The organism is Kitasatospora sp. NPDC088742 (assembly GCF_055584905.1).
The window spans coordinates 84,068-140,166 of the sequence record NZ_JBVJLD010000007.1; the positions used below are offsets into that span (position 1 = coordinate 84,068).

General features: G+C 73.4%; 41 protein-coding genes and 5 pseudogenes (1 of these 46 cut by a window edge). 24 read left to right on the plus strand and 22 right to left on the minus strand.

What is annotated here, in order from left to right; translation table 11 throughout:
• Positions 1-133: 133 nt before the first annotated feature.
• From ACZ6ZR_RS08930 to ACZ6ZR_RS08940, 3 genes and pseudogenes are all read right to left on the minus strand, one after another.
• Positions 134-2,794: pseudogene (locus tag ACZ6ZR_RS08930) on the minus strand (amino acid adenylation domain-containing protein); the annotation flags it as partial.
• A gap of 163 nt (positions 2,795-2,957) precedes the next feature.
• On the minus strand, positions 2,958-4,718 hold the full coding sequence (locus tag ACZ6ZR_RS08935) for an ABC transporter ATP-binding protein (RefSeq protein ID WP_465640884.1): 1,761 nt from the start codon (positions 4,716-4,718) through the stop codon (positions 2,958-2,960).
• Positions 4,715-6,520 carry an ABC transporter ATP-binding protein gene (locus ACZ6ZR_RS08940; protein WP_465640886.1) on the minus strand — a complete coding sequence of 602 codons (1,806 nt, stop codon included), beginning with the start codon at positions 6,518-6,520 and terminating at the stop codon, positions 4,715-4,717. Before ACZ6ZR_RS08940 ends, ACZ6ZR_RS08935 begins: the two co-directional genes overlap by 4 nt.
• Before the next feature lie 322 nt (positions 6,521-6,842).
• Here ACZ6ZR_RS08940 and ACZ6ZR_RS08945 point away from each other — a divergent pair, with 322 nt between their 5' ends.
• Complete coding sequence (locus ACZ6ZR_RS08945) at positions 6,843-7,487, plus strand: excalibur calcium-binding domain-containing protein (protein WP_465640888.1); 645 nt, start codon at positions 6,843-6,845, stop codon at positions 7,485-7,487.
• Positions 7,488-7,590: 103 nt separating this feature from the next.
• Here ACZ6ZR_RS08945 and ACZ6ZR_RS08950 read toward each other — a convergent pair whose 3' ends face one another.
• Positions 7,591-8,148 (minus strand): hypothetical protein, encoded by a 558-nt coding sequence (locus ACZ6ZR_RS08950; RefSeq protein WP_465640890.1) that lies wholly within the window; start codon positions 8,146-8,148, stop codon positions 7,591-7,593.
• A 124-nt stretch (positions 8,149-8,272) separates the two neighbouring features.
• Here ACZ6ZR_RS08950 and ACZ6ZR_RS08955 point away from each other — a divergent pair, with 124 nt between their 5' ends.
• Positions 8,273-8,746, plus strand: coding sequence for a DUF397 domain-containing protein (locus ACZ6ZR_RS08955; protein ID WP_465640892.1), 474 nt, complete (start codon positions 8,273-8,275; stop codon positions 8,744-8,746).
• Between the two features lie 70 nt (positions 8,747-8,816).
• Here ACZ6ZR_RS08955 and ACZ6ZR_RS08960 read toward each other — a convergent pair whose 3' ends face one another.
• Positions 8,817-9,593, minus strand: coding sequence for a class I SAM-dependent methyltransferase (locus ACZ6ZR_RS08960; protein WP_465640894.1), 777 nt, complete (start codon positions 9,591-9,593; stop codon positions 8,817-8,819).
• Positions 9,594-10,133: 540 nt separating this feature from the next.
• Positions 10,134-11,351, minus strand: coding sequence for an MFS transporter (locus ACZ6ZR_RS08965; RefSeq protein ID WP_465640895.1), 1,218 nt, complete (start codon positions 11,349-11,351; stop codon positions 10,134-10,136).
• Between the two features lie 71 nt (positions 11,352-11,422).
• On the opposite strand from ACZ6ZR_RS08965, the gene ACZ6ZR_RS08970 reads away from it, so the two are divergent.
• Complete coding sequence (locus ACZ6ZR_RS08970) at positions 11,423-12,445, plus strand: GlxA family transcriptional regulator (RefSeq protein WP_465640896.1); 1,023 nt, start codon at positions 11,423-11,425, stop codon at positions 12,443-12,445.
• Positions 12,446-12,452: 7 nt separating this feature from the next.
• Here ACZ6ZR_RS08970 and ACZ6ZR_RS08975 read toward each other — a convergent pair whose 3' ends face one another.
• Complete coding sequence (locus ACZ6ZR_RS08975) at positions 12,453-13,652, minus strand: serine hydrolase domain-containing protein (protein WP_465640898.1); 1,200 nt, start codon at positions 13,650-13,652, stop codon at positions 12,453-12,455.
• Positions 13,653-13,852: 200 nt separating this feature from the next.
• Between ACZ6ZR_RS08975 and ACZ6ZR_RS08980 the strand changes: the two are divergent.
• Positions 13,853-14,239: pseudogene (locus ACZ6ZR_RS08980) on the plus strand (DUF302 domain-containing protein); the annotation flags it as partial.
• 83 nt (positions 14,240-14,322) lie between these two features.
• On the plus strand, positions 14,323-15,549 hold the full coding sequence (locus ACZ6ZR_RS08985) for an FAD-dependent oxidoreductase (protein ID WP_465640900.1): 1,227 nt from the start codon (positions 14,323-14,325) through the stop codon (positions 15,547-15,549).
• Between the two features lie 7 nt (positions 15,550-15,556).
• On the opposite strand, the gene ACZ6ZR_RS08990 is transcribed toward ACZ6ZR_RS08985, so the two are convergent.
• Positions 15,557-15,766: a hypothetical protein gene (locus ACZ6ZR_RS08990; protein ID WP_465640902.1), complete on the minus strand. Its 210-nt coding sequence runs from the start codon at positions 15,764-15,766 to the stop codon at positions 15,557-15,559.
• Between the two features lie 83 nt (positions 15,767-15,849).
• Positions 15,850-16,008: a hypothetical protein gene (locus ACZ6ZR_RS08995; protein WP_465640904.1), complete on the minus strand. Its 159-nt coding sequence runs from the start codon at positions 16,006-16,008 to the stop codon at positions 15,850-15,852.
• Between the two features lie 129 nt (positions 16,009-16,137).
• Between ACZ6ZR_RS08995 and ACZ6ZR_RS09000 the strand changes: the two genes are divergently transcribed.
• The 4 genes from ACZ6ZR_RS09000 to ACZ6ZR_RS09015 all read left to right on the plus strand — a co-directional run bounded on the left by ACZ6ZR_RS09000 (position 16,138) and on the right by ACZ6ZR_RS09015 (position 21,748).
• Positions 16,138-16,653 (plus strand): GNAT family N-acetyltransferase, encoded by a 516-nt coding sequence (locus tag ACZ6ZR_RS09000; RefSeq protein ID WP_465640906.1) that lies wholly within the window; start codon positions 16,138-16,140, stop codon positions 16,651-16,653.
• A gap of 103 nt (positions 16,654-16,756) precedes the next feature.
• Positions 16,757-18,337 carry an AMP-binding protein gene (locus ACZ6ZR_RS09005; protein ID WP_465640908.1) on the plus strand — a complete coding sequence of 527 codons (1,581 nt, stop codon included), beginning with the start codon at positions 16,757-16,759 and terminating at the stop codon, positions 18,335-18,337.
• An 85-nt stretch (positions 18,338-18,422) separates the two neighbouring features.
• The gene (locus ACZ6ZR_RS09010; protein WP_465640909.1) at positions 18,423-19,046 is read left to right on the plus strand and encodes a TetR/AcrR family transcriptional regulator; all 624 of its coding nucleotides are present in this window, start codon (positions 18,423-18,425) and stop codon (positions 19,044-19,046) included.
• Positions 19,047-19,282: 236 nt separating this feature from the next.
• Positions 19,283-21,748 carry a SpoIIE family protein phosphatase gene (locus ACZ6ZR_RS09015; protein ID WP_465640911.1) on the plus strand — a complete coding sequence of 822 codons (2,466 nt, stop codon included), beginning with the start codon at positions 19,283-19,285 and terminating at the stop codon, positions 21,746-21,748.
• A 38-nt stretch (positions 21,749-21,786) separates the two neighbouring features.
• On the opposite strand, the gene ACZ6ZR_RS09020 is transcribed toward ACZ6ZR_RS09015, so the two are convergent.
• Entirely contained in the window at positions 21,787-23,325 is a 1,539-nt protein-coding gene (locus ACZ6ZR_RS09020; protein WP_465640913.1) for an MFS transporter, read from the minus strand.
• Positions 23,322-23,876 (minus strand): TetR/AcrR family transcriptional regulator, encoded by a 555-nt coding sequence (locus ACZ6ZR_RS09025; RefSeq protein ID WP_465640915.1) that lies wholly within the window; start codon positions 23,874-23,876, stop codon positions 23,322-23,324. Before ACZ6ZR_RS09025 ends, ACZ6ZR_RS09020 begins: the two co-directional genes overlap by 4 nt.
• Before the next feature lie 108 nt (positions 23,877-23,984).
• Between ACZ6ZR_RS09025 and ACZ6ZR_RS09030 the strand changes: the two genes are divergently transcribed.
• Positions 23,985-24,569, plus strand: a complete 585-nt coding sequence (locus ACZ6ZR_RS09030) for a hypothetical protein (protein WP_465640916.1) — start codon at positions 23,985-23,987, stop codon at positions 24,567-24,569.
• 266 nt (positions 24,570-24,835) lie between these two features.
• Here the strand turns inward: ACZ6ZR_RS09030 and ACZ6ZR_RS09035 are convergent, their stop codons facing one another.
• The 3 genes from ACZ6ZR_RS09035 to ACZ6ZR_RS09045 form a co-directional block, all read right to left on the minus strand.
• On the minus strand, positions 24,836-25,918 hold the full coding sequence (locus ACZ6ZR_RS09035) for a TolB family protein (protein ID WP_465640918.1): 1,083 nt from the start codon (positions 25,916-25,918) through the stop codon (positions 24,836-24,838).
• A 253-nt stretch (positions 25,919-26,171) separates the two neighbouring features.
• Positions 26,172-26,564 (minus strand): cell division protein SepF, encoded by a 393-nt coding sequence (locus tag ACZ6ZR_RS09040; RefSeq protein WP_465640920.1) that lies wholly within the window; start codon positions 26,562-26,564, stop codon positions 26,172-26,174.
• Positions 26,565-26,947: 383 nt separating this feature from the next.
• Positions 26,948-27,295, minus strand: coding sequence for a hypothetical protein (locus tag ACZ6ZR_RS09045; RefSeq protein ID WP_465640922.1), 348 nt, complete (start codon positions 27,293-27,295; stop codon positions 26,948-26,950).
• Between the two features lie 23 nt (positions 27,296-27,318).
• Between ACZ6ZR_RS09045 and ACZ6ZR_RS09050 the strand changes: the two genes are divergently transcribed.
• Positions 27,319-27,441, plus strand: coding sequence for a hypothetical protein (locus tag ACZ6ZR_RS09050; protein ID WP_465640924.1), 123 nt, complete (start codon positions 27,319-27,321; stop codon positions 27,439-27,441).
• Between the two features lie 528 nt (positions 27,442-27,969).
• Positions 27,970-30,405, plus strand: a complete 2,436-nt coding sequence (locus ACZ6ZR_RS09055) for a PQQ-dependent sugar dehydrogenase (RefSeq protein WP_465640925.1) — start codon at positions 27,970-27,972, stop codon at positions 30,403-30,405.
• Positions 30,406-30,412: 7 nt separating this feature from the next.
• Here ACZ6ZR_RS09055 and ACZ6ZR_RS09060 read toward each other — a convergent pair whose 3' ends face one another.
• Positions 30,413-31,339 (minus strand): RNA polymerase sigma-70 factor, encoded by a 927-nt coding sequence (locus ACZ6ZR_RS09060; RefSeq protein ID WP_465640927.1) that lies wholly within the window; start codon positions 31,337-31,339, stop codon positions 30,413-30,415.
• A 189-nt stretch (positions 31,340-31,528) separates the two neighbouring features.
• On the opposite strand from ACZ6ZR_RS09060, the gene ACZ6ZR_RS09065 reads away from it, so the two are divergent.
• On the plus strand, positions 31,529-32,953 hold the full coding sequence (locus tag ACZ6ZR_RS09065) for an endonuclease/exonuclease/phosphatase family protein (RefSeq protein WP_465640929.1): 1,425 nt from the start codon (positions 31,529-31,531) through the stop codon (positions 32,951-32,953).
• Between the two features lie 11 nt (positions 32,954-32,964).
• Complete coding sequence (locus ACZ6ZR_RS09070; RefSeq protein WP_465640931.1) at positions 32,965-34,947, plus strand: phosphocholine-specific phospholipase C; 1,983 nt, start codon at positions 32,965-32,967, stop codon at positions 34,945-34,947.
• A 9-nt stretch (positions 34,948-34,956) separates the two neighbouring features.
• Here ACZ6ZR_RS09070 and bla read toward each other — a convergent pair whose 3' ends face one another.
• Genes bla through ACZ6ZR_RS09085 form a run of 3 tightly spaced genes read right to left on the minus strand, consistent with a single transcriptional unit; the run spans position 34,957 to position 39,846 of the window.
• Complete coding sequence (bla, locus tag ACZ6ZR_RS09075; protein ID WP_465640933.1) at positions 34,957-35,856, minus strand: class A beta-lactamase; 900 nt, start codon at positions 35,854-35,856, stop codon at positions 34,957-34,959.
• A gap of 46 nt (positions 35,857-35,902) precedes the next feature.
• On the minus strand, positions 35,903-39,418 hold the full coding sequence (locus tag ACZ6ZR_RS09080; protein WP_465640935.1) for a tetratricopeptide repeat protein: 3,516 nt from the start codon (positions 39,416-39,418) through the stop codon (positions 35,903-35,905).
• Positions 39,415-39,846 carry a hypothetical protein gene (locus ACZ6ZR_RS09085; RefSeq protein WP_465640937.1) on the minus strand — a complete coding sequence of 144 codons (432 nt, stop codon included), beginning with the start codon at positions 39,844-39,846 and terminating at the stop codon, positions 39,415-39,417. Before ACZ6ZR_RS09085 ends, ACZ6ZR_RS09080 begins: the two co-directional genes overlap by 4 nt.
• A 233-nt stretch (positions 39,847-40,079) precedes the next feature.
• On the opposite strand from ACZ6ZR_RS09085, the gene ACZ6ZR_RS09090 reads away from it, so the two are divergent.
• Positions 40,080-40,799 (plus strand): GNAT family N-acetyltransferase, encoded by a 720-nt coding sequence (locus ACZ6ZR_RS09090; RefSeq protein WP_465640939.1) that lies wholly within the window; start codon positions 40,080-40,082, stop codon positions 40,797-40,799.
• 67 nt (positions 40,800-40,866) lie between these two features.
• Positions 40,867-41,790, plus strand: coding sequence for a phytanoyl-CoA dioxygenase family protein (locus tag ACZ6ZR_RS09095; RefSeq protein ID WP_465640941.1), 924 nt, complete (start codon positions 40,867-40,869; stop codon positions 41,788-41,790).
• Between the two features lie 31 nt (positions 41,791-41,821).
• Here the strand turns inward: ACZ6ZR_RS09095 and ACZ6ZR_RS09100 are convergent, their stop codons facing one another.
• Positions 41,822-44,035, minus strand: coding sequence for an MMPL family transporter (locus ACZ6ZR_RS09100; RefSeq protein ID WP_465640943.1), 2,214 nt, complete (start codon positions 44,033-44,035; stop codon positions 41,822-41,824).
• A 296-nt stretch (positions 44,036-44,331) separates the two neighbouring features.
• Here ACZ6ZR_RS09100 and ACZ6ZR_RS09105 point away from each other — a divergent pair, with 296 nt between their 5' ends.
• The 5 genes and pseudogenes from ACZ6ZR_RS09105 to ACZ6ZR_RS09125 all read left to right on the plus strand — a co-directional run.
• The gene (locus tag ACZ6ZR_RS09105; RefSeq protein WP_465640945.1) at positions 44,332-45,537 is read left to right on the plus strand and encodes a sensor histidine kinase; all 1,206 of its coding nucleotides are present in this window, start codon (positions 44,332-44,334) and stop codon (positions 45,535-45,537) included.
• The gene (locus tag ACZ6ZR_RS09110) at positions 45,534-46,244 is read left to right on the plus strand and encodes a response regulator (protein ID WP_465640947.1); all 711 of its coding nucleotides are present in this window, start codon (positions 45,534-45,536) and stop codon (positions 46,242-46,244) included. Before ACZ6ZR_RS09105 ends, ACZ6ZR_RS09110 begins: the two co-directional genes overlap by 4 nt.
• A gap of 81 nt (positions 46,245-46,325) precedes the next feature.
• Positions 46,326-47,327: a DUF4190 domain-containing protein gene (locus ACZ6ZR_RS09115; RefSeq protein ID WP_465640948.1), complete on the plus strand. Its 1,002-nt coding sequence runs from the start codon at positions 46,326-46,328 to the stop codon at positions 47,325-47,327.
• A gap of 331 nt (positions 47,328-47,658) precedes the next feature.
• Positions 47,659-48,198, plus strand: a pseudogene (locus tag ACZ6ZR_RS09120) (carbohydrate binding domain-containing protein); the annotation flags it as partial.
• A 216-nt stretch (positions 48,199-48,414) separates the two neighbouring features.
• A pseudogene (locus ACZ6ZR_RS09125) lies at positions 48,415-49,377 on the plus strand (chitinase); the annotation flags it as partial.
• Here ACZ6ZR_RS09125 and ACZ6ZR_RS09130 read toward each other — a convergent pair.
• Positions 49,355-50,220 (minus strand): annotated as a pseudogene (locus ACZ6ZR_RS09130) (IS5 family transposase). The pseudogenes ACZ6ZR_RS09125 and ACZ6ZR_RS09130 overlap by 23 nt on opposite strands.
• 360 nt (positions 50,221-50,580) lie before the next feature.
• On the opposite strand from ACZ6ZR_RS09130, the gene ACZ6ZR_RS09135 reads away from it, so the two are divergent.
• Positions 50,581-52,557: a DUF6528 family protein gene (locus ACZ6ZR_RS09135; protein WP_465640949.1), complete on the plus strand. Its 1,977-nt coding sequence runs from the start codon at positions 50,581-50,583 to the stop codon at positions 52,555-52,557.
• A gap of 222 nt (positions 52,558-52,779) precedes the next feature.
• Here ACZ6ZR_RS09135 and ACZ6ZR_RS09140 read toward each other — a convergent pair whose 3' ends face one another.
• On the minus strand, positions 52,780-54,042 hold the full coding sequence (locus ACZ6ZR_RS09140; protein WP_465640950.1) for an MFS transporter: 1,263 nt from the start codon (positions 54,040-54,042) through the stop codon (positions 52,780-52,782).
• Between the two features lie 205 nt (positions 54,043-54,247).
• Here ACZ6ZR_RS09140 and ACZ6ZR_RS09145 point away from each other — a divergent pair, with 205 nt between their 5' ends.
• Entirely contained in the window at positions 54,248-55,243 is a 996-nt protein-coding gene (locus ACZ6ZR_RS09145; protein ID WP_465640952.1) for a LuxR C-terminal-related transcriptional regulator, read from the plus strand.
• Between the two features lie 30 nt (positions 55,244-55,273).
• Here the strand turns inward: ACZ6ZR_RS09145 and ACZ6ZR_RS09150 are convergent, their stop codons facing one another.
• Positions 55,274-55,738, minus strand: coding sequence for a MarR family winged helix-turn-helix transcriptional regulator (locus tag ACZ6ZR_RS09150; protein ID WP_465640954.1), 465 nt, complete (start codon positions 55,736-55,738; stop codon positions 55,274-55,276).
• A gap of 86 nt (positions 55,739-55,824) precedes the next feature.
• Between ACZ6ZR_RS09150 and ACZ6ZR_RS09155 the strand changes: the two genes are divergently transcribed.
• Positions 55,825-56,099 carry the 5' portion of an SgcJ/EcaC family oxidoreductase gene (locus ACZ6ZR_RS09155; RefSeq protein ID WP_465640956.1) on the plus strand. The gene runs 184 nt beyond the window's last position, so 275 of the gene's 459 nt are visible here — the first part of the coding sequence; the start codon lies at positions 55,825-55,827; its stop codon lies off the right edge, out of view.

Below are 56,099 nucleotides of genomic sequence, written 5' to 3' on the forward strand. Positions count from 1 at the left end.
CCGCCGCGGCCCCGCCCCCCGGGCCCGCTCGCGGCTGTCCGGGCGGGGGGGCTGAGCGGACGCACAATGGGGGGCGCCCCGGGGTCCGTGCTGACGGACCCGGGGCCTCCCCCCTTTCTGCTCAGGTTTCTGCTCAGGCCCGGGCCAGGAGTCCGGCGAAGCCGGCCACCGTCGGGGCCTTGAACAGCATCCCGACCGTCACGGTGCCGCCCAGCGCCTCGCGGACGCGGCCCACCAGGCGGATCGCGTCGAAGGAGTTGCCGCCCAGCCGGAAGAAGTCGTCGTGGATGCCGGCCCCGGGGGCGGAGAGCACCTCGGCGAAGAGGGAGCGCAGCAGCTCCTCGGTCGCGTCGCGCGGAGCGGTGGCCGGGCCGGCCCGGTGGCGCCGGGGCGCCGGGAGGGCGGCCCGGTCGAGCTTGCCGTTGGCCGTCAGCGGGAGCGCGTCGAGGACCATGAACCGATGCGGCGTCATCTGCGGCGCCAGCCGCAGCTCGGCCTCGCGCCGGACGTCCTCGACGAACAGCTCGGGCGCCGACCAGCCCGGCTCGGTCTGCTCGGCCGGCTCGGGCGCGGCGGTCTCCGGGTGGTTGTCCCGGAGGGCGTAGACGGTGACCAGGCCGGTCTCCGAGAGCATCGACAGCCCCTCGACGGTGACCCGGAACCCCCGCTCCGCCAGGTGGGCGCGGATCCAGTCGATCCGCCCCGGGGTGTCGTGCACCTCGATCACCAACTGCCGTACCAGCGGCCAGTGTTCGGGCCGGAGGCCGAGCAGCACCTCGCGCTCGCTCTTCTCCGCGTCGATCTTGAGCAGGTCGATCCGCTCCACCCCGGTCTCGTCGATGACGTCCGAGAGGGTGCGCAGCTCGCAGGTCACCTCGGTGTGCCGCAGCCGCTCGGTGAGCAGACCGTCGAGGTCCGCCGCGGCGCCCTCCGGGAGACCCTCCCGGACCTGGCGCTCGTTGCGGACGAAGGCCTCCAGCACGCCGCGCTCCTCCTCGGCGTCACCGAACCGCCCCGACATGATGGAGAGTTGGGGGTAGTAGGTGAAGGAGGCGCTGCCCGCCGCCTCGGCGAGCCCGCAGTTGTGCAGCCTGGCGTCGACGCCGTGCAGCCGGGTGTTGAGCCCGAGCATCCGGAACAGCTCCGGTATCGGCTCGAAGGCGTGGACCACACTGCCCGGGCGGGAGCGGGCCACCGCGAGCGAGAAGAAGCCGATGTGGGCGCCCACGTCGAAGACGCAGGCCCCGGTCGCGGGGAGCTCGATGCCGTGCGTCAGGTACTCGTCCTCCTCGAACACCTCCCGGTGCAGGAAGTCCGCCTCCGCGCGGTTGGGGGCCACCACGGCCATCCCGTTCGGCAGGACGTGCAGCTCCTCGCGGTCCAGCTCCCCGGCCGCCTCCATTCGGCACAGGTTCCGCAGCGCGGCGCCCCGGACCGGGTCGGGCACCAGGTAGGCGGTCAGCCTGGTCTCCCCGTTCTCGTCCGGACCCGCCGTCACCACCGCGTCCGCGACGGCCTCGTGCCGGGCCAGCGCCGACTCGATCTCGCCGAGCTCGATCCGGACCCCGCCCACCTTGACCTGGTGGTCGTTGCGGCCCAGGTAGTGCAGGACGCCGTCGGCGTCCTGCCGGGCGAGGTCGCCGGTGCGGTACATCCGGCTGCCGGGAGGGCCGTACGGATCGGGGAGGAAGCGCTCGGCCGTCAGCCCCGGCCGGTTGACGTACCCCCGGGCCAGCTGGACGCCGGCGATGTAGAGCTCGCCCGTCACCCCGGGCGCGACCCGCCGCAGGTCCTGGTCCAGGACGTGCATCCGGGTGTTCCAGACCGGAGTGCCGATCGGCACCGGGCCGGGCGGGTCGGAGGGGCCGCAGGGCCAGTAGGTCACGTCCACGGCGGCCTCGGTGGGCCCGTACAGGTTGTGCAGCTCGACAGCGTGCGGCCGGGCACCTTGCGGCTCGGCGCCGAACACCTCGAAGAAGCGCGACCGCAGGGCGCCCGAGAGCGCCTCGCCACTGGCGAACACCCGGCGCAGCGAGCCGCACCCGGCCGCGCCGGGCTCCTCCAGGAAGAGCCGCAGCATCGACGGGACGAAGTGCACCGTGGTGATCCGCTCGGCCCGGATCAGCTCGGCGATCCTGGCCGGGTCACGGTGCTCGTCCGGCCCGGCCAGGACCAGCCGCGCGCCCACGCACAGCGGCCAGAAGAACTCCCAGACGGAGACGTCGAACCCGGCGGGCGTCTTCTGCAGGACGTGGTCGTCGGCGCCCAGCGGGTACTCCGCCTGCATCCAGCGCAGCCGGTTGACGATCGCCTCGTGGGTGACGGCCACGCCCTTGGGACGGCCGGTGGAGCCGGAGGTGTAGATGACGTAGGCGGTGTTGGACGGGAGCGGCGGGGACAGCGGGCCGCCGTCGGCGGGCCCGCCCTGCTCCGACAACCGCCGGACGTCCTCGACGCCGAGCGTCAGCAGGGGCCTCGCGTCCTCGGTCATCTCCCGCACCCGCTCGGCGGGCAGCAGCGGGTCCACCGGCAGGTACGCGGCCCCGGCCTTGTGCACGGCGTACAGGGCGACCAGCAGCTCCACCGAACGCGGCACCGAGACCGCCACGATCGTCTCGGGCCCGGCCCCCTCGGCCACCAGCGCGCGCGCCAGCCGGCCGGCTCTGGCGTCCAGTTCGGCGTAGCTGACGGCCGTTCCGGCGCTGACCAGCGCCACGGCCTCCGGGGTGCGGGCCACCTGGGCGGCGAAGAGGCCGGGCAGGGTGTCCGCGGCCGTGCCGTGGGCCGAGGTGTCGCTCATGACGTCACTTCCCAACGTTGTTCGGACCGGTCGTCGGGAACGGGGCACCGACGGGACCGGGATGGATCAGGCGCCCGGGGGTGGTGGGCGCACGGCGCTGCTGCGGGGCCCGGTGCGCCCGGGGCCCGCTCTGACGAGTGCTCAGCCTGACGGGTGCTCAGCCGCGGCCCCGCCAGGACCGCCAGAGCTCCGCGTACGGGCCCTGCGCGGCGAGCAGTTCGTCGTGGGTGCCGAGCTCGACCACCCGGCCGTCCTCCATGACGGCGACGCGGTCGGCGTCGTGCGCGGTCTGCAGGCGGTGCGCGATCGAGACGACGGTGCGGTCGGACCGGACGGAGGCGACCGCCCGCTCCGCCTGACGGGCCGTCGCCGGGTCGAGCAGGGAGGTGGCCTCGTCCAGGATCAGGGTGTGCGGGTCGGCCAACTGGACCCGGGCCAGGGTGAGTTGCTGGGCCCGGGCGGCGTCGAGCTCCAGGGCGCCGGAGCCGAGCACGGTGTCCAGGCCGTCCGGCAGGTCGGCGGCCCAGCCGGCCTCGACCGACCGCAGGGCCGCGAGCACCGCCTCGTCGTCGGCCTCCGGCGCGGCCATCGTGAGGTTGTCGCGCAGGGTGCCCATGAAGACGTGGTGCTGCTGGGTGATCAGCACGATCCGGCTGCCCAGCGTGCCCGCCGCGGCGAGCTCGGCCACCGGCACGCCGCCGACCAGGACGTGGCCCCGGTCCGGGGCGTCCAGGCCGGAGAGCAGCTTGCCGAGGGTGGACTTGCCCGCCCCGGAGCGGCCGACCACGGCCAGCCGCTCGCCGGGCCGGACCCGCAGGTCGAGGTCGCGCAGGACCTCCTGGCCGGGGGAGTAGGAGTACGCCGCGCCCTTGACCTCGATGAGGTCGTCCACGGGCGTCGGCACCGGGCCGTCGGAGCGGGCCGAGACCAGGCCGACGCCCTTGATCCGGGCGAAGGAGGCGCCGCTGCGCTGGAGTTGCTCGACCCAGATCAGCATCTGGTTGAGCGGGTCGACCAGCTGCCAGACGTACAGCGCGGACGCCACCACCACGCCGAGCGGGAACGCGCCGTCCAGGTAGCCCAGCCCGCCCACGGTCAGCACCAGCGCGAGCGGGAGGGTGTGGGCGAACTCGGTGAGCGGGAACAGCACGGTGCGCAGCGAGAGGGTGCGCATCCCGGCCCGGTAGGTGGTGTCGACGGCCCGGTCCAGGGCCTCGTCGCGCAGCGCGCGCAGCCCGTAGGCCTCGATGGTGCGGGCGCCCTGCGCGGTGGAGCCGAGGATCTCGGCGACCTCGCCGGCGGCCGCGCCCTCCGCGAGGTAGGCGTCCCGCGAGCGGGCCAGGTACCAGCGGCTGACGGCCAGCACCACCGGCAGGCCCAGCAGCGAGCAGAGCCCCAGCACGGGGTCGAGGAGGAAGATCGCGGCGAACACGAAGACCACCTGGACGGCCGCGATGAACATGTCCGGGGCCGCGTTGCGCAGGGTGGCCGCGACGGTCGCGACGTCGACGGTGGTGCGGGTGACCAGGTCACCGGTGCCGACCGCCTCGGCGGTCCGTCCGGGCAGCGCGAGGGTGCTCTCCACCACCTCCTCGCGCAGCCGGGCGAGCGCGCGCTCGCCGAAGCGGTGGGAGAGCAGGCGGGCCCAGCGGGTCAGCAGCAGCTGGGCCAGCGAGAAGCCGAGGACCGCCGCGGCCAGGCGGTCGACGCCGGAGACCGAGAGTCCGTGCTCCTCGACCCCGGTCACGATCCGGCTGAGCAGCCAGGGGGCGGCGGCACCGGCCGCCGCGGCCAGGCAGGTCAGCAGCAGCATCGCGGCGAAGGCGCCCGGGTCCTCGCGGAGCAGCTGACGGCAGGCCCGGCGGACCGTCCTGGCATCGGCGACCGGCAGGCGGGGCGCCTCCGCGGAGCGGCTCATCGGGACTCTCCTTCGGGGAGCGGCGGGGTGGTCGTGGTCTCGGTCGCGTCGGTGGTCGCGGTGCCGGGCTCCGCCTCGCCGCGGAACACCAGGGCCGCGTAGTCGGGCCGGGCGGCCAGCAGTTCGGCGTGCGGGCCGGTGGCCCGGACCGTGCCGTCCACCAGCCAGACCACCTCGTCGGCCCGGTCGAGCACCAGCGGCGAGGTGGTGACCACCAGGGTGGTCCGCCCCTCGCGGTGGGCCGCCACCCGGGCGGCGACGGTGGCCTCGGTGTGCGCGTCGAGGGCGGAGGTGGGCTCGGCCAGCAGCAGCACCTCGGGGTCGGCGAGCAGGGCGCGGGAGAGCTGCAGGCGCTGGCGCTGGCCGCCGGAGACGTTGCGGGCCCGGTCCTCCAGGCGGGTGTCGAGACCGTCGGGGAGCGCCTCGACGACGTCCTCGGCGGCGGCCGCCCGCAGCACCTCCAGGACCTCCGCGTCGCCGCGGCCGGTGCTGCCGGAGACGGCCGAGCCGAGGCGGCCGGGGAAGAGGTAGGCGTCGTTCCCGGTGAGCAGCACGTGGCGCCGCAGCGCGGTGCGGTCCCACCCGGAGAGCGGGTGGCCGCCCCAGGAGGCCTCGGAGCCGGTGTAGCCGGCCAGGCGCTCCAGCACGGCGGCCGGCTCCTCGGGGCGGGCGGCGACCAGGGCCGTCAGCTTCCCCGGGGCGAGGGTCAGGCCCGATCCGGGATCGTGCAGCGCGGCGGGGGCGGGCGGCGGGTCGAGGCGGGCGCGGTGGTCCGCGGGGTCCGGGGCGAGCGCCAGGACGGCCGTCACCCGGCGGGCGGAGACCAGCCCGCGGGGCAGGTCGTCGGCGCCCTCGATGAAGGAGGAGACGGGCACCAGCAGGGTGGCGACGTAGCCGTAGACCGCCACCAGCTCGCCCACCGTGATGTCGCCGCCGGCGGCCATCCGCGCGCTGATCCACGTCACCGCCGCCAGGAAGACCATCGGCAGGCAGGCGGTGAGCGCCTGGACCCAGCTGGTCAGGGCGGCGATCCGGTACCCGAGCGGCACCAGCGCCTGCGAGCGCTCCCGGTACCGCCGGGCGAACAGCGGCTTGCCGCCGATCCCGTTGAGCACCCCGAGCCCGGAGGCCATGTCCCCGGCCAGCGCCGTCAGCGCGCCCTGGTCCTCCCGGTAGCGGCCCTCCGCGCCGTGCAGCCTGCCCAGCAGCGGGCCGACGGCCAGCGCCAGCGCGGGCACACCGAGCAGCACCACCAGGGCGATCACCCCCGAGATCCGGACCAGCAGGACGGCGGTGGCCGCGTACGCGATCACCGCGCCCACGCCCGGCCCGGTGATGGTCAGGGTCTGGGCGATCCGGCCGACGTCGCCGGCCTGAAGGTGGGTCAGCTCCCCGGCCGAGACCTTGCGGGGCAGCGCCGCGCCCAGCGCGGTGACGTGGCGGGTGACCACCTGGACGGTCCGGTAGGCCGCGTCGATCCGCACCTTGGTCATGGTGCGGTGGCGCAGGATGCCGAGCACCGCGATCGCGGCCCCGGCGGCCACCAGGGCCCCGGTCCAGAGGAACAGCATCCGTTCGTCGCGCGCCCGGAGCCCGTCGTCGATGGCCCGCGACAGCAGGTACGGCGGCAGCATGAGGGCGCACATCCACGCGGTGCCCAGCACCGTCCCGAGCAGCACCCGGCGGCGCTGACTGGTCGTCAGCCACCACAGGTACCGCAGCGGGCTCCGGTGATCCGGCACGCCGGGGAACTCGTACGGGACTCGGCGTGCGCCTTCGGGCAGGTTCGGCCCGTGGATCATTTCGGTCGTCCTTGCATGGGAATCGGAATGCGCGGCGCGGCCCCCATATTCTTTGTCATGTCGGCGTCTTGTCAACGGTCTTCCGGACTTTGGGTGCCGCTGGCCAGCGAGGATGGCGGGCGGGACACGGTCAGTCGACGAACTGGACGATTTCCCGGAACGGTTTGAAATGACGTCTCGTCACGCCCCGGCGAGCGGCTCCGGCGACCGGCTCCTGTGACCGGGCGCACGGCGGATCGGGGACTTCGGGCCCGTCCGCCGGGGCAGGGGCCGCACGTACGGTTCCACGGAACGCCGTCCGACCCCGAACGATGGACCTGCAGTGAATCCGTACGATCAGCCCGCCCCACCGACCGTCCCGTCGTCCGTCCCGCCGCCGCCCGGACCCCGGAGTTTCGCCAACCGACTGGTGCGGGTCGCGGCCCTCGTCCTGGTGCCCCCGATCGCGGCCGTCTGGCTCTGGGGCTCGCGCCGCCTGAACGTGGTGGCCAAGGTGCTGCTGACCGTCTGGTGCGTCTTCGCCTCGCTCATCTGGCTCGGTGCGATCATCGGGCCCACCGAGAAGGACACCGGCACGCCCGGGACGCCGTCCGCCACCACCACGGCGACGGTCAGCGCCACGGCCACCGCCACCGCCACGGTGACCGCGACCGTCGCGCCGAGCCCGAGTCCGAGCCCTGTGCAGGAGACCGCCCCGAGCCAGGAACCGGTGCCGGCCGCTACCGCCGCTCCGACGCCGGAGCCCGCCCCGACCACGCCGCCCGCCGCGCCCCGCGCGGTGGCGACCACGCCGCCCGCCGCGCCCCGGGCCGAGGCGCCGACCGAGGCGCCCAAGGGTGGCGGCTCGGCGTACTACGCCAACTGCACGGCCGCCAAGGCCGCCGGTGCCGCGCCGCTCCACCGAGGGGAGCCGGGCTACCGGCCGGCGCTCGACCGCGACGGTGACGGGATCACCTGCGAGAAGTGACCCGCCTGCCGCGCCCGCCGCGCCTGCCGCGCCTGCCGCGCACACCGGCCCGGTGGGCCTGACCGACCGTCAGGCCACCGGGCTCTCTCATGCTCTCTCGTGCTCACTTCCAGACGGCGAAGGCCTCGTCGTCCTTGCGGCGCAGCAGACCGCCCTTGACCCACTCCACCTTGGAGGGCGTGGCGGTGGAGCCGGTGGCGGAGAGGTAGACGACGCAGGCCTGGTAGCTCTCGCCCGCTCCGGCCTGCTTGAACTTGGCCGAGTCGTGCGAGTCGAGGCACTTGTCGAACTTCGGTGTCTCCTTGTAGCTGAGCTTCCCGTCCGCCCCGACGATCGGCTCCGGGAAGGCGGGCATGATGCTCAGCCGGGTCAGCAGGTCGCCGCCCGCCGTGACGTCGAAGGAGGGGCTGGTCACGTCCCCGTCGGCGGTCTTGGTCACGCGGTAGTGCAGGTAGTAGGGCGTGCGGCCCTGGTACTTGGACGCGTCCTTGAGCACGGACAGGTCGGCGGTGCTCCCGGCGACCACCCGCTCCACGCTGACCTCGATGTTGTCCTTCTTGGCGCCGCTGCCGTAGGACAGCTCCTGGGTGTCGGAGCAGCCGGCCAGCAGGAGCGTGGCGGCGGTGGCGGCGAGGACGGCAACTGTGCTGCGGTTCTTCATGGTTCCCCCTGTGGCAGTGGTCGAGCGGAACGTTTCTACCGCAGGGTGGGGGCCGCCCGCCCCCGCCGGGCGCGGTCGGAGATGAGGATCACATGACAGGCCGGGCCAACTGGTGCGCCGGGCCATGGCCTTGGCCTGGGCGGCGGACCGGAGGGCGGCCGGCTGGCTGCTGGTGTGCCAGGTGCTGTCGGGGGTGTTCGAGGCGCTCGCCCTGTACGCGACCACCGGGACGCTCGCCGCGCTGCTGGCGCCCGGCCCGGTCGGCGGTCACCTGCGGGCCGCCGCACCGTCGTCGGGCCTGCTGGTCGCCTCGGCCGGTCTGCGGGCGGTCCTCGGGATCGCCGTGGTGGGGCTGTCCGGCCGGGTCTCGCCGAGGATCAACCGGGAGGCCGACCTCGCGCTGCTCGCGGCGGGTTGCGCCGCCGAGTTGAGCGCCTACGACGAACCCGCCTACTCCGACCGCTGGGAGGCCGCCGCCCGCGGCGTCGTCCCCGTCCGTGACAGCAAGGACCCGGACGGCCCGGCGCTGGTGTTCCCCGCCGGTGCGTGGGCGGCGTTCGCCGGGGCCGTCGCCGCCGGGGAGTTCGGCGCGGTCTGACGGCCCGTCGGGTGGAGGAGCAGCCTCCGTGCCGGCCCCGTGGTGGGGTGGGTGCGGGGGCTGTCGTGGTTCAGGAGCGCGGTGCCCGTGCGGTGAGCAGGGGTTGGAAGAAGGAGCTCTCCTCGGGGGTGAGCCAGGCGGGGGCGGTGAGGCCCGACTCGGTGGCGAGGTCGGTCAGTTGCCGCTGGGTGAGGGCCCAGTACGTGGTGCGCCGCACCTTGGTGTCCCAGCCACCGTCCTCGGGGAGCAGCTGGAAGTGCTCCAGGGCGTAGCGTTCGCCGTCCTCGTGCCAGTCCCAGAGTTGGAAGGTGACGGTCCGGCTGCTGCCCGACCCGTTGACCTGAGGGGCCGTCGAGGCGGGGCGGGTGCTCCGGATCTGGTCGTAGGGCCGGGTGCTGACCAGGAGCAGGCCCTCGCCGCGCAGCACGCGGCGCATCTCGCCGAGCGCCGTGCGGACGTCCTCCGCGGTGAGCAGGTGCGGCAGGGCGTTGTCGGCGCAGACGACGACGTCGAACGTGCCGTCCTCGAACGGGAGGGCCCTCATGTCGGCGGCCCGGGTGGGGAGTTCGAGCCCGCGTTGTGCCGCCTCCCGCCCCGCCCGCTCGGCGGCGGCAGCACTCAGGTCGGTGCCCGTCACTCGGTGGCCCCGTAGCGCGAGGCCGATCGCCTGGGTCCCGATCCCGCACGCGCAGTCCAACACCGTGGCCGGATCCGGGCCGAGGGCCGAACGGATCACCGCGTCCAGCGCGGCGCCCTGGCGGACCACCGAGCCCTCCCAGTCGCCGTAGATGAGGTGGTAGTCGTCGGCGAGCTGGTCGTAGAACCGCGCCACTGAAGTGTCGTCCATGGCAGGCAGGTTACCCAGGTCAGGTGGTCCAGGTGGTCCAGGTGTTCGCGCCGTGCCGCGGTGGTGCCTGACCCGGGCGGGCGGGCTGCCACCACCTGCGCTGCTCCGTCCGACCGTGCGCCGGCTCGGCGTTCCGCTCCGGGAGACGGGCGCCATGTGCCAGCAGGTGGTCCCGCACAGTGCGGCCTCGGCTCCCTTGGACAGGCCGAGCACCGAGAGCCGCTCGACCCGCTCGGCCTGGAGCCGGTCCAGCGCACGGGTGAACGTCTCGACCGGGACCTCGCAGATCCCCGGTGGCTGCTCTTCGCCTCCGTACCAGCGGAGCCCCAGAGCCACCAACCCGGTGCGCGCCAGGAGCCGACAGCGTTCCACCGTGCCGGGACCGTAGGAGCCGTGCAGGACGAGTACCCCGGCCCGGGCACCTGCGGCCGGACGTACGAGCACCCCCTCCAGGGCGCCGGTGATCTCCTGCTCGACGATGTCCATGTCCCCCCGTAGATCGTTCCGGGAGAGTCTGCCAGTACCCGAGGCGCCTGCGGCTCACGGTGCGCGGCGGAGGGTGCGGACGGCCGGGATGGCGAGGAGGGCGGCGGCGCCGGCGAGGCAGGTGGCGGCGGAGACGAACAAGAGGCTTGTGGGTGACGCCAGTCGGGTCGCGGGGCCGGCGAGGAGTTGGCCGAGGGTGATGCCGGAGATGGAGCCGGCGAGTTCGTAGGCGGAGACGCGGTTGAGGACGGTGGGCGGGGTGTGGGTCTGGACGCTGGTGGCCCACATGACGGACCAGAAGGCGAGGGCGGCGCCGCCGAGGGTGTGGGCGGCGAGGAGGAGCGGGAGGGAGGTGGTGAGGGCGACGCCGAGGGGGAGGGCGGTGTAGAGGGCGAGGACGGCGGCGCCGGCGGCGAGGGGACGGGTGGGGCGCAGGCGGAGGGCGAGCAGCCCGCCGAGCACGGTGCCGACGCCGAGGAAGGAGACGGTGAGGCCGTAGGTGTCGGGGCCGAGGCGGGCGCCGATCAGGGCGGAGCTGAGCGGGACCAGGGGGCCGAAGAGCAGGAGGCCGTAGAACAGCCAGATCAGGATGACCGACCACATCCACGGTCGGTCGCGGAACTCCCGCCAGCCTTGGCGTAGGTCGCGGAGGAGCGAAGTGCGGGGAATGGACGGGGAGTCGGGGAGGCGGAGGAAGGCCAGGCAGAGGGCGCTGAGCAGGAAGGTGGCGGCGTCGATCGCGTAGACCGCTCCGGCGTTGGTGAGGGCGAGCAGCAGGCCGGCCAGGGCCGGGCCGAGGAGGTGGGCGAGGGCGTCGGCCACCTTGAGGGTGGCGTTGGCGCGGTGGGGGTCGTGGGCGACCAGGGGGACCATGCCGTTGACGCCGGGGAGGAACATCGCCACCGCCGCACCGGCTGCCGAGGCCAGCGAGACCAGCAGCCAGAAGGGTGGCGGGCCGGCGAAGAAGGCGGCGGCCAGGACGCCCTGGGTGCCGACCCGGACCAGGTCCGCCCCGACCATCATCCGCCGCGCGCCGAAGCGGTCGGAGAGGACTCCGCCGAAGAGCACGAGCAGGACGAAGGTTCCCGTCCAGGCGCCGAGGACGGCGCCCACGCCGGACACCCCGTACAGGGCCCCGACCGCCAGGGCGGCGGCCACCGGCATCATCGCGTCGCCGAGGAGCGAGACGGACCGGGCGGTGAAGTAGAGGGTGAACCGCCGGTCCCACAAGGGAGGTTGGACGGTTGGACGGGTCAGCTGTGCAGTGGTCACGGGATCGATCTTGGCTTGGACCGGGAGAGCACCCCAGTGTCCGGAACGACATGATAGGGTACTTTCCCGCCATGACGACGAGCCGGACCGAGAAGTCCACCGCGCCGCACCGGGTGGTCGCGCTGCTCGAACCCCCGCAGTCGGCCTTCCTGTTGGGCTGTGCCTCGGTGGTGTTCGGGAACCACGCGGACCGCTACGCCTTCGAGGTCTGTGCGGAGCGGCCCGGGGCGGTGCGCAGCGAGGCGGGCTACGACCTGCTGGTCACCGCCGGGTTGGAGGCGCTGGAGCGGGCGGACACGGTGCTGGTGCCCGGCTGGGGCGGAGCGGAGGTGTCGGAGGCGGTGTGCGCGGCGCTGCGGCGGGTGCACGGGCGTGGCGCGCGGGTCGTCGGGCTCTGCTCGGGGGCGTTCGTGCTCGCCGCCGCCGGGCTGCTGGACGGGCGTCGGGCGGCGACGCACTGGGCGCGGGCCGCGGAGCTGGCGGTCCGTCATCCGCGGGTGCGGGTCGATCCGGCCGTGCTCTACGTGGACCACGGGGACGTGGCCACCAGCGCCGGTGCGGCGGCGGCCGTGGACCTCTGTCTGCACCTGGTGCGCACCGACCACGGAGCGGCCCACGCGCTGCGGATCGCACGGCAGTTGGTGATGCCGCCGCACCGGGAGGGGTGCCAGTTGCAGTACGCCGAGCTGCCGAGCGAAGGGCCGGTCGCGGACTCGCTCGCGCCGCTGCTGGAGTGGCTGTCCGGGCGGCTGGACCAGCCGGTGAGCGTGGCGGAGATGGCGCAGCGGTCCCAGATCTCCGCGCGGACGCTGACGCGGCGCTTCACCGAACAGCTCGGCATCAGCCCCGGCCGCTGGCTGCTGGACCGGCGCCTGGCCGCCACCCGCGCCCTGCTGGAGGAGACCGACCTCCCGGTGGAGACCATCGCCCACCGCGTCGGCCTCTCCTCGGCGGTGAACCTGCGCCGCCGCTTCCACGAGGCCCTGCGCACCACCCCCGCCGCGTACCGCCGTGCCTTCCGAGCCGGCGGGGACGGCGGGGACGGCGGGGACGGCGGGGAGGACCGGGAGGGGGTGGGAGCGCAGGTCGGTTGAGGGGTGGTCAGGGCTTGGTGGGGAGGGTGTAGACGTGGTCCGGGGTGGCGATCTCGGTGACGGCCTTGGCGAAGAGGCCGCTGGGCTCGTGGCCGTCGTGGAGGACGTCGGTGTTGATGAGGATGACCATGGTGGCGTCGGCCTCGGGGAGGTACATGGTGACGCTCTCGTAGCCGGGGAGGGAGCCGTCGTGTCCGATCCAGCCGTGGGTCGCGAACAGGCCGAGGCCGTAGCCGCCGTCGGACAGGCCGGGGACGGGGAGGAACTTCTCACGCTCGTGCTGGGTGGCGGGGGAGATCAGCTCACCGGTGGCCAGCACCTTCGCCCAGTGCCGCAGGTCGCAGAGGTCGGAGTACATCGCGCCGGCCGCCCAGGCCCAACTCGGGTTCCAGTGCGTGGAGTCCTCGATCTGGCCGCTGAGGGTCTGGTTGGTGTAGCCGTGCGCGTAGGGGGAGCGGAACGAGGCGTCGCGCGGGAAGACGGTCTGCTCCAGGCCGGCCGGGCCGGTGACGTACCGCTGGATGTAGTCGTCCAGCGGTAGGTGGCTGAGCTTCTCCACCACCAGGCCGAGCAGCACGGTGTTGGTGTTGGAGTACTGGAACTCCGTCCCGGGCGGGAAGACGTTGTCGTGCTTGAACGCGTAGGCGACCAGCTCCTGCGGGGTGTAGGCGCGGTCGGGGTCGGCCAGGAAGTCGTGGACGAAGGTGTCGTCGAAGGTGTACGAGTACAGGCCGCTGCGCATCTCGGCCATCTGACGGATGGTCACCTGGTCGCCGCAGGGCACGCCCTCCAGGTAGGTGGAGATCGGCGCGTCGAGGTCGACCAGGCCCTGGTCCACCAGCTGGAGCAGGGCGGTGATGGTGAAGGTCTTGGTCTCGCTGCCGATCCGGAAGTGCATCGCCGGGTCCATCGGCTCGCCGGTCTGCTTGTCGGCCACGCCGAAGGTGTGGAGGTACTCGCCGCGGCCGGGCAGCCAGAGGCCGGCGATCACGCCGGGGGTGCCGGTCTCCTGCCGGACCCGCTCGATGGCCTCGTCCAGACGGGCCACCAGGGCCGGGTCGAGGCCGGCGCTGGAGATGGCGGCGGCGGGGCGGAGGGCGGTGGGGTGGTGCTGGGCCTGGGCCGGGGGAGCGGCGAGGGCGAGCGGGAGCAGGGTGGAGAGGGTGAGCAGCGCGGTGGCGAGCCTGCGGGCGGGGGTGCGTCGCATGGGCGGGACGGCCTCACTTCCGGGAGGGGAACCTTGCCTGCCCACGCTCACACCGGAGGCGGGGGAGGGCGGACGGGCCCTGGGAGACGTCCGGCGATTCCACCCGTACGGAGCCGGGTGGCGCGGGGGAACGGCTGCTCTGATACCCCCTGGGGTATCGTGGACGAAGTCGGAGCCTTGGAGATGAACGGAGTAGGACCATGGAGCAGGGCTTGGCCGTCACACTGGACGTCCCGTTCGCGGAAGCCGTCGCGCGGGTGCGTGAGGCGCTGGCGGGGCAGGGGTTCGGCGTGCTGACCGAGATCGACGTGCGGGCCACCCTGCGGGCGAAGCTCGGCGAGGAGATGGAGGACTACTTCGTCCTCGGCGCATGCAACCCGCCGCTCGCGCACCGTGCGCTGGCGGTGGACCGCCGGATCGGGCTGCTGTTGCCGTGCAACGTGGTGGTGCGGACGGAGGACGGCCGGACGGTCGTCGAGGCCGCCGACCCGCAGCTGCTCGTCGGCTTCACCGGCCGCCCGGAGCTGACCCCCGTCGCCGACGAGGCGGCGCAACGCCTGCGGGCGGCGCTCGCCACCCTGGACGCCGGCGCCGCACGAGCCGCTCGGCGTGGTGACGGTTCGTCAACCGACCACGGCGGCGGTGCGGCTCTGCCAGGATGGGAGGACGGGTGACCGGGACACGGCGGGAGGGGCGGCGGATGGCGCGGATCGTGGTGGTCGGAGGCGGGATCGCCGGGACGGCGGCGGCCTTGGCGCTGCACAAGGCGGGGCACCGGCCCGTGGTGCACGAGGCCCATCCGGACACCGGCGAGGACATCGGCGCGTTCATGACCCTGGCCAGCAACGGCATGCGGGCGCTGGCCGGCTTCGACGCCGAACGGGCGGTGGCCGGCGCCGGGTTCGACGTCACCGCCATGGAGGTGCGGGACGCGGACGGCGCGGCGCTGGCCTCGGTGCCGCTCGGGGAGACCGAGCTGCCGCTGGCCCGGTACCGCTGTCTGCGGCGGGCCGAGCTCGGGGCGGTGCTCCAGGACGAGGTCCGGCGGCGCGGGATCCCGCTGCGGCACGGCGCCCGGCTCACCTCCGTCTCCGAGACCGGGGAGGGGGTGACGGCGCACTTCGCGGACGGTTCGACGGTGGAGGGTGACCTGCTGGTCGGGGCCGACGGGCTGCGCTCGGCGGTGCGCGGATGGCTCGACCCGGACGGGGCCGGCCCCGAGTACGCCGGGCAGCGGGTGTTCTACGGCTACAGCACGGCCGCGCCGCCGCCGGTCTCCGGGCCCGGTCTGATCACCATGGTGCGGGGGAGCGAGGTGGCGTTCGGCTACCTGGTATCGCCGGGCGGGCGGACGTTCTGGTTCGCCCGGGTGGCGGGGCCGCCGGTGGGCGAGGAGGAGCGGGCGCGCACCGGCCCCGCGCAGTGGCGCGCGTGGCTGGAGCCGCTGCTGCGGCCGGACCGGACGCCCTGCGCGGACATCGTGGCGGGTACGGGTGAGGAGCTGATGGTCACCAACGCCCTGCACCTGCCGGCCGGGGGCCCCTGGCGCGGCCGGCGGGTGGTGCTGATCGGGGACGCCGCGCACGCCGCCTCCCCGGCCACCGGCCAGGGGGCCTCGATGGCGCTGGAGGACGCGGTGGTGCTGGCCAAGGCCCTCCGTGACGGGTCGTCGGCCGAGAGCGCCCTCGCCACCTACGAGCACCACCGCCGCCCCCGCGCCGAACGGAACACCGCCACCAGCGCGCGCCTCACCGCGAGCCGCCCGGCGGCGGGCACCCGGCCCCAGGACGCACCGCCGCCCGAGGACTCCGCCCGCCCCTCCACCCGCCCCGACGAGGCCCTGCTCCGGCTGCTGGACTGGGACACGCCCCTCCCGCCGCCGGTGCCGGGCGCCTGACGGCGGGTCAGGCGCGGCCGTCCCGGATCCACTCGTTGTTGAGCGCGCAGCCCAGGACCGGGCCGAACAGCAGGGAGAGGAACCACAGCCCGGCGGTGAAGGGCGAGTAGAGGTAGTACGTCCACTGCGGCAGCAGCATGCCCGGCAGCACGTACAGGACGACGAGGAACGCCCAGCTCAGCAGCGAGGTGATCACGACGCGTGCGACGACATCCATGGCGGTCCCCCGGGTTCGGGCCAGGTGTTGAACGCGTTCAATATAGCAACCGGGGGCGGGGCGGATCGCGGGGAGGGGTGCTGTCAGCGGCCGAGCAGGCGGGCGAGCAGGCCCTTGCGGGTGGAGGGGTCGCAGTCGCAGCGGGCGTTCTTGGGGATGCCGGCCAGGACCTGCTCGACGTGCAGGCCGCAGCCGGCGTGGGTGGCCTTGCCGCAGGTGCGGCAGGTGGTGCGTCGGCACATGGGTGACTCCTCGGGGGGTGGGGGCTTCGAGGCAACTATACCCCCATGGGTATCGGAGCTGCGGTGATGCGGGCCGGGAGGGAGGGTAAATCCCTTGCGGCGCACCGGAGTCGGGCCCACACTGTGCCGGTGCTGATCAGACGAGAGACCCCAGCGGACGTGTCCGCCGTCCGGGCCGTGACCGCCGCGGCCTTTGCCGAGAACGAGTCCGCCGGATCGTACGAGGTGGAGGTGCTGGACCAGCTGCGCGCCGGGCCGGCCTGGATGCCGGAGCTGTCGATGGTGGCCGAGGGGCCGGACGGCGAGGTGGTCGGGCACGTGGTGTGCAGCCGGGCCCATGTGGGCGGGGTGCCGGTGGTCGGGCTCGGCCCGATCAGCGTGCTGCCGGGGCACCAACGGCGGGGCGTGGGGCTGGCGTTGGTACACGCGGTGATCGGGGGCGCGGACGCGCTCGGGGAGCCGCTGGTGGGCCTGCTCGGCAGCCCGGAGTACTACGGGCGGTACGGCTTCCGCCGCAGTACCGACCTGGGCGTCAACGCGCCCGACCCGGCCTGGGGCCGGTTCTTCCAGGTCCGGCCGCTGGCCTCCTACCAGCCGTCCTTGCGCGGGGACTTCGTCTACCCGCAGGCCTTCGACCCGGCCTGACGGAGCGTCGGCCGGCCGGGGCAGGTAGGGCCTCTGTCGGGAAGGGCGCGGTGACGGCACTCTTGGAGGGCCCGCACCACCCACCCCCGGCTTGGAGGACCGCATGGTGTTCCGCAGTGACTACCCCGAGATCGAAGCGCTCGACCTTCCGATCCACGACGCGGTGCTCGGCAACGTGGCCGAGCACCCCGACCAGCCGGCCCTGGTGGACGGCATCACCGGGGAGTCCGTCAGCTACGCCCAACTGGACGGCGCCAGCCTCCGGTTCGCGGCCGGGCTGGCCGAGGCGGGGGTGCGCAAGGGCGACGTGATCGCGCTCTACAGCCCCAACACCATCGCCTACCCGATCGCCTTCTACGGGGCCACCCGGGCCGGGGCCACCGTCACCACGGTCAGCTCGCTGACCACCGCCGCCGAGCTGGCGGGGCAGCTGAAGGACAGCGGCGCCCGCTGGATCATCACCATCTCGGCCTTCCTCCCGGTCGCCGTCGAGGCTGCCAAGGCGGTCGCGGCCGAGGGCGTGCCGGTCACCGAGATCTTCACCTGCGACCGGGCCGAGGGCCACCGCTCCCTCACCGACCTGATCGCCTCCACCGCCCCCGCGCCCCGCCCGGAGATCGACCCGGCCACCGACATCGCCGTGCTGCCCTACTCCAGCGGCACCACCGGCCTGCCCAAGGGCGTGATGCTCAGCCACCGCAACATCAGCAGCAACCTGCTCCAGACCGACTCGGTGCACGCCACCGGCCGGGGCGAGCGGATCCTCGCCGTGCTGCCGTTCTTCCACATCTACGGCCTCACCGCCCTGCTCAACCACCCGCTGCGCTGCGGCTCCACCGTGGTGGTGCTGCCCCGCTTCGACCTGGAGCAGTTCCTGCGCACCATCCAGGACCAGCGGATCGAGGGCGTCTTCGCCGCCCCGCCGATCGTGCTGGCCCTCGCCAAGCACCCGCTGGTGGACCGGTACGACCTCTCCTCCGTCCGCTACGTGCTGAGCGCGGCCGCCCCGCTCGACGCCGAGCTGGCCGAGGCCGCCGCCCGGCGGCTCGGGCTGGACCGGATACACCAGGGCTACGGGATGACCGAGCTCTCGCCCGTCACCCACGTGGTGCCGCTGGACGACGAGGACCCGCCGGCCGGGACGGTCGGCAAGCTGGTCGCCTCCACCGAGCTGCGGGTGGTCGACCTGGACGGCTCCGGCGCCGACCTCGGGGCCGGTGAGCGCGGCGAACTCCTGTTCCGCGGCCCGCAGGTGATGCGGGGGTACTTCGGCCGCAAGGGCGAGACCGACGCGATGATCGACCCGGACGGCTGGCTGCACACCGGGGACGTCGGTCTGGTGGACGGGCGGGGCTACCTGTTCGTGGTGGACCGGGTGAAGGAGCTGATCAAGTACAAGGGCTACCAGGTCGCCCCCGCCGAACTGGAGGCGCTGCTGCTCACCCACCCCGAGGTGGCCGACGCCGCCGTGATCGGGGTGCGCGGCGAGGACGGCGAGGAGCGGCCCAAGGCCTTCGTGGTCCGGGCGCCCGGCAGCGGGCTGACGGAGCAGCAGGTCAGCGCGTACGTGGCCGAGCGGGTCGCCCCGTACAAGAAGGTGCGGGCGGTGGAGTTCCTGGACGCGGTGCCCAAGTCGGCGGCGGGCAAGATCCTGCGCCGGCAGCTGCGCGAGCGCCGGAGCTGACGGCCACTCAGCAGGGGCGGGCCCGGGAGGTTCCCGCCGGTCTGGCAGGATCGGCGGGGACCACGGACCTGGCAGAGAGGCCGCCATGACCACCCAAGCCACCTCCCGCATGCCCCAGCAGGACCGCAGCCGGGCCACCCGCCGCCGTCTGCTGGAGGCGGCGGTGGAGTGCCTGGCCGAGGTCGGCTGGCAGGGCAGCACCGTCGCGGTGGTGGCCGAGCGGGCCGGCGTCACCCGGGGCGCCGCCCAGCACCACTTCCGTACCCGCGAGGACCTCTTCACCGCCGCCGTCGAGCACGTCGCGGCCGAGCGGCTGGCGGCGCTGCGCGCCCGTCTGGACGCGCTGGCGCCGCCGGAGCAGAGGCGGACCGAGGCGGTGGTCGAGCTGATCGTCCACCTCTACACCGGGCCGCTGTTCCGGGCCGCGCTGCACCTGTGGGTGGCCGCCGCCACCGAACAGCCGCTGCGGGAGCGCCTGGTCGCGCTGGAGAACCAGATCGGCCGGGAGGCGCACCGCGCCGCCGTCGAGTTCCTCGGCGCGGACGAGGGCCACCCGGGGGTGCGGGAGACCGTGCAGGCCACCCTCGACCTGGCCCGCGGCCTCGGGCTGGCCAACCTGCTCACCGACGACGGCCCGCGCCGCTCCGGCGTGGTCCGGCAGTGGGCCCGCACGCTGGACGCGGTGCTCAAGGACGACCGGAGCGGCTGAGGCCGTGACCGGACCGTGGCCCGGCAGGTCACAGCTTGTCCAAGGTGCTGCACGACCATGTCCGAACGGGCGTCCGCTGTCGTAGCCTGTGCCCCGGTCAGCACCCTGACCGACCCTCCACGTACTCCACCTGACGGACCAGCAGTCGCACCCGCACCCGGGGACGTGCAGTCTGGTGGGGAGCCGATCCGTCCCGGCCCGGCCGGGGAACGTACCTGACAGGTGATCCCCTGATCATGCAAGGCAGCGAGCGGAACACACCGGACGGCACCGGCCAGGCGGCGGGCGCCGCCCAGCCAGGTCTGACGGGTCATCGGCTGGTGCCGTTGGCCACCGCCCTGATCGAGGGCGACGGCCGCATCCTGCACTGGAGCGGCGACGCCGAGGCGCTCACCGGGTACACCGCGGACCAGGCCGTCGGCGCCTACGCCGGGCGGCTGCTGATCCCGGACACCGAGCGCGGGCCCGCCCAGGAGCTGTTCCGTCGGATCATGGCCGGCAAGGGCTGGTCCGGCGTGTACGAGGTGCGGCACCGCGACGGCCACCGGGTCGAGCTGGAGTTCCGCACCTACCCGATCACCGGCCCCGGCGGAGAGCGGCTGCTGCTGGCCACCGCCTCCGACCTCGGCGCGCTGCGCCAGGTGGAGGGCGACCTCTCGGTGCTGGACGGCATCTTCGCGCAGTCCCCGATCGGGATGGCCGTCTACGACACCGAGCTGCGCTACGTCCGGCTGAACGACGCGCTGGCCCGGATCAACGGCCTCCCCGTCGAGGCGCACCTCGGCCGCCGGATCAACGCCGTGCTGCCCGGCATCAACTCCTCGGAGATCGAGGCGGTGATGCGTCAGGTCCTGGCCACCGGACGGCCGGTGGTGGACGCCCGCTCGCACGGCCGCACCCCCGGCGACCCGCGCCGGGACCGGGCCTGGTCCGCCTCCTACTTCCGGCTGGAGGACTCCACCGGCCAGGTGCTCGGCGTCTCCTCCTCGATCATCGACGTGACCGAGCGCTTCCAGGCCGAGGCCCGCGCCTCCCGGGCCCAGGAGCGGCTCGCCCTGCTGGCCGAGGCCACCGCCAGGATCGGCACCACCCTGGACCTCCAGCGCACCGCCGAGGAACTGGTCGAGGCCGTCATCCCGCGGTTCGCCGACTTCGCCACCGTCGACCTGCTGGAGCCGGTGCTGCGGGGTGAGGAACCGTCACAACTGCAGCCGGACCGGGGGGTCAAGCTGCGCGCCGTCGCCGTCGGCGAGGCCTACGAGGCGGGCATGACCAGCACCGCCGACGCCGTCGGCACCACCTCCGAGTACGACTCCAAGCGCACCTACACCGAGTGCCTGCGCAGCGGCCGCCCGCTGCTGCGCCCGCACGTGGACGAGCAGGTGCTGGCCGCCCTGGTGGCCGAGCCCGACCGGGTCGCGCCCGGGGTGCGGGCGGGCATCCACTCCTACCTGATGGTGCCGATCATGGCCCGCGGGATGGTGCTCGGCGGCTCCGAGTTCGTCCGGATGCGCAACCCCGAGCCGTTCTCCGCCGCCGACGTGGCGCTGGCCGAGGAGCTGGTGGCCCGCGCCGCCATCGCGCTGGACAACGCCCGGCTCTACCGGCGCGAGCGGGAGACCGCGCTCACCCTCCAGCGCAGCCTGCTGCCGCAGGAGATCCACCGCACCCTCGGCCTGGAGATCGCCTACCGCTACCTGCCCAGCAGCCTGGTCAGCGAGGTCGGCGGCGACTGGTTCGACGTGGTGCCGCTCTCCTGCGGCCGGGTCGCGCTGGTGGTCGGCGACGTGATGGGCCACGGCATCCGGGCGGCCGCGACGATGGGTCAGCTGCGCACCGTGGCACGGACCCTGGCCACCCTGGACATGCCGCCCGAGCAGGTGCTGACCCGGCTGGACGAGACCGCGATGGGCATCGGCGAGGGCCAGTTCGCCACCTGTATCTGCGCCGTCTACGACCCGGTGGAGGGCACCTGCACGATCGCCTCGGCCGGGCACCTGCCGCCGGTCAAGGTCAGCCCCGACGGGGTCTCCCGGGCCATCGAGCTGCCGCCCGGCGTGCCGCTCGGGGTCGGCGGGGTGGCCTTCGAGTCCACCGAGTTCACCCTCACCGAGGGCAGCATGCTGACCCTGTACACCGACGGCCTGGTGGAGCGCCGGGGCGAGGACATCGACCACGGCATCGGCCTGCTGGCCCAGGTGCTCTCCGGGCGCGGCCGCACCCTGGAGGCCAGCTGCGACGCGGCGCTGGCCGCGCTGGTGAGCGACGGCACCGAGGACGACATCGCCATGATCATGGCCCGGGCGCTGCCGATCCCCTCCGACCGGATCGCCACCCTCCACCTCGACGGCGCGGGCCCGGCCCCCGGCCGGGCCCGGAAGTTCACCCGGGACACCCTGCGGGCCTGGGGGCTGACCCAGCTCACCGACTTCGCCGAGCTGATGGTCAGTGAGCTGGTCACCAACGCCCTGCTGCACGCCGAGGCACCCCGCCGCCTGCGCCTGTTCCGCGACCGCACCCTCACCGTCGAGGTCGCAGACTCCGGCGGCCAGGCACCGCAGCTGCGGACCGCCGCCGAGCAGGACGAGGGCGGCCGCGGCATGCACCTGGTGAGCGAACTGGCCCACCGCTGGGGCACCCGCCAGACCAAGCACGGCAAGGTCGTCTGGGCCGAGATGGAACTCGACTACCGCTACCGCTGAGCCCCCTGACGTGAGGTCGGAGGGGCTCGGCGGGCGGGTCAGTGGACCAGGTGGTCGGCGGGGTGGCCGGCCGCCGCCGTCCGGTCCTGGCCGCGGAGCTTCCACCAGGCGAAGAGGGAGGCGGCGAGGAGGAGGGCGGCTGCCGCGATCGCGGCCACGTTCATGCCGTGCACGAAGGCGGTGCGGGCGGCGGCGGTGAGTTGGTCGCCCAGCTCGGCGGGGACGGTGGAGGCGGCCTGCACCGCGTTGCCGATCGACTGCCCGGCCTCGGTGGTGAGGGCCTCGGTGCCGGCCGGCATCACCAGGGAGCCGGCGTAGATGGCGGTGACCACGGAGCCGAGCAGGGCGATGCCGAGGGCGGTGCCCAGCTCGTAGGCGGTCTCCGAGACGGCGGAGGCGGCACCGGCCTTCTCCGGCGGCGCGGCGGTGAGCACCAGGTCGGCGGAGAGGGTGTAGACGATGCCCTCGGCCGCGCCGGCGGCCAGGAAGGACGCGCCGAGCAGCAGGTACGGGCTGCCCTGGTGCGCCCAGCCGAGCACCGCGATGCCCGCGCCCATGGCCAGCAGGCCGCCGGCCAGGGTGACCCGGACGCCGGCCCGGCGGGCCAGCTTGGCGGTGAGCAGACCGCCGGCCACGGCGCCGACGAAGGCCGGCAGCTCGGCCAGACCGGCCGTCAGGGGGGAGTACCCGCGCACCAGTTGGAGGTACTGCGACATGAAGAAGATCACGCCGGACAGCCCGATGAGGGAGGTCAGGGAGGAGAGGACGGCCGCCGTGAAGCGCGGGTTGACGAAGAGCCGGACGTCCAACAGCGGGGAGGGGAGCCGGAGCTGACGGCGGACGAAGACGGTGAGCGCGGTGGCGCCGAGCGCGAAGGTCACCGGGATCGGCCAGTGGCCGAGGCCGTTGGCGGCCGCCTCCTTGACCGCGTAGACCACGCCGATCACACCGGTCATCGAGAGCAGCACGCTGAGCACGTCCCAGCGGCCCGGGTCGGGGTCCTTCGACTCGGGCAGCAGCCAGCTGCCGAGCACCAGCAGCAGGGCCAGCACCGGCAGGTTGAGCAGGAAGACCGAGCCCCACCAGAAGTGCTCCAGCAGCACGCCGCCGACCACCGGGCCGAGCGCGGCGCCGGCGGTGGCGCCCGCGCCCCAGATGCCGATCGCGGTGGCCCGCTCCCGGGCATCCGGGAAGAGGCTGCGGATCAGCGAGAGGGTGGAGGGCATGATGGTGGCGCCGGCGATGCCGAGCAGCGCGCGGGCCAGGATCAGCCAGCCGGGGCTCGGGGAGTACGCGGCCAGCAGGGAGGCCGCGCCGAACGCGGTGGAGCCGATCAGCAGCAGCTTCTTGCGGCCGATCCGGTCGCTGAGCGCGCCCATGCTGACCAGCAGGCCGGCCAGCACGAAGGAGTAGGCGTCACCGATCCAGAGCAGCTGGGTGCCGCTGGGGTGCAGGGTCTCGCTGATCGAGGGCAGGGCGAGGGAGAGCACGGTCGCGTCGAGCGCGACCAGGGTCACCGCCAGTACCAGGACGCCGAGGCCGAGCCAGCGGGAACGGGCGGAGTGGGTGGTGCTCATTTCTGTTCAGGGCTCCTGAGGGCACCGCCGAGGAAGAGCTCGGCGAGCGAGTAGGCACTGTCACGGGGGGCGAGGCGTCCGTCCTGGACGGCCCAGCCGATGCCGGCCACGAGGTCGAAGAAGGCCTCGCTGAGCCAGCCGGCGGAGAGCTCGACGCGGAACACGCCCTCCTGCTGGCCACGGAGGAAGAGCGCGCGGACCCGGGAGTCCTGCACCTCCCAGAGGTCGTTGATCTCCTGGTCGTCGAAGAGCTGGTTCTCTCCGGCCAGGAAGGCGCAGAGCGCGGCGTCGGGGACGACGGCGTCCACCAGGCGGCGCAGGGCGGCCTCGGGACTGCCGCTCTCTATCGCGGCCGTGTCCAGCGCGGCGGCGAACTTGCGCAGGCTGAGCGCGCCGACTTCGCGGATCAGCGCCTCGCGGCCGGGGAAGGTGCGGTGCAGGGTGGCACGGCTGATCCCGGCGGCGCGGGCGATCTCGTCGAGGTGGGCGGTCGGGCGGCGGGAGAGCACGCCGACGGCGGCTTCGAGCACGGAGTCGCGGTCAGTGGCCATGGGGCGAGTGTAGCTCAGATGAGACGTTGATGTCTCAATCGGAAGATCGGAGCATCAGGGCATCGGCTCTGCTGTCCGCGGGCCGCCGCGAGCTGATAGGGATGGGGCATGCGTTTCACCGCCGTTCCGATGCCGTCCTCCGTCGCGGCCAGGCCCCAGGACAACCGTGGGTACCCGGTGCCCGCCATCACGCCGTGGGAGGGGGAGGAGCCGCAGTTCGCGCTGACCGACTACGGGCGCAGCGCCGAGTGCGCGCGGGACCGGCTCTGCTCGGTCTGCGGCCGGGAGATGCCGGCCGGGCCGGTGTGGCGGGTGGTCGGGGCGGCCGAGAGCGCGGCGATCGGGGAGGCGCTGGCGGCGGGCCGGCCGTATCGCAACCTGGCCCCGACCCTGGAAGGGCCGGGGCACCGGGTGTGCATGCTGTACGCCTCGATGGTCTGCCCGTACCTGGCCCGGCCGAACGCCCGGCGCGGGGTCTCGGCCGAGCAGCCGGACGAACTGACGGAGCATCTGGTCCGGGGGACGGCCCGGGGCGCCACGGGCGCGGTGGTCGGCTTCGCCGACTACGAGTACGCGATCACTCCGACCAACGTGCTGTTCCGCTTCCTGGAGCCGGTCGAGTTCCTGCCGCACGGGCAGTCGGAGGAGCACCTCGGACTGCTGCGAGAGGAACTCGACCGGCTCCAGGGGTGAATCAGACCGACCGGCGATTGGGGGGCGGCGTCGCGGCGTTGGGGCACGCGCCCTCCTTGCCCGCCAACGGGCAGGAGGGGCCCTTCGCCACCTTCTCGTCAGTCGCCGATGCTCCGCATGGGCTCTCCCCCAGCCTTCGGCCGGGAGGTGCCCCCACCCAGCCTTCGGCATCCCAGCCTTCGGCCGGGAGGGGCCCCCTTCTCGGCGGCGCCGATGCACGCACCCCACCGCCGCTCCTTCACCCACCCCCCAATCGCCGGTCGGTCTCAGGACCGGAAGGCCGGCAGGCCGTGGACCGAGGAGACCAGCTGCGGGGCACCCGAGCCGTCGGCCGGCAGGATGGCGACGCCCTCGGGGGTGCGCACCGCGACGGTCTTGCCGTCGCGGGACCAGGCGGGCTCGGTGTAGTCGGTGGTGGCGTTCGGGGTCAGGTCCTGCACGGTCTTCTGGGTGGTGTTGACGCTCTGCCGGAAGACGTGGTCGTGGCCGTTGACCGCGCGGACGAAGACCACCGAGTGGCCGTCGGAGGAGAGCGCGGGCTGCGAGCCGGCGGCGATGGGGCCGCCCTGCTGGCGCAGGTAGTCGTCGCGGATGTAGACGGTCCCGTTGGTGCTGTTGGCGTAGACCGTGGTGCCCTGGTCGTCCGAGCCGTTGATCCAGGTGTTGCCCTGCTGGGGCAGCGCGGGGCCGTCCTCGTAGGTGCCCAGGCCCAGGTCGGTGGGGGTGTTGCCGGCGGTTCCGGCGGGCACCTCGGCCAGGCGGCTGACGCCGTTGCTGGTGATGGTGATGGTGAAGAGGATGTTCTCCTTGCCCGGGAGACCGTCGTGCGCCTTGGCGACCTGCCAGGTCGGGTGCGACCAGGTCTGGCCGCCGGGGTTCTTCGCGATGGCGGCGCGCACGCTGCCGTCGGGGCGGCTGACGGCCAGGTCGCCGTTGCCGTCCACGAACACGGCCCGTCGGCCGTCCGGGCTCCAGTTGAGGTCGCGCACGGCGGTCCCGAAGTCCATCGTCCCGCCGTTCACCACCACGAGGTTGGTGCCGTTGCTGATGGTGAGCCCGGTACCCGCGGTCCGGTCGAACGGCGTGCCGGACGGGGCGGCGACGGGCGCCGCTGCGGTCGGCGTGGCGGTGGCGGTGGCGGAGGGGCTCGGGGTGGCGGTCGGCGTGACCGGCGCGGTGGGCGTGGCGGTCGGCGAGGCCGGGGCGGTGGGGGTGGCCGTGGCCGGGTTGGCCGTCGGCGCGGCGGACTTGGCGGGCGACGGGTCGCAGGCGGTGAGGAGCAGGGTGCCGCCGGTGGTGAGGGCGCAGACGAGCGCGACAGAGGCGCGGCGGTGGGTACGAACGGACATGGTGACTTCCCCCCGGAAGACGAGAACTGGTGTGGGTTGGTGCCGTGAGACGCCCTTCGGTCGTTGAGCCCTTGTCACCAGGCGACCGCTTGCTGCTCCGTGCGATGTGAGAACTCTGTCAGCAGCACGTCCGCGAACTGTGAAGCGACTGTCACCGCCGGGCAACGGCGTTCGAATGCCCGGTCACCGGAGACGACGAGAGGCCCGGCGCCCCCGTCGCGGGGGTGCCGGGCCTCTCGGGGCTGGTGCCTCGTCAGCTCTGGTTGTAGAAGCCGGTCTCGTCGAGCGGACGGTCGATCACCATCACCTCGACGTCGGCCGGGGTGAGCAGGAAGACCCGGCGGGCGATCCGCTCGATCCCGCCCATGGTGCCGAACACCAGACCGGAGGCGAAGTCCACCATCCGCTTGGCCTCGGCGTCCGACATCTCCGTCACGTCCATGACCACCGGAGTGCCCGAACGGATGTGCTCGCCGACGGCGCGCGCGGCTTCGAAGCCGGTCGGCTTCAGCGAGACGATCTTCGCCGGGGCGGGCACCGCCACGGCGCTCTCCTGGGTCGGCCATTGATCCTCGTACACGGCAGCCGGGTAGTGGCCGGAGGGCATCAGCCACCCGTTGTGGTGCTCGTCGCGAAGTGCTCCCATGCCGCGCCTCCCTCGTTCCGTCCCGGACTCGTCCCCCCGGGTGTACGCGCCTCTTGACGCGTCATCCATCCGTCGGAACTGTCCGAGTATCGCACTGATCACCGCTCCGGCGCCCGTCCGTGACCGCCGTACGGGCGCGGGTCGTGACAGAATCCGGACACTCCCGGGCGGCTGCCGCGACCACGCCGGTCGGCGAACGGTTGCGCGCGTAGACCCTATCGGTGTGCGCCACGGCACAGTTGACTCCTCGTCAACAGTCCGGTAACAGCTTGGCGGCGGTGCGGGACGGGCGTGTCGGGTGGGGTCCGCGGGTGTGGCGAGGCCCACTCCGGGGCCGGTGCGCCGCAGGGCCCGGACGGGCCCTGCGGGGACCCGACGGACCGTCAGGGCCGGTACGGCAGCCGGGTGGCGTCCGGATAGCACGGCGTGCCGAACGGCGGCCCCTCGGCCACCCAGCCGCCCCGGCCGTCCGCCGCTGCGTCCTGCCGGCGCGCCACCGAGAGGCAGGCCCGCCCCGGGGCGGTCGGCGGCGGCGTCACCGCGAAGGAGGCGGGCAGCAGCAGGCCGTGCGCGTCGTACGGCTGGGGCCGGTTGACGAACCGTTCGGTACACGACCTGGTCAGCTGCTCGCCGCAGGAGCCCATCGCGTCGGCCAGCCACTGCGCCCCGGCCCAGCCCTCCGGCTCCCATGCGGAGAGTCGCCCCTCCCGCTCCGGATACCAACGCGCCATCGCCGTAGGAGCGGTCGACGGCGGTGACCCAGAGCGCCTGGCGGCAGCCCGGGGTGGAGCGGTACGGCTCCCGGGCCGTCTCCGACCAGCCCTGCACGGTGGTCACCTTGGCGAGCGGCCGCACCCCGGCGCCCTCCAGGGCCTGACAGAGCGCCACGTTCCCGCGCCGGTCCAGTGCGTCGAGCACCAGCTTCAGGCCGTCGGCCACCGCGCTGCGGGCGCCGAGCCGCCGTAGACGGAGTACAGGTGCGGCCGGCGCTCGTACGGGGTCCCGACCGGCTGGCCGCCCACGTCCGGCACGCCGCTCGCGCTCACGTACCGTGCGGCCGTTGAGGCCGCCGTGCGCGTTCAGCTCCTCGGAGAACGTCTGCGCGCCGTACCGGGGCCCGGCGAAGGTCTCGGCGCCGGTCGGGCCGGAGAGCGAGGCGAGCAGGCCGATCCGGATCTCACTGCCCGTCGCCCCGGTCTCGGCCGGCCCGAAGCGTGGCTGCGGCAGGCGGGTGGGCGAGGCGCGGGAGCTGGGCGGTCCGCCGACAGTTGTTCGGAAAGTTTCCTAACCATACCCTTGACCGTGCCTGCTCAGGCCGGGATTCTGAACGGGCCCGTCCGGAAGGGGACTTCGCCCCCGTGCTCCGGCGCCTGCGGCGAACTCCCCGACCTGCAAGGAGAATCGGATGAGAGTCAGGAACCTCGCGGCCACCGGCGGCGCGCTCGCCGCCCTGGTGCTGGGCACGGTGGCAGCGCCACCGGCGCCCGCCGCGGCCGCCGCGCCCGCCCGCTACGAGGCGGAGAGCGCGGCCGTCACCAAGGGTGTGGTGGAGTCGAACCACACCGGCTACTCGGGCACCGGATTCGTCAACGGCGACAACGCGGTGGGCAGTTACGTCGAGTTCACGGTCAACGCCGCCACGGCCGGCACCGGCGTGCTCTCCGTCCGGTACGCCAACGGCACCTCCATCGACCGGCCCGCCGACATCACCGTCAACGGGGCCCAGGTGGCCGCCGCACGGTCCTTCCCGTCCACCGGCACCTGGGACACCTGGACCACCGCCACCGTGACCGCCGCGCTGACCGCCGGGGCCAACAAGGTCCGCCTCACCTCCAGCAGCGCCGACGGCCTGCCCAACCTCGACTACCTGGAAGTCGAGGTCACCGCGCCGAGCAGCGACTACCAGGCCGAGGACGCGACGCTCGCCCAGGCCGCCGTGGCCACCAACCACACCGGCTTCACCGGCACCGGCTTCGTCGACTACACCAACGTGGCCGGCTCGTACGTCGAGTTCGCGGTCAGCGCCGCCACCGCCGGGACGGCCCCGCTGACGCTGCGCTACTCCAACGGCACCGCCGTGGACCGCCCGATGGACCTGGTGGTGAACGGCGCCGTGGTGGCCTCCGGGGTCTCCTTCCCGGCCACGACGAACTGGGACACCTGGGCCACCAAGACCCTCAACGTCCCGCTGCGGGCCGGGGCCAACACCGTCCGGGCCACCGCCACCACCGCCAACGGCGGGCCCAACCTCGACCGGATCACCGTCGCCGTCACCGCCGACACCGTGCCGCCGACCCGCCCCGGCCAGGGCGTCTGCTCCGCCATCGGCCCGAACGGCCTGACCCTGAGCTGGGCCGCCGCCACCGACGACGTCGGCGTCAGCGCGTACGACCTCTACGAGCACGGCAACAAGCTGGCCGAGGCCCCCGGCGACACCACCGCCAAGGTGCTCACCGGGCTGGCCCCCAGCACCACCTACAACCTCACCGTGATCGCCCGCGACGCGGCCGGCAACGCCTCCCCGGCCAGTGTGGCGGTGGACTGCACGACCGCCGCCAGCTCCGACCCGCTGCCCACCGCCCCGGGCACGCCCACCGTCTCGGACGTCAAGGCCAGCTCCGCGACGCTGAGTTGGGGAGCGTCGAGCGACGACAAGGGCGTGGTGGCGTACGAGGTCCGCAGCGGCAGCGCCGTGCTGGCCACCGTCACCGGCGCCCCGCCGGCCACCACGACCACCGTGACCGGCCTGGCCTGTGACGCCCCGTTCGTCCTCACGGTGGTGGCCAAGGACACCGCCGGCGGGTACTCCCCGGCCTCCGCGCCGGCCTCCTTCACCACCGGCGCCTGCACCGCCGACGGCGGCGTGCCCGGCTCCCCGGCCACCCTCTCCTCCGGCTGGACCATCCCCTGGGGCATCGGCTGGCTGCCGGACGGCAGCACCGCGCTGGTCACCGAGCGGGACAGCTTCAAGGTCTTCAAGCAGGCCAAGGACGGCTCCAAGACCCTGGTCGGCACGGTGCCCAACGCGGTCACCACCGACGGCGAGGGCGGCCTGCTGGGCGTGGCGATCGACCCCAACTGGGCGTCCACCAAGTACGTGTACTTCATGCACACCGCCTCCGAGGGCAACCGGATCGTCCGGATGACCTACAACGGCAGCGCGCTCAGCGGCTACACCGTGCTGCTCCAGGGCATCAAGAAGAACCGCTACCACAACGGCGGCCGGCTGGCCTTCGGCCCCGACGGCTACCTCTACGCCACCACCGGCGACGCCCAGACCCAGGCCCTGGCCCAGGACAAGAACTCGCTCAACGGCAAGATCCTGCGCCTGACCACGGCCGGCAAACCCGCCCCCGGTAACCCCTTCGGCAACTACGTCTACAGCCTCGGCCACCGCAACCCGCAGGGCCTGGCCTTCGACCGGAGCGGGCGGCTGTGGGAGGCCGAGTTCGGCGACTCCAAGTTCGACGAGCTGAACCTCATCAAGCCCGGTGCCAACTACGGCTGGCCGACCTGCGAGGGCACCTGCTCCACCGCCGGGATGACCAACCCCAAGGCCACCTGGGCGGTCAACGTGGCCTCCCCGAGCGGCATCGCCATCGTCCGCAACGTGGTCTACATGGCCGCCCTCAAGGGCACCCGGATGTACCGCATCCCGATCAACGGCGACACCGAGACGGTCGGCGCCGCCACCTCCTACTACGTCGGCACCTACGGCCGCCTGCGCACCGTCACCAAGGTGCCGGGGGCGGACCAGCTCTGGCTGACCACCACCAACGCCGACAACAACGGCGGCGCGGCCGACGGCGCCGACAAGATCTTCCGCATCAACATCGGCTGACGGAAGGTCAATCGGAGGAGGTGCGGCGGGCGCGCCGCACCTCCTCGCTGACCGCCCAGGCGTCGGCCACCGGGCCGAGGTGGCGCAGCTTGTCCGGGTTGAGCACGACCCGGACGGCCTGCACCCGGCCGTCCAGCACGTCCAGGGACAGGGCCTGGAGCACCGCCCCGTCCCGGTCGCGGAAGAGCGCTCCGGGCTGGCCGTTGACCTCGACCGGCTCCAGGGTGACGTCGATCCGCAGCAGGACCGGGAAGACCGAGGCGAGCAGCCTGGCGACGTTGGCCGCCCCGCTGACGGCGCGGGCCAACTGCGGCGCCTTGCCGCCGCCGTCGCCGACGAACTGCACGTCGGGGGAGAGGAGTTGCTGCAGCGCGTCCATGTCGCCGCCCGCCATCGCCGCGAAGAACCTGGCCGCCAGCTCGTCCCGCTCCGTCCGGTCGGCCTCGAAGCGGGGCCTGCCCTCGGCCATGTGCCGCCGGGAGCGGACCAGCAGCTGGCGGCAGGCCGCCTCCGAGCGGCCGACCGCCGCGGCGATCTCCTCGTAGTCGAAGGCGAACACCTCCCGGAGCAGGAAGACCGCCCGCTCCGCCGGGGTGAGCCGCTCCAGCAGCAGGAGCGCCGCCATCGACACCGAGTCCGCCAACTCGGCCGCCCGCTCGGGGTCCTGGTACGGATCGCTGAGCAGCGGCTCGGGGAACCACGGCCCGACGTACGCCTCCCGGCGCACCCGGGCCGAGCGCAGCACGTCGATCGAGAGCCGGGTGACCGCCGCCGACAGGAAGGCCTTGACGGAGTCGGGCCGGGTCGGCGAGGCGTCGTAGCGCAGCCAGGCCTCCTGGACGACGTCCTCGGCCTCGGTCACGCTGCCGAGGATCCGATAGGCGATCGAGAACAGCAGTGGCCGGAGTTCCTGGAACTCGTCGACCTTGCTCATGCGGGCCCCCGGTGGCTCTCGTTTCGGATGATCGTCTCATGGGTGCTGACGAACCGTGAGTTCCGGGGAAGACCGGCGGACGGTCACGCTCCGTTCATCCGGAGTCCGTCGGGTCCCGGCTGAATGGGCCGGGTTGTACAGCCAACTCGACGAAGCCGCGCGCCCCCCGCTGCGGCGGACAGGACCCCCGTGGCCGCAGGTTCCTCCCTCAGCCTCTCCACGCCCTCGAATCCGGCCGAAGGCGACCGGCTCACCTTCCGCTGGACCACCGACGCCCCCGACGCCAAGAACTGGGTCGGCATCTACGACGGCACCCGGCTGCCCGGCACCGGCTCCTCGCTGCTGTGGAAGTACACCCCGGCCGCCTCCGGCGAGGTGCAGCTGGACACCTCGGCGCTGACCGACGGCCCGTACACCGCCTACCTGTTGGCCAAGGACGGCTACGGCGTCCTGGCGCGCAGCGCGCAGTTCTCCTTCCGGCCCCGCCCGGTCGCGCCGCGCCCGCACCTGGCGGTGGACGCGCTGACCGCGACCACCGCGGCGCCCTCGGCCGCGTTCCGGATCAAGCTCGGCGGGCTGTGGATGCTCGGCTCCTCGGCGCCGGTCTTCCGCAAGGTCGCCGGTGACTCCTGGCTCTCCGTCAGCGCCGACGGCACCGTCACCGGCACCGCCCCGAACGCACCGCTGCCTCGCCCCGCCGTGCTGACCGTCGGGGTCAAGGACGCGGCCGGGAACACCGACCAGCTCACCGTCCAGGTGCCGGTCAACTCCCGCAAGCCGCAGCTCAAGACGGCCACCCTCAACCTCTGGAAGGCGGGCGCCGGCACGGCGGACGCGCTGGAGAAGCAGCTGCGGGTGGTGCTCACCCAGGGCTGGGACGTGGTCGCCCTCCAGGAGACCGGCGGCACCGCCGCCCAGGCGCTGGCCGACGCGCTCGGCTGGTACGCGTACCAGAGCGCGGGCAGCGTCGGCATCCTGAGCCGGTACCCGCTGGCCGAGGTCACCGCCGCCACCGCCGAGCTGCCGGCCGCCGGGGTCACCGTGCAGCTGACGGGCGGTCGGGCGGTCCGGTTCTGGGCGGCCCACCTGGACGAGTCGGACTACGGCCCGTACGCCGTCCAGGACGGGCGCGGCGCCGAGGGCACCGTGGCGAGCGAGAACGCCTCCGCCCGGGGCCGGCAGGCGCTGGCGCTGGCCGCGCTGGTGAAGGCGGAGCTGGCGGCGCGCAAGCCGCTGCCGGTGGTGCTCGCCGCCGGGCTGGCCTCGCCCTCGCACCTGGACTGGACGCCGGCCACCGCCGCCGCGCACTCCGGCGTGGGGGCGCTGGCCTGGCCGGTGACGGTGGCCCTGCAGAACGCGGGCCTGGTCGACGCCTACCGCCTGGCCCACCCCGACCCGGCGGCCTCCCCGGGCGACACCTGGTCCGTCACCCGCCGCGTGCGCGGTGCGAAGCCGGAGCCGCAGGACCGGGTCGACCAGGTGCAGTTCGCCGGGAAGCTCACCCTGGTCGAGGCCCACACCCTGGCCACCGGCTGGCCCGCCCCCGAGCCCGACGCCGCCGCCAACGGCTGGCCCTCGGACACCGCCGCCGCCGTCGCCACCTTCACGATCTGAGAGGCCGCCAGATGACTCCCCAGCTCAGCCGCCGTTCCTTCGTCTCGGCCTCCGCCGCCGCTGCCGCCGCGGGGGTGATGGGCGGCGCGGGCCAGGCCGTCGCGGCGGACGCCTCTGCCGAGGCCACGAAGGCCAAGAAGCCCAAGCCCGGCACCGTCGCCGACGTGAAGCACGTGGTGATCCTGATGCAGGAGAACCGCTCCTTCGACCACTACTTCGGCACCCTCAACGGCGTGCGCGGCTTCGCCGACAAGCAGGCGCTGCAGTTCCCGGACGGCGGCAACGTGTTCCGCCAGCCCGACGCCGGGCGCAGCGACGGCGGCGTGATGCTGCCGTACCGGATGGACACCGCCAAGTACAACGCGCAGAACGCCGGCGGCCTCCCGCACGACTGGGCCACCGGCCACCAGGCCGTCAACAACGGCGCGATGAACAAGTGGATCGCCGCCAAGGGCGAGCGCGCGATGGGGTACTTCACCCGCGAGGACATCCCCTACCAGTTCGCGCTGGCCGACGAGTTCACCCTCTGCGACGCCTACTTCTGCTCGCTGGCCGGGCCCACCGACCCGAACCGCCTCTACCTGTGGACCGGCACGGCGGGCCCCGGCCGGGACGGCACCACCGGCCCGTGGATCGACAACACCCCGGTGACGGACAACCCGGTGGCCGACTGGACCACCTACGCGGAGCGCCTCCAGAGCGCGGGCGTGAGCTGGCGGGTCTACCACAACCCCAGCAAGGACGAGCGGACCGGCGACTACGACGACAACGCGCTCTCGTACTTCAAGCAGTTCCACAGCTTCCCGAAGGACGACCCGCGGTACGTCAACGCGATGACCAAGTTCGACCCCGCCGCCTTCGACGCCGACTGCAAGTCCGGTGCGCTGCCGACGGTTTCGTGGCTGGTCGCCCCGTACCTGTTCTCCGAGCACCCCAACGCCGGCCCGGCGTACGGCGCCCACTGGGTCAACACGGCGCTGCAGTCACTGATGTCCAACCCGGAGGTGTGGAACCACACCGTCTTCCTGGTGATGTACGACGAGAACGACGGCTACTTCGACCACATGGTGCCGCCCACCCCGGAGCCGGGCACCCCCGAGGAGTTCGCCCAGGGCCGCGCGATCGGCCTGGGCAACCGGGTGCCGCTCTGGGTCGCCTCCCCGTGGTCGCGCGGCGGATGGGTCAACTCCCAGGTCTTCGACCACACTTCGGTGGTGCAGTTCCTGGAGGTGGTGACCGGGGTCAAGGAGCCGAACATCTCCGACTGGCGCCGCACCATCTGCGGTGACCTGACCAGCTGCTTCGACTTCACCAAGCCGGACCACTCGATACCGGCCCTGCCCGACACCAACGCCCTGATGGCGCGGGCCGACGCGGGCGCCGGCCTGCCGGCCGTCAAGCTCCCGGCCGTCGGCGGCCAGTCGCTCCCGCCGCAGGAGCCGGGCGAGCGGCCGCACCGCAAGCTGCCCTACGGCCCCGGGGCGGAGGCGGTGGTGGACCGCGCCACCGGCAAGGTCACCTGCACCATGACCAACACCGGTACGGCGGGCTTCGCCTACACCGTGTACCCGAACGTCCGACTCCCGTTCACGGGGACGCCGTTCACCGTCCCCTCGGGTGCCTCGAAGACCTACGTCTGGGACGCCTCGGCCACCGACGGCCAGTACGACTTCACCGTGCACGGGCCCGACGGCTTCGTCCGCCGCTTCGCCGGGTCGGTGGTCCGGGCCGGGCAGGACGACGTGGCGGTGCCGGTGGTGGAGGCACAGGTGCAGCGCAACAGGGTCGCGCTGCACCTGCACAACGACGGCGGCACGGAGGTGTCCTTCACCCTCTCGGCGAACGACTTCGCCGGGCAGGCCCAGACCGTCTGGGTCGCCGCCGGGAAGCAGGCCACCGTCAACTGGCCGCTGGACAACGGCCGTTACGACGTCACCGTGACCGCTGCCACCGGCACCCGGTTCACCCGGCGGTACGCGGGCACGGTGCACTGACCCCGGCCGTCAGCCCAAGGCCTCGGCCACGACGGCGGCGGCCTCCGCGATCAGCGCCTCGTCGGCGGTGGTCTTCGGGTCCTGATGGGTGGTCAGGACGGTGACGGCGACCGGCCCCCGGCCGGGCGGCCAGGCCACCCCGGCGTCGTTGGCCGTGCCGTACGACCCGGTGCCGGTCTTCTCCGCCACCGTCCACCCCTTCGGCAGCCCGGCCCGCAGGCGGTTCCCGCCGGTGGTGTTGCCGAGCAGCCAACCGGTCAGCCGCTCGCGGCCGGCCCGGTCCAGCGCGCGGCCCGTGACCAGCCTCGCGTTGGTCCGGGCCAGCGCGCGCGGGCTGGTGGTGTCCGTCACCCGCCCCGGCTCGGCCGAGTTGAGCGCCGGCTCCCACCGGTCCAGCCGGGTCACCCGGTCGCCGAGCTCGCGGCAGAACCGGGTGACGGCCCCGGGCCCGCCCAGCTCCTTGAGGAGGAGGTTGGCGGCCCCGTTGTCACTGAACCGGATGGCGGCGTCGCAGAGCTGCTCCACCGTCAGCCCGTTGGCCACGTTCTCCGGCAGACCGGTGACGGGTGCGTAGCCGGAGTCCGCCGCCTCCTGCGCGGTGTAGTGGAGACGGCGCTCCAATTCGCTACCGGACTCGCGGAGGACGGCGGCGACCGCGAGGGTCTTGAAGGTCGAGCAGAGCGGGAACAGCTCGTCCGCCCGGTGCCGGACGGTGCGGCCGGAGTCGGCGGCGTACGCGTACACCCCGAGGCGGGCGCCGTGCCGCTCCTCCAGCGCCCGCAGCCGCTCGGTGACCTCGCCGCCGTCCCGCGCCTCGGCCCTCCCGGCCGGCAGGAGGGTGGCGGCCGTCACCAAGGCGGCCCCGCCGATCATCTGACGCCGGCTCGGTCCCCGAAGCGTGCTGTGCATGTCCATGCACTCCAGGACGCCGATCGGGCCCGAACCGTTCCCGTTCTCAGCCGGACGGGTGCGACGGGCCGAGCGCAGCGCCCACCAGTGCCTGTAGGCCCAGAGCGGCTCGGAGGCCGTCGGCCGTCTCGGGCACCGTGTCCAGGTGACGGCCGTACCTCTCGGCCGCCTCCACCGCCGCCTCGAGCGCTCCGGGGAGATCGCCCGCCTCCGCCCGGCAGGCGCCCAAGGTGGTCAGCGCGTTCGCGAGGTTGGGCCCGTACACGTCGGCGCTGCCGGTACCCGGGCCGGTCAACCGCCGGTAGAGCTCGACCGCCCTCCCGGAGGCCCGGAGCGCCTCCGACCACCGGTCCGCTTTGATGAGCCGGCTCGCGTAGTCCGCCAGCACGGCGGCCAGGTGGGGCGTCGTGGTGCCGATGCCCCCGGTCGCCGGGTCCTCCAGGCGCTCGTACACCTCGGTGGCTCGGGCCAGTACCGTCAACGTCTCCGCCGGCCGGTCCGTGTGCCACAGCTGAAGACTGAGGTTGGACAGGGAGGTGGCGAGGCCCGCGTCGTGGGGTGTGGGGCCTTTCGGGGAAGGGCCCGTCAGCCGCTCGTACACGGCGACGGACCTCGCGCCGGCCTCGGCCGCCTCGGTCCAGCGGCCCAGCTTCGCCTGATAGGCACCCAGGTTGCCGAGGGCCTGGGCGAGTTCGGCTTCGTGGGTGGCGGCCGGGTCGCTGAGCCGCTCGTAGGTCTCCACCGACCTGACGGTGACCTGGAGCGCCTCCTGCCACTGGTCGCTCTCGGAGTACTGGGCGGCGAGTGCGCGGGCGAGTTCGGCCTCGTGGGCGGCGGGGTTGCCGGTGACCGGATCGGCGAGCCGCTCATACAGCTGCACCAACCTGACGGTGACCTGGAGCGCCTCCGCCGCCCGGCCCGCCGCGGCGAGGTAGTCGCTGAGGTTGCCGAGTGCGCGGGCGAGTTCGGCCTCGTGGGCGGCGGGGTTGCCGGTGACCGGGTCGGCGAGCCGTTCATACAGCTCCACGGCTTCGAGGCTTGCCCGTAGGGCGTCCAGGTGCCGGCCCACGGCGGTGAGTCGGATGGCGAGGTTGTACAGCCCGGCGGCGAGTTCGGGTTCATGGGCGGCGGGCCTTCCCGTCTCCGGGTCGGCCAACTGGCGCCGGATCCGTACCGCCGCCGCCGTCACCGTCAGGGCCTCGGTCTCCTCGCCGACGTGGCCGAGCTGGATGCCGAGATTGGACAGGGCGGTGGCGAGGTTGGGCTCGTGGGTGGCCCGGTTGCCGGTGATCGGGTGGGCCAGTTGCTCGTACAACTCGACGGTCTCGCGGGCGACTTCCAGTGCCTCCGCGTGCCAGCCGAAGTCGGAGAGTCGGAGGCCGAGGTTGCCGAGCGCGGCGGCGAGCTTGGGTTCATGGGCGGCGGGGTTGCCGGTGAGCGGGTCGGCGAGTCGCCGGTATACCCCGACTGCCTCGCGCGTTACCTCCAGTGCTTCGGACTTCCTTCCTGCCTCGGCGAGTTGGACGCCGAGGTTGGTCAGCGCTCCGGCGGACTCGGCTTCGTGGGCGGCGGGGTGCCCGGGTGCCGGGGGTGGTAGTCGCCGGTACACCTCCACCGCTTCGAGGCTGGATTCCAACGCCTCGGCCTTCCGGCCCACCCGGAGGAAATAGGCACCGAGGTTGGCCAGTGCCACCGCGAGCGAGGCCTCGTGGTCGCCGCTGGCCAGGGTGATCAGTCGTCGGTGGAGCTCCACTGCCTCTGCCGTGACCTCCAACGCCTCGTCCCACCGGCCTACTTGGGCGAGGTGCACGCCCAGGTGCGACAGTGCGTCGGCGAGGTGCGGTTCGTAGGCCATGGGGTCGAACTCGGCGAGGAGTCGCCAGAGGTCCAGGGCATTCTGCCCCATGGTGAGTGCGCCGTCGTGCAGTCCGGCGTAGTGGAGGCGGCGGGCGACGTTGTCGTTGATGGCGGCGTGGGTCACCGGGTCCGGATCGAGGCCGAGCCTGTGTCGGGCCAGGGTGAGGGTGATGGCGGCGATGCCGATGTCGAGGTCGGTGTGCGGGCCGGCGGGCAGATGCGGTTCCAGCGCCTCCAGGACGGTGATGTCGAGGTGCTCGAACTTGGCCAGCGTGACCAGGGCGGCGCTTCCGGCCAGCGTGGCCAGCTCGGGGTGTTCCTTGAGCAGGGGGAAGAGCTGACCGGTGGCGACGTGGGGCCAGCGGCGGGCGGTCTCGATCAGCACCGCCAGGGCGTCACCGGCCCAGGGGGCGGCGGGCTCCTCGGGGGTGGAGCGGCCGGCCAGGAGGCGTCGGGCGAGTCGATGGGCCCAGTCGTCGGTGGCCGCTTCGGGGAGGGGGTGGACGCCCTCCGGTCCGGCCGGGGTCATCATGGCGATGAAGTCCTCGCCGAGACGGTCCGGGTACAACGGCTCCAGTACCGTGTCGGAACGCGTCGCCGGGTAGCAGTGCTGGTGGTCGTCCAGGAGCGTGTTGGCGGCGGTGACGGAGTCGGCCAGCCCGGCCCTGCGCAGCGCGTTCCAGCCGTGCGGGTCGCGGGCCAACGGGCGGGTGAGGGTGGCCGTGAGGACCGCCCGGCCCATCGCGACCGGCCCCGTGGAGACCGACTGCTTCTCGTGGAGCTCGCCCCAGTACCTGCGTTCGCGTCTGAGGAGGTAGGCCGAGGCGCGGGCCGGGTTGCCGGGAGCGGATTCCTCCCGCAGGGCGGCGTCGACAGCGGCCAGGGCCGCGATGTGGACGGTCAGTACCTGGGCGTAATCCTCGTCGCGCTCCAGGTCGGGTGGTTCGCCGACCTGGTCGGCCCGGTCGGCGGGCAGGCCGAGATGGCGGGCGAAGCTGTCACGAGCCTGGGCGAACAGGTCGGCCCGGTCGGTGGTGGCGGTGGCCAGGGAAGACAGGGGGTGACGGTCCGTCGGAACGTCCAAGCGGTCACCGATCCACGTCTCGAGGCCGTCCCACCAGGTGCCGGCAGGTCGTGCCAGCAGGAGGATCCGCACCGGTGTCGTGCCACGGTGCGCGAAGGGTTCCCGGAGCAGCCGGCGTAGTTGGGAGATTGGCCAGCGTTCGGCGTAGTCGACCACCAGGAGGGTTCCGCGCACGGCATCCGGAGAGCCGCTTGTGGCCACCGCCTCCGTGTCGGTCTCGTTCACCACCGCCTGCCACACCGCCCACCCCGCCCAGCGGCTGAGCTCCACGAAGCGTGCGGCCAGGCGGGTCTTGCCCTGCCCGCCGGGGCCGTGGACCAGCCGCACGGCCAGCCGGTCGGTCGGATCGTCGCGCCAGCGCGCCAGAGCGTCGAGGTCCTCCTCCCGGCCGATGAAGGGCACCACCTCGTGCGCGGCCCGGAGCAACCGCGACGGCTGCGCGGCCAGCCCTCGGGGCGACACCGGCGCCGACCCGGACGGGAACTCCTCGATCCGGTACTCGGGCCGCCAGTGGTAGACGAACTGGACGTTCTGCGTCGCACGGTCACCGGCCACGAAGGCGGTCGGCCCCTGGAAGGTGTTGCCGTGCACGGCGCCCTGACCGAGGGTGGGGCTGCTCACTCCCCGGAACCGAAGCGGACGTCCTGCCGGTTGTGGTTCCCGAGCTGGAACGCGGTGGGGCCCCGGAAGACGTTGCCCGACAGCACGGTGCCGCCGCCCTGCGGAGGTGCCGCCCACCGCAGCAGCTCCTCCAGCTCGGCGACAGCCGCGCCACGGTCGTCCAGCCCCTCCAGCAGGGCTTCGATCCGGGTCTGCCAGCCGGCCTCCTGACGGATCGTCACCCGGTCCACCTGATCGGGCCCGGCCGTCGTCAATTCGTCGGCCGTCCGGTCCAGCCGCTCCAGCTCATGCACCTCGCGTGCCGCGTCCCTGCGGCCGAACCAGCGCGCGAGTCGTCCCCGCAGTTCGTGCCAGAGGTCGGTGCCCACTGCCTGCACCACCGCGGTTCCCCCTGACATCGCCAATGCGGTCAGCGCTTCGTCCAGCATGGACACCCCTCTCGTCTGCGCGAGTTGTGACAGTAATCCCACTCCGGCACCCGCAGGTCGATTTCGCCGCAGTTGCTCCGGAACGCGGACGGCTACGTCCTGATTCCGTAACAGGGAGGTGGTCGTTCACGGGGCTCCCGGAACGATCTTCTAGGGTCGGTCGTATGGGTATTTCTGTTGCTGATGTCGCCGCCGCGAGTGCCGCCTGGGTGTGGGAACCGGACAATGCCGAGGTGGTCGGGACCGACGGCTACCGGATGGTGCGGCTGCCCGAGTACTACGACTTCGACCTCTCGGTGGTGTCGTTCACGCCGAGCGGGCCGCTGGGGGCGGCGGTCGACGGGGTGGTGGCCAGGGCGCGGGAGTTCGGGGTGCCGGTGCTCGACTGGCAGGTGCTGATCGGGCACCCGGCGGGGCTGGCGGAGGAGTTGGTGGCCAGGGGCGGTCGGGTGAAGCTGATGCTGGAGGTGCTGGCGGCGGACCTCGGCCAGGGCGCGCCGGAGCTGCGGGAGCCGGAGGCCGGGGTGGAGCTGCGGTGGGCGACGGACGTCGCCACCTCGGCGGGCGGGGCCGCGGTGGCGGTGACCGGATTCGGCGGTGAGATGCCGCCGCGGACGCGGATCGAGGCCGCGGCGGAGCGGAACGCGCGGACCGTCCCGGCGGGGGAGGGCGGCACGCTGGTCGCCCTGGTCGGCGGCGAGGCGGTCGGCACTGGCGGGGTCGAACTGGTCGGCGGCGTCGCCCGGTTGACGGGCGGGGTGGTGGCGCCGGCCTGGCGGGGGAAGGGCGTGTACCGGGCACTGCTGGCGGCCCGGCTTGCGTACGCGGCGCGGCACGGGGCCGGAATGGCCCTGGTGAAGGCCAACCCGGCCACCTCGGGCCCGATCCTGCGCAGGGCGGGGTTCACGGGGTACGGCCAGGAGCCGGTGTACGCCGTACCGTTGGCCGGATGACGCCGTCGGCGGCGGGCCGGGCGGTAATGCGCGGGCGCGGGCGGGCGGAGGTGTGGACCCTGGGGGGATGACTTCCGACGACGTACGGGCGGACTTCCGCGAGAACGGCTTCGTGATCCTCCCCGGCTATCTGTCCTCCGACGAACTGGCCCCGGCAATGGGCGAATTGGGGATGCTGTACCCCTCACCGGCGGGGTACCACGAGCGGACCGACCCGAGGTGGGAACGGTTCCCGGGCGACGAGTTCGCCGGCATCGACCAGTTTCCGTTCGCCAGTACCGAGTTGAGCCTGCTGGCGGTGCACGACCGACTGGTCGGCCTCGCCCGGGAGCTGCTGGACGACGAGGACCTGAGGATCTACGGTGCCGAGTCCTGGGCCAAGTTCACCGGCGCGAACGACTACGACCAGGAACTGCACCGGGACTACCTGAACCACACCTTGATGGTGCCGGCCGGCGAGACCGTCCTCGAGCAGGTGGAGTTCTTCGTCTTCCTGGTCGACGTCCCCGAGGAGCTCGGGCCGCCCCACCTGCTCTCCGCCCGGCACACCCGCGACCTGCCGGCCAGGCCCAACTGGTACCCGCGGGGCGGTGGTCACGGCGACGCGGACGGTTTCGTCGCCCCGGAGGGCAGCCCCGACCTGTACGCCGCCGAGGTCTCGGCCGCCGGACCGGCCGGGACCGTCGTGGCCTTCCACCCCGGCACCTTCCACCGCGGCACCGCTCTGGGCGCCCCCGGCGGCGCCCGCTACAGCATGCAGCTCTGCTTCCGCCGCGCCGTCGCGGAGTGGGGCCAGCGCCGGGGCTGGGTCGTCGCGAGCCACGAGCCGGACTGGTACCGCTTCGTCGGCCGCGCCACTCCGGGCCAGCTCGCCCTGTTCGGCTTCCCGCCGCCGGGCCATCCCTACTGGACGCCCGAGACGATCGCCGGGACGGCCCTGCGCTACCCGGACCTGGACCTCGGCCCGTGGCGGGGGGCGGCGCTCACCTGAGCCGCCGCCCCCCGCCACGGACCCGCGGTCCTCAGTGCCGGTGCGTGTACTCGGCCGGCCGGGCCTCGTGGACCTCGGGCGCGTACCCCGGGGTGGCCGGGGTCGCGTGCTTCGGGCGCTGGCGCAGCGGCCACCAGAGGGAGCGGCCGAGCAGGGCGGCGAGGGCCGGGACGAGGGCGAGGGAGAGGACGAAGGCGGAGAGCAGGATGCCGAGGGTCAGGGCGAAGGCCACCTGGGCGCTGCCGGGGGTGGTGGCGAGGGAGGCGAAGGAGCCGGCCAGGACCAGGCCGGCGGTGGCGATGGCGGGGGTGGTGTGGCGGACGGCGCGGGCGACCGCGGCGCGGGCGGGGCCGGGCTGGTGCATCTCCTCGCGGATGCGGTCGGTGATGAGGATGTTGTAGTCGGTGCCGAGGGCCACCACGAAGAGGAAGAGGACCAGGGGGAGGGTGAAGTTGACGCCCGGTTCGCCCAGGCCGTGCTGGAAGAGCAGGGTGGAGGCGCCGAGGGTGGCGGCGAAGCCGAGGCCGACCGCGAGCATCAGGACGACGGGGGCGAGCAGGCTGCGCAGCAGGAGGAGCAGGATCAGGCCGATCAGGGCGGCGGCGACCGGGAAGACCAGCCGCAGGTCGCGGTCGACGGCGTCGGAGACGTCGGCGAAGATCGCCGCGGTGCCGCCCACGTGGGCCTCGGTGCCGCCAGGGGTGTTGGCGGCGACGGTGGCGCGGACCGGGCCGGAGGCCAGTTCACGGGCGCGGTCGCTCTGCGCGTCCGCCGTCAGGTAGAGGTCGATCCGGGCGGCCCGGCCGTCCGGGGAGAGCACCGGCGGGGCGACCTGGCCGACACCCTCGGTGCGGGCCAGCGCCTTTGACAGACCGTCGAACTTGGCGGGGTCGAGGGAGGAGCCGGTGAGGTAGACGCTGGTGGGGTCGGAGACGCCGGCCGGGAGGGCGCGGGCGATCTCGGCGGCGGTGGCGGCGGCCGGGGTGGTGGAGGTGGCGCCGCCCTGGCCGTAGTCCATCCGGATGCCGACGACGCCGGCGGCCAGCGCGGTGAGCAGGACGACGGACCCGAGCAGGACCGCCAGCGGGCGGCGGGCCACCAGCAGGCCGAAGCGCTCGGCGGTGGAGCCGGCCGCGGGCTGGCGGCGCAGGGCGCGGGAGGGCCAGAACATCTTCCGGCCGCAGGCGGCCAGCAGGGCGGGCATCAGGGTGAGGCTGCCCAGCAGCATCACCAGCACCGCGACGGCGATCGCCGGGCCGAGCGAGCGGAACTGCCCGAAGCTCGCCACGCCCAGGGTCGCGAAGGCGGCCACGATGGTGAGCGCCGCGGAGGTGATGGCGGTGCCGACCCGGCCGGAGACCTCGGCGGCGGCCTCCCGGGCGGGCTGCCCGGGCCGGGAGCGCAGCTGCTCGCGGAAGCGGAAGAGCAGGAAGAGCAGGTAGTCCACGCCGATGCCGAGCAGCACCACCGAGATCAGTCCGGGCGTGCTCGTGTCCAGCCGAAGACCCGTCAGGATGGCCATCCCGGCCACCGCCCCGGTGGCCACGCCGCCGATGAAGGAGACCGCGAGGAGCGGCAGCAGGGCGGCCAGCACGCTGCGGAAGACCAGCACGTTGAGCAGCACGATCAGGCCGACCACCAGGGCGCCGCCGACCACGGTGGCGGTCCGGTTCGCCTCGGTGGTGTCGGAGGTCTCGGCGAGCGCCCCGGTGTAGCCGCTGCGCAGCCCGTCGGCGGCGAAGCGGGCCCGGGCGTCGTCGCGGAAGGTGCGGAAGACCTTCTGCACGCCCTCGTCGCTCTGAGTGCCCGTCAGCTCGACGGTGAGCAGGTCGAAGGAGCCGTCGGGGGCCTGGACGGCCGGGGCGACCCGGGGGGTCTGCGAGCGGTCCGGGACGAGGAACGCGGGCTCGTCCTCCTTGCGGGGCATCTCCACCCGGTGCGCGGCCAGCTCGGCCGAACGCGCCGTGATCCGCTTCCGGTCGGCTGCCGTGAGCGGCTTGCCGTCGGCGCGGGCCACCAGGACGGTCACCGTGGTGGCGTCCGGCCGCAGCCCGAAGTTCTCCTCGGCGATCCGCAGCGCGGCGGCGGAGTCGTAGGTCCGGGGCAGGAAGTCACCGGTGCTGGACTGGGTGACGCGGGAGAGCAGCATCGGGCTGAGCATGGTGAGGCCGATGCCCAGGACGACCCAGAAGGCGATCACCCGCCAGGGATTCCTGGTCGAGTACCCGGTCAGTGCGCGGATCACGTGTTCCTCCGGCGGACCGCTGCGAGCGGTCCGGTTCGAGTGTTTGCGAGTGCTGGTGCCGGGGGTTTCCGGCCTGGTCACAGCCCATCAGCCGGAAGGGCCCCCGGGCGTCGTGGCAGCGGACGATCCGTGACGGGGCCTCAGCTCCCCGGGGCCGCCCGCACCCGGGACCGTGGTCCTGGTCCGGCGGCCCGGCGATCAGCCGTGGGGACCATGCCCGGCACTCCGGGGCGCTGACAGAATGGGGGCGTCGGCGCTGATCAGTACGGTGCGGCAGCGATTGCGGAAGGACGGACATGAGCGGGCGAGCACACGCCGGGACCCACCCCGGGAGCGCGGTGGAGGCGGAAGGGGTGCCCTGGACGCACGCCGACGCCATGGTGGCCGCCGGGGCGTGCGTGCTCGACGTGCTCAGCTACGTGTTCTTCGGCAGCCCCTCCGGCGACTACCAGGTGAGCGTGCTGGGGCTCCTCCTGGTGGCGGTGGCCGCCCTGCCGCTGCTCTTCCGCCGCACCCACCCGGTGGCGATGCTCACCGGCGTCGTGGCGCTGCACGTGACGGCCACCCTGGTCCTGCGGCTGCCCACCCACTTCGGTGCGGCCCTGATCGTCGGTGTGTTCTCGGCCGCCCGCGTCTGCCGGCTCCGGGTGACGGTGGGCATGAGCGTGGTGGCGGCGGCGCTGATCTCCTGGAGCCAGAACCACGGCCGGGACGTCATGTGGCAGGAGAGGATCAGCCCGACCCTCTCCGTGCTGATCGTGGTCTGCGCCGCCCTGGCGGTGAACCGCTGGCAGCGCGAGGTGGCGGCCAACCGGCAGCTGCTCGCCGACCGTGCGGTGGCCGACGAACGGCGCCGCATCGCAAGGGAGTTGCACGACATCGTGGCCCACCACATCACCACCATGCAGCTGATGGCCGGCGGTGCCCGGGCCAACCTCGCCAACCCCGAGGTGGCCCGCGACGCCCTGGTCACCCTGGAGTCCTCCGGCCGGCTCGCGCTGCGCGAGATGCGCCAGCTGCTCAACGTGCTGCGCACTGGCGACGAACCGGACGACGCCCCCTCCGCCCCCCAGCCCGGCGTGGCGGACCTCGACCGGCTGGTCGCCGAGTCCGACCGGGCCGGGCTGCCCGCCGGGATCACCGTCGACGGCGCGCGCCGCGCCCTGCCGCCGACCGTCGGCCTGACGGTGTACCGGATCGTCCAGGAGGCGCTGACCAACGCCCGCAAGCACGCCGGACCGGCCCGCGCCGAGGTGCGGCTGACGTACCGTCCGGAGTCGGTCGAGGTCAGCGTCCGGAACGACGGCGCGGGCCTGGCACCGGAGTCCGGGAGCCCGGCCGGGTACGGTCTGATCGGGATGCGCGAGCGGGTCGCCCTGCACGGCGGCACCCTGACGGCCGGTCCGCTGCCGGAGGGCGGCTACGCCGTCCTCGCCGAGCTGCCGCTGAGCCCGGCCGAGACCGCCGAGGCCGCCGTCCAGAACGGGGAGGAGAACCGATGACCGGCCAGCAGGTGATCAGGGTGCTGATCGTGGACGACCAGCCGCTGGTGCGGCGCGGTCTCTCGCTGATCCTCTCGCCCGACCCGGCCGTCGCGGTGGTCGGCGAGGCCGAGGACGGCGAACAGGCCGTCGCCCGGGCCGTGGAGCTGCGCCCCGACGTGGTGGTGATGGACATCCGGATGCCCGTCCTGGACGGCGTCGGCGCGACCGAGCGGCTCGCCCGGGAGCTGCCCGAGGCCCGGGTGCTGGCCCTCTCCACCTTCGACATGGACGAGTACGTGGTGGCCGCGCTGCGCGCCGGCGCGTACGGCTTCCTGCCCAAGGACGTCTCCCCGGAGGACCTGGCCGCCGCCATCCGCACCGTCCACGCCGGAGAGGCGGTGGTGGCGCCCCGGCTGCTCACCCGCCTGATCTCCAGTCACGTCCGGGCCTCGCCCGGCGCCGTCGCGGTGCCGGCCGCCGCCGCGGAGGGCGGCGCGGCCGGGGACCTGACGCCCCGTGAGGTGGAGGTCTGGCGCCTGATCGCCGGGGGGCTCGACAACGCCGCCATCGCGCAGGCGCTGGAGATCAGCCAGTCCACGGTGAAGAACTACATCACCAGCATCTTCGGCAAGCTCGACGTCCGGGACCGCGCCCAGGCGGTGATCGCGGCCTACGAGTCCGGCCTGGTCACCGCGCGGGGTGGCGCGGGCGGCGAGGGCCGTTAGTCGGGAGCGGACCGACGGTGCGGGCCGCTGTCGTCGCGGGGCCGCGTACCAGCGGACCCCTGCCCACGAGGAGCCCCGGCGTTGTCATCGGTCCCCGACCAGCAGTCCAGCCCCACCACCGTTGCCGCCGCCGCCCGTTCCCACCCGCCGGCGCCCGGCAAGGACCGCAGGGCCACCGCCGCGCTGGTGGCCGGAGCCCTGGGCTTCACCGGCATCGGGGTGGTGGCGGGCATCGCCTTCGGGGTGGCCGCGCTGCGCGCCATCGGCAACAACCCGTGGCAGGGCCGCAGCCGGGCGATCCTGGGGCTGTGCCTGTCCGGCTTCTGGATCCTGGTGCTGTCGCTGGTCGTCCCTGAGGTGCTGGGCAGTGCCCGGGGCAACGGCACGGTGCTGGTCTCCGAGCTGACGAGCGGTCAGTGCGTGGCGCAGCTGGGCCGGGACGGCGTGGTTCCCCTGACGGTCAGCGTGGTGCCCTGCGACCGGCCGCACCTCGCCGAGGTCACCGGGGAGGCCATCCTGCCGGGGCCCTCGTACCCCGAGGACGCCGTGGTCCGGCGGCACTGCCTCAGCGTCCACTACGACTACGCGCCAGACCGGGCGGCCCTGCCCGAGGACGTGGCGCCCGGCGCGGTCGGCCCGGTGAACGGCACGCGCGCGCTCTGCCTGGTCCGGTCCGAGCAGCCCCGGACCGGCTCCGTCCGGCAGGACCCGAAGTCCTTCTCCGCCGAGCAGAACGCCTACTTCGCCGCCACCCGCAGCGTCGAGCAGGCCCTGACCCTGGCACCGGACGGTACGCCGGCCGAGGCGCCGGAGGAGTTCCGCGCGTGGGCCCAGCGGCTGGTCGACGCCACCGACACCACCCGGCTCGCGCTCGACCGGACCACCTGGAGCGAGCCGCTGCGGCCCGCCGTCGCCAAGTACCGCGCCGAGGTCGAGCAGATCGCCCGCTGGGGCCGTGTCCCTGCGCGCCGACCCGAAGGCCGAGGCGGCCGGGGCGGCCGCCGGGGGACTGGCCGACCTCGGGCCCGGGCCCGCCGACGGCGAACTGCGCACCGCCCTCGGCCTGAAGGCCTGAAGGCCTGACTCCGTCCGAAGTCGCTCGACTCCGGCCGGGGTCGAGCGGGTGGGTCCCGGTGCTCGCGCCACGCGGGCCCGTACCTCTCCCAACGGCCCCGGGCCCGGCTCCTCTTGACGGAGTGCCACCCCAGCGCGGTGCTGAACTTCGGTGGATCGTCCGAGCTCGCCGGGGGCGCGCACCTGGCGATTGGTCCAGACCTATTGACGTGCCCTTTCCCGCGCTCCTACGATCCGGTCCGGCACATCCCCACATGTCCCCCCACCTCACCCACGGCCGGGCGTCGCGCCCCCACGCGTCGACAGTTCCACGACGCCCCGGCGGGAAAGGGAGCACACCATGTTCCGTCGGAGGTCCCGTACTCCGCGTCCGCCGGGCGGTCCCCGCCCCGAGGCGGAGCGCGCCCCGCAGCCCGCCCGGACCAGCCACGCCCGGCCCGCCCCGAACCTCGCCCGGCGCACCCTGGCGGGCGTCAGCGCCGCAGCCGTGGTCGGCGCCGGCCTCGTGGTGGCCGGCTCGGTCACCGCCGGGGCGGCCGCCCCCAACCTGGTGGCCAACCCCGGCTTCGAGAGCGGACTCTCCGGCTGGACCTGTACGGCCGGCTCCGGCGCGGCGGTCACCAGCCCGGTGCACGGCGGCAGTTCGGCGCTCAAGGCCACGCCCAACGGCCAGGACAGCGGCCAGTGCAGCCAGACCATCAGCGTGCAGCCCAACTCCCAGTACTCGCTGAGCGCTTGGGTCCAGGGCAGCTACGTCTACCTCGGCGCCACCGGCAACGGCCTGACCGGCACCACCTCCACCTGGACCCCGAGCAGCGCGTCCTACGGCCAGCTCGCCGTCAACTTCGGCACCGGCGCGAGCACCACCTCGGTGACCATCTGGGTGCACGGCTGGTACGGCCAAACCGCCTACTACGCCGACGACTTCGCCCTCACCGGCCCCGGCGGCTCCAGCCCCTCGCCGTCGGCCAGCCCCTCGCCGTCGACGAGCCCCTCCACGAGCCCCTCGCCGTCGACCAGCCCCTCCACGAGCCCCTCGCCGTCGACCAGCCCGTCCACCAGCCCGTCCCCCTCCACCAGCCCCTCGCCGAGCGGCACCGGTGACACCTGCGCGACGAAGCCCAAGCCCTCGGGCAAGGTCCTCCAGGGCTACTGGGAGAACTGGGACGGCGCCTCCAACGGCGTTCACCCGGGCATGGGTTGGGTGCCGATCACGGACAGCCGGATCGCCGCGCACGGCTACAACGTCATCAACGCCGCCTTCCCGGTGATCCTCTCCGACGGCACCGTCCTGTGGCAGGACGGCATGGACGCGGGCGTCAAGGTCTCCACCCCCGCCGAGATGTGCCAGGCCAAGGCAGCCGGCGCGACGCTCCTGATGTCGATCGGCGGCGCCGCCGCCGGCATCGACCTGAGCTCCAGCACGGTGGCCGACAAGTTCGTGGCCACGGTCGTGCCGATCCTGAAGAAGTACAACTTCGACGGCATCGACATCGACATCGAGACCGGCCTCTCCGGCAGCGGCAGCATCACCTCGCTCTCGGCCTCGCAGTCCAACCTGATCCGCATCATCGACGGCGTGCTCGCCCAGATGCCGGCCGGCTTCGGCCTCACCATGGCCCCCGAGACCGCGTACGTCACCGGCGGCAGCGTCACCTACGGCTCGATCTGGGGCTCGTACCTGCCGATCATCAAGAAGTACGTCGACAACGGCCGCCTGTGGTGGCTCAACATGCAGTACTACAACGGCAGCATGTACGGCTGCGCCGGTGACTCCTACCAGGCCGGCACGGTGGAGGGCTTCACCAAGCAGACCCAGTGCCTGAACAACGGCCTCACCATCCAGGGCACCACCATCAAGGTCCCGTACGACAAGCAGGTCCCCGGCCTCCCGGCCCAGCCCGGCGCGGGCGGCGGCTACATGGCCCCCAGCCTGGTCAGCCAGGCCTACGGCTCCTTCGGCGGCCAGCTGAAGGGCCTGATGACCTGGTCCATCAACTGGGACGGCTCCAAGGGCTGGTCCTTCGGCGACAACGTCAAGGCCCTGCAAGGCCGTTGACCCCGCCCCGCTGACCCCGTCCCGTTGACCCCGCCCCGCTGAACCCCTGCCCCGTCCCCCTCGGCAGGCCCCCTGCGCCCCGGTGTACCGGCCCCAACCGGTCCACCGGGGCGCAGGGCCGTCCGGGTGCGTCGAACCTGGTCGCAACCGCGGAAGACCTTCAGCTTGTTGATCGCCCGTTCGACGGTGTTGCGCTTCTTGTAGCGGTCCTTGTCGAAACTGGGCGGCCGGCCGCCGGCCCTGCCACGTCTGACCCGGTTGGCGGCCTGATCGGCTTTCTCCGGGATGACGTGCCGGATTCCTCGTCTGCTCAGGTGACGACGGGTTCGGCGGTTGCTGTAGCCCTTGTCCGCGCTGACGCTGTCCGGCTTCGTACGAGGCCTGCCGCAGGTCAGCCTCGGCACGCGGATCTTGTCCATGACCGGCTCGAACCGGGTGCGGTCGGCGCACTGCCCGGGCGTGATGACCAGTGAGAGCACGCGGCAGCAGCCGTCCGCACTCAGATGGACCTTGGTGGTGAACCCGCCGCGCGAGCGGCCGAGCGCCTCACCTCCCGCACCACCTCCGCCAGCCGGTCGATCAGGTCCGCCCGGATCCGAGCGGTTTTGACCGTCTGCGCGGAGCCCCCTATGAGGACGGGCGGCGGAGCGTGCCGGGCACCGTCTTCCACGGACCGTACCGCTTCGGCAGATCACGCCACGGCACGCCCGTCCGGATCCGGTACAGCACCCCGTTCACGACCTGGCGATGGTCCCGCCACCTGCCGCAACGCCCGTTGCCCACCGGGGGAAGCGGCGCCGGGCGCTCCCGCTGCGCATCCGTCAGATCACTACTGCTCCCCATGGTCATATCAACGACTCAACTGATCGCCAGGCCACTGTCTGGGCGATCTGGCCACCTTTTGAGCCATTACGCCCCACCGCGCCGAGGTATGCATGGGCGGCCATGGCCGACGTGATGTGCCGGCGCCAGTCTGTCGGCCGCCTATGCGCTCGCCCTGCAGTAGCGATGCGAACCGTCAACTTTACGTGCGGCCTTCTCCCTTGAGGATTCCTTCTCGCCGGAAGCCCGGCTTCGCGGCGGCCGGCCTCCCGGTGCCGGGCATGTCCGCGGCGCCGACAGACGAGTGCGGAAGATCGCCAATGCCATGATCACGACCCGCGTGATCAATTAGCGTTCATATGAAGATACTTGGGGAATTTGATGGGAAAGGCACGATTTGTTCGGCCGATCTTGGTCGTGGTGGCGCTCACGGCGTCGATGCTGACCCTGGGGGGCCGGACAGCCGAGCCGGCGCAAGCGGCGAGCACCGACTACTGGATAGTCGCGGGTGACCAGGCCAGCAATTCGCTGATCGCCTATGACCCGCGGGTGGACTCGATGCCGGCCACTGGGTCGACGTGGCAGCCGACGGTGGACAATGGCTTCAAGCCGCAGGAGATTTCGGCGTTCGGGCTCGTGAGCGACTTCAAGCTGCGGAACACCTCGGCCGGCCAGCGGATGGTCGTCACGGCCAGCAACGGGTTGGCGGCGATCGTCACCTACCCCAAGGGGCAGAAGGTGTGGTCGGCCAACCTGGGCGAGGACAACCTGCACAGTGCGGAACTGCTGCCGAACGGCAACATAGTGGTGGCGTCCAGCGACAAACTCACTACGACGCCGACCGGGGGGCGTGCTGCGACGTGGAAGAACGGGTTCCTCAGGGTCTACGCGTCCTCGCAGGGGGCGGACAACACCACCTACGCGGAGTACCCGCTGAACGAGGCGCACGGCGCGCTCTGGGATCCGACCTCCGACCGGCTCTGGGCAATCGGTTACAACGGTGCCGTCAACACCAGCGTGCCCTTTCTGGACTCCTTCGCCATCACCGGGAGCGCCGCGCAGCCGCACCTGACCCTGGACAAGCAGATCAACTTGTCGGACGCAGTGCACGACACCGCTCCCCACGACCTGACTGCGGATCCGAACGACTCGAACGTGCTTCTGCTGAGCACGGGGACGAAGACATGGTCGTACGACAAGCGGTACAACAGCTTCACCCCGCTCGTCGCGGCCAAGGATGTCAAGGCAATCAGCGCGCAGCCGTCAGGTCAGCTGGTGATGACACAGCCGGACAAGTCCAAGCAACCGGCGGGCGGCTGCGCCGCCAACGACTGGTGCACCGACACCATCGACTTCTACACCCCGGTCAAAAACCCGGACGGCTCCGTCAGCAGCTACACGCACACCTCGCACCAGGTGACCAATGCCCGGTTCTACCGCGCACGCGTGTGGCACCCGACCTACAACGCCGTCGGCGACGCGACGCACGGCCCGGTCTCCGACGGCGCCGTGTCCGGCGGCCTGCGGACTCCGGCGGTGATCGACCCGAACACCCGGATCTCGCAGATCAGCGCCGCCGCGCTGCCCAACGGGACGGTGCACGTGCAGACCCTGGTCCCCGGCGCCGGAGTCTGGGACCGCACCCGCAACACCGACGGCACGTGGTCGGCGTCGACCCAGATCGACGCCAACCCCGCGATCACCGCGATCAGCTCGGCGGCACTGCTCGACGGGACCTTGCACGTCCAGACGCTGGTCCCCGGCGCCGGAGTCTGGGACCGCACCCGCAGCGCCACCGGAACGTGGTCCAGCTCGACCCAGATCGACCCCGACGGCCAGACCTCGCGGATCAGCGCCGCCGCGTTGCCCGACGGCACGATGCACGTGCTGACCGTCGTCCCCACCCTCGGAGTGTGGGACCGCACCCGCACCCCGTCGGGTAGCTGGTCGAACCGGACGCAGATCGTAGTGGACTGCGCCTGGAACGACGCCAGCGACCCGTGCATCACCGACGTGAGCGGGGCAGCCCGGGCGGACGGTAGTTTGCACGTCCAGATCCTGAAGCCGGGTGCCGGGGTGTCCGACCTGACCTGGGCCGAGGGAACCTGGCCGGTGGTGCCCACGGTCGTGGACCACAACCCGTCCATCACGCGCATCGCCGCGAGCACCATGTCGGACGGCACCACGCACCTGGAGGCAATCGTCCCCGGCTACGGCATCTGGGACCGGACGCTCGCCCCTGGCGCGACGTCATGGGCGGTGAGCGCCGCACAGATCGACCGCAACCAGTCCGACTTCGCCGTCTACAGCGCGGGCCTGCCGGACGGATCGCTCCACGTCGGCAGCGCCGCGTACTGACGCGAGCAGCCGAAGACGGGCGTAGGGCCTTGATGCCCGGCCTCACCTTCAGTTGAGCAGAGCAGAGCAGAGCAGAGCAGGAAAGGCAGTGCACGGGCGTCCGCGGGCTCGTTCTTGTCAGCGAGCAGATCGAACGCGAGTCCGGTCGATCATGTGCGCGTGTCGTGGTTCGGACGGCATCGCTCGTGATCGACCGGACAGCTTCCAGGTCCGCTAGGGCCGCTAGGGCCAGACGGCGGCGCGGATGTGACGGTTGCGCAGGCCGTGGACGGCCGCCGCGGTCTGCAGGACCGCCAGCGCCGCGAGGGTCCAGCCGGTACCCGCGACCTGCATCAGCAGACCGGCGAGCAGGGTGCCCAGCGGGGGGCCGACGCTCAGCGTGGTCATCACCGCGACGATGGTCCGGCCGCGCCGCTCCTCCGGGACCTGACGCAGCACCAGGATGTCGATCAGCACCCGCAGTGCCGGGACGGTCAGGGTCGCCAGCAGCAGGGCCCCGAAGACCCACCAGGGCCCGAACGGCGCGGCCAGGGCCGTCACCGCCACCGCGACCACGGCGCAGACCCGCACCAGCAGCGCCCCCGGCGCCAGCCGGCGGTGCAGCGGGCCGACCAGCCGTGAGCCCAGCAGCACGCCGACGGCGGAGCCGGTGAGCGCGAGGCCGATCAGGGCCGAGGGGGTGTGCCGTGCCTCCAGGCCGACCACCACCGTGAGGGTGGCGGCGGTGAGCACCAGGTAGAAGGTGCCGATCAGCAGCATCGCCGCGCGCAGCACCGGGGTGCGCCAGAGCTCCAGTACACCGGCGAACATCCCGCCGTCCTGCTGGGCTGCGGCCGCCCCGTCCCGGCCCGGTGCGTCCGTCCGTGCGGGCATCCGGACCAGCAGGGTGCAGAGCAGCGAGGCCGTGAAGGTCAGCGCGCAGGCCGCGAACGGCAGCAGGCGGCCGATCCCGTACAGCGTCCCGCCGACCGCCGGGCCGACCAGGCCGGCCGCGCCCTCCCGGACCTCGTCCTGGGTGAGTGCCTGGGTGAGCTGCGAGGGCGGGACCACCGCCCGCACCAGCAGCATCCGGACCGGCCCGCCCAGCGCGGCCCCCGCCCCCAACAGGACGGCCACCGCCATCAGGTGCGTGACGCTCGCCCGGCCGAGCCAGAGCGCCACCGCCACCGAGGCCGCGCCCACCGCCCGGACCGCCTCGGCGCCGATCAGCATCCGGCGGTGGTCCCAGCGGTCGATCATCCGGCCGATCGGCAGCCCGAGCAGGACGTTGGCCGCCGCCTGGACGAAGCCGAACAGCCCGGCGAGGGCGGGGGAGCCGGTGAGCGCGAGCACCAGCAGCGGGAAGGCCACGTCCACCGCCTCTACGCCGAGGGTGGTGCTGGTGGCGCCGATCCAGAGCAGTTGGAAGCGCAGGTTGCGGCGGAGCGGGACCTCCGGCTCCGTCCGGGGCGGGGCGAGGAAGTCGGCGACGGGGGTACTGGACATGGGCAGAGCTCTCCTGACGGAGTGACGGGCGGGGAGTGGATCGGCGGACCGGGCCGGCCGACCACCCCACTGTGGCCGGGAGCGGTGCCCGTCCGGAAGATCACCGGCGAGGACGGAACATGCAACGGCAGGAGTCGGCCACCCCGTGGTCCACTCCGGGCCGGGTCTAGGATCGTCCGGATCGAGGCCGGACCGGGGGGTACAGATGCTTGAGTCACTGGGGGTGGAGGCGCAGGACGAGCGCACCTACCGCGCGCTGCTGGCCCGTCCGGCCGACGGGGCCGAGCAGTTGGCGGAGGCGCTGGGCCTCGGGCCGGAGGCGCTGCGCTCCGGGCTGGACCGGCTGGTGCAGCTGGAGCTGGTCCGCCCCTCGCCGCACGCCCCTTCGGGCTTCCGGGCGGCCCGCCCGGAGAGCGCCATGGAGGCCCTGCTGGCCCGCCAGCAGGCCGAGCTGGCGGCCCATCAGCTGAGGGTCGACCAGTCCCGGGCCGCCGCGGCGCGGCTGATCGCCGACTGCGCGGCCGCCGGTGAGGGGGTGGCGGGTGGTGCCTACGAGGAGCTGATCGGGATCGAGGCGGTCCGCGAGCGGCTGGACGAGATGGCGTGGACGGTCGAACGGGAGATGCTCACCTTCGCACCGGGTGGCGGCCATACCGCCGAGGACCTGGCGGCCTCCCGCCGGACCAACCTCCGGATGATGGACCGGGGCGTCAAGAGCCGCACCGTCTACCTGGACAGCATCCGCAACCACCAGCCGACCGTGGACCACGTGCACTGGCTCGCCGAACGCGGCTGGCAGGTCCGGACGGTGCCGACCCTGCCGGTCCGCATGATCGTCTACGACGGCCGGACGGCGGTCCTCCCCGTCGACCCCAACGAGGGGTACCGGGGCGCGGTGGTGCTGACCGGCGCCGGTGTGGTCACCGCCCTCCAGGCGCTGTTCGAGACGGTCTGGGCCACCGCCGTGCCGCTCGGCACCGGAGCCTCCCCGTCGGACGGCGGGATGTCGTCCCAGGAACGCGCCGCCATGACCCTGCTCGCCCAGGGCCACACCGACGAGGCGATCGCCAAGCGGCTCGGGGTCTCCGTGCGCACCGCCCGGCGGGTGGCCGCCGACCTGATGGAGCGTCTGGACGCCCGCAGCCGCTTCGAGGCGGGCGTCCACGCCGTCCAGGACGGCTGGCTCCCCGCCACGCGCTAGCTGGCCAGCGCCGGCCGGGAGCGGCTGGGCTCACGCGGAGTGGCGGCGGATCTCCTCGGTGGCCTCGCGGAAGGCGGGGGCGGCGTGGGTGAAGTAGTCGAACAGGACGGCGCGTTGCTCGGGGGTGTAGCGGTCGAGGACCCGGGCCAGGTGGTGGCGGGTGGGGGTGACGGCCTCGACGATGCGGGGGATGGCCTCGGTGACGGGTTCGACGACGACCTTGCGGCGGTCGGCCGGGTCGGGGGTGCGGCGGACGAAGCCGGCCCGTTCGAGGCGGTCGATCAGGCGTGTGGTGGCGCCGGTGGTGAGGCCGGTGAGGGTGGAGAGTTCGCCGGAGGTGAGGTTGCCGGCCAGGGCGAGTTGGCTGAAGGCGTACCACTCCGAGGGCTGGAGGCCGACCGCGGCGGCGGCGGCCATCGCGTTGAGCCCGACCGCGTCCAGGTAGGCGCGGAAGGTCTCGTGTTCGTCGCCCGGTGCGGGCTCGGTGGTTGCCATGGTGCGGCGATCCCCTTACATTTATCTGCATGCGCGCAGATATTGCATCTGTGCAGCCATCTCAGCCTATCCCGGGAGGGGCCGACATGACCACGCACAGCACCGACCGCCAGGCCGTCACCGAGGTCCTCGCCCGGCTGGCCGACGCCTGGGCCCGCCACGACGCCGACGCCTACGGCGCGGAGTTCACCGAGGACGCCGGATACGTCACCTACGTCGGCACCCACTACCGGGGCCGCCGCGACATCGTGGAGAGCCATCGCGTCCTGTTCGCCGGCTTCCTCAAGGGGACCCGCCTGGCCGACGAACTCCTGGACGTCCGCTTCCCCGCCCCCGGCCTCGCCGTGGTCACTTCGCGCGG

Excerpts from the sequence above, each read along its gene's own strand:
- ACZ6ZR_RS08935 (WP_465640884.1), bottom strand. The coding sequence starts at position 4,718 with ATGAGCCGCTCCGCGGAGGCGCCCCGCCTGCCGGTCGCCGATGCCAGG.
- ACZ6ZR_RS08940 (WP_465640886.1), bottom strand. The coding sequence starts at position 6,520 with ATGATCCACGGGCCGAACCTGCCCGAAGGCGCACGCCGAGTCCCGTAC.
- ACZ6ZR_RS08950 (WP_465640890.1), bottom strand. The coding sequence starts at position 8,148 with ATGAAGAACCGCAGCACAGTTGCCGTCCTCGCCGCCACCGCCGCCACG.
- ACZ6ZR_RS08955 (WP_465640892.1), top strand. The coding sequence starts at position 8,273 with ATGGCCTTGGCCTGGGCGGCGGACCGGAGGGCGGCCGGCTGGCTGCTG.
- ACZ6ZR_RS08960 (WP_465640894.1), bottom strand. The coding sequence starts at position 9,593 with ATGGACGACACTTCAGTGGCGCGGTTCTACGACCAGCTCGCCGACGAC.
- ACZ6ZR_RS08970 (WP_465640896.1), top strand. The coding sequence starts at position 11,423 with ATGACGACGAGCCGGACCGAGAAGTCCACCGCGCCGCACCGGGTGGTC.
- ACZ6ZR_RS08975 (WP_465640898.1), bottom strand. The coding sequence starts at position 13,652 with ATGCGACGCACCCCCGCCCGCAGGCTCGCCACCGCGCTGCTCACCCTC.
- ACZ6ZR_RS08990 (WP_465640902.1), bottom strand. The coding sequence starts at position 15,766 with ATGGATGTCGTCGCACGCGTCGTGATCACCTCGCTGCTGAGCTGGGCG.
- ACZ6ZR_RS08995 (WP_465640904.1), bottom strand. The coding sequence starts at position 16,008 with ATGTGCCGACGCACCACCTGCCGCACCTGCGGCAAGGCCACCCACGCC.
- ACZ6ZR_RS09005 (WP_465640908.1), top strand. The coding sequence starts at position 16,757 with ATGGTGTTCCGCAGTGACTACCCCGAGATCGAAGCGCTCGACCTTCCG.
- ACZ6ZR_RS09010 (WP_465640909.1), top strand. The coding sequence starts at position 18,423 with ATGACCACCCAAGCCACCTCCCGCATGCCCCAGCAGGACCGCAGCCGG.
- ACZ6ZR_RS09015 (WP_465640911.1), top strand. The coding sequence starts at position 19,283 with ATGCAAGGCAGCGAGCGGAACACACCGGACGGCACCGGCCAGGCGGCG.
- ACZ6ZR_RS09020 (WP_465640913.1), bottom strand. The coding sequence starts at position 23,325 with ATGAGCACCACCCACTCCGCCCGTTCCCGCTGGCTCGGCCTCGGCGTC.
- ACZ6ZR_RS09025 (WP_465640915.1), bottom strand. The coding sequence starts at position 23,876 with ATGGCCACTGACCGCGACTCCGTGCTCGAAGCCGCCGTCGGCGTGCTC.
- ACZ6ZR_RS09030 (WP_465640916.1), top strand. The coding sequence starts at position 23,985 with ATGCGTTTCACCGCCGTTCCGATGCCGTCCTCCGTCGCGGCCAGGCCC.
- ACZ6ZR_RS09035 (WP_465640918.1), bottom strand. The coding sequence starts at position 25,918 with ATGTCCGTTCGTACCCACCGCCGCGCCTCTGTCGCGCTCGTCTGCGCC.
- ACZ6ZR_RS09040 (WP_465640920.1), bottom strand. The coding sequence starts at position 26,564 with ATGGGAGCACTTCGCGACGAGCACCACAACGGGTGGCTGATGCCCTCC.
- ACZ6ZR_RS09045 (WP_465640922.1), bottom strand. The coding sequence starts at position 27,295 with ATGGCGCGTTGGTATCCGGAGCGGGAGGGGCGACTCTCCGCATGGGAG.
- ACZ6ZR_RS09055 (WP_465640925.1), top strand. The coding sequence starts at position 27,970 with ATGAGAGTCAGGAACCTCGCGGCCACCGGCGGCGCGCTCGCCGCCCTG.
- ACZ6ZR_RS09060 (WP_465640927.1), bottom strand. The coding sequence starts at position 31,339 with ATGAGCAAGGTCGACGAGTTCCAGGAACTCCGGCCACTGCTGTTCTCG.
- ACZ6ZR_RS09070 (WP_465640931.1), top strand. The coding sequence starts at position 32,965 with ATGACTCCCCAGCTCAGCCGCCGTTCCTTCGTCTCGGCCTCCGCCGCC.
- bla (WP_465640933.1), bottom strand. The coding sequence starts at position 35,856 with ATGCACAGCACGCTTCGGGGACCGAGCCGGCGTCAGATGATCGGCGGG.
- ACZ6ZR_RS09085 (WP_465640937.1), bottom strand. The coding sequence starts at position 39,846 with ATGCTGGACGAAGCGCTGACCGCATTGGCGATGTCAGGGGGAACCGCG.
- ACZ6ZR_RS09095 (WP_465640941.1), top strand. The coding sequence starts at position 40,867 with ATGACTTCCGACGACGTACGGGCGGACTTCCGCGAGAACGGCTTCGTG.
- ACZ6ZR_RS09105 (WP_465640945.1), top strand. The coding sequence starts at position 44,332 with ATGAGCGGGCGAGCACACGCCGGGACCCACCCCGGGAGCGCGGTGGAG.
- ACZ6ZR_RS09110 (WP_465640947.1), top strand. The coding sequence starts at position 45,534 with ATGACCGGCCAGCAGGTGATCAGGGTGCTGATCGTGGACGACCAGCCG.
- ACZ6ZR_RS09135 (WP_465640949.1), top strand. The coding sequence starts at position 50,581 with ATGGGAAAGGCACGATTTGTTCGGCCGATCTTGGTCGTGGTGGCGCTC.
- ACZ6ZR_RS09140 (WP_465640950.1), bottom strand. The coding sequence starts at position 54,042 with ATGTCCAGTACCCCCGTCGCCGACTTCCTCGCCCCGCCCCGGACGGAG.
- ACZ6ZR_RS09145 (WP_465640952.1), top strand. The coding sequence starts at position 54,248 with ATGCTTGAGTCACTGGGGGTGGAGGCGCAGGACGAGCGCACCTACCGC.
- ACZ6ZR_RS09150 (WP_465640954.1), bottom strand. The coding sequence starts at position 55,738 with ATGGCAACCACCGAGCCCGCACCGGGCGACGAACACGAGACCTTCCGC.